This window comes from Bacillus sp. EB106-06-01-XG163 (assembly GCF_058791615.1).
This window is the reverse complement of record NZ_JBYTDS010000019.1, coordinates 1-55,087: the sequence shown is the minus strand read 5'-3', so window position 1 is coordinate 55,087 and position 55,087 is coordinate 1. Positions and strand designations below refer to the sequence as shown.

Annotated in this window: 59 protein-coding genes, 2 tRNA genes and 1 rRNA gene; 61 read left to right on the top strand and 1 reads right to left on the bottom strand. The window is 45.5% G+C overall.

Annotated elements, in window-relative coordinates; genetic code table 11:
* The 14 genes from rrf to rsmI all read left to right on the top strand — a co-directional run.
* Positions 1–74, top strand: a 5S ribosomal RNA gene (gene rrf, locus AC3WTF_RS18115); the annotation flags it as partial.
* Positions 75–247: 173 nt separating this feature from the next.
* Positions 248–442, top strand: coding sequence for a sigma factor G inhibitor Gin (locus AC3WTF_RS18110; RefSeq protein WP_007409914.1), 195 nt, complete (start codon positions 248–250; stop codon positions 440–442).
* A gap of 148 nt (positions 443–590) precedes the next feature.
* Positions 591–1,205: a 5-bromo-4-chloroindolyl phosphate hydrolysis family protein gene (locus AC3WTF_RS18105; RefSeq protein WP_007409915.1), complete on the top strand. Its 615-nt coding sequence runs from the start codon at positions 591–593 to the stop codon at positions 1,203–1,205.
* 15 nt (positions 1,206–1,220) lie between these two features.
* A complete protein-coding gene (locus tag AC3WTF_RS18100; RefSeq protein ID WP_434787621.1) occupies positions 1,221–2,339 on the top strand; it encodes a toxic anion resistance protein in 1,119 nt (372 codons plus the stop codon).
* A 77-nt stretch (positions 2,340–2,416) separates the two neighbouring features.
* Positions 2,417–3,850, top strand: coding sequence for an aminotransferase class I/II-fold pyridoxal phosphate-dependent enzyme (locus AC3WTF_RS18095; protein ID WP_020955207.1), 1,434 nt, complete (start codon positions 2,417–2,419; stop codon positions 3,848–3,850).
* On the top strand, positions 3,847–4,485 hold the full coding sequence (gene tmk, locus AC3WTF_RS18090) for a dTMP kinase (protein ID WP_007409918.1): 639 nt from the start codon (positions 3,847–3,849) through the stop codon (positions 4,483–4,485). The genes AC3WTF_RS18095 and tmk overlap by 4 nt, the downstream gene beginning before the upstream one ends.
* A gap of 70 nt (positions 4,486–4,555) precedes the next feature.
* Entirely contained in the window at positions 4,556–4,885 is a 330-nt protein-coding gene (gene darA / locus AC3WTF_RS18085; protein ID WP_004264734.1) for a cyclic di-AMP receptor DarA, read from the top strand.
* 12 nt (positions 4,886–4,897) lie between these two features.
* Entirely contained in the window at positions 4,898–5,338 is a 441-nt protein-coding gene (locus AC3WTF_RS18080; protein ID WP_004264730.1) for a YaaR family protein, read from the top strand.
* Positions 5,339–5,349: 11 nt separating this feature from the next.
* Entirely contained in the window at positions 5,350–6,339 is a 990-nt protein-coding gene (gene holB / locus AC3WTF_RS18075) for a DNA polymerase III subunit delta' (RefSeq protein ID WP_007409919.1), read from the top strand.
* Between the two features lie 2 nt (positions 6,340–6,341).
* Positions 6,342–7,169 carry a competence/sporulation regulator complex protein RicT gene (ricT, locus tag AC3WTF_RS18070; protein ID WP_004264723.1) on the top strand — a complete coding sequence of 276 codons (828 nt, stop codon included), beginning with the start codon at positions 6,342–6,344 and terminating at the stop codon, positions 7,167–7,169.
* Between the two features lie 14 nt (positions 7,170–7,183).
* Positions 7,184–7,543, top strand: a complete 360-nt coding sequence (yabA, locus tag AC3WTF_RS18065; protein WP_004264720.1) for a DNA replication initiation control protein YabA — start codon at positions 7,184–7,186, stop codon at positions 7,541–7,543.
* Positions 7,544–7,603: 60 nt separating this feature from the next.
* Positions 7,604–8,347: a tRNA1(Val) (adenine(37)-N6)-methyltransferase gene (locus AC3WTF_RS18060; protein ID WP_007409920.1), complete on the top strand. Its 744-nt coding sequence runs from the start codon at positions 7,604–7,606 to the stop codon at positions 8,345–8,347.
* Complete coding sequence (locus tag AC3WTF_RS18055) at positions 8,334–8,633, top strand: GIY-YIG nuclease family protein (RefSeq protein ID WP_007409921.1); 300 nt, start codon at positions 8,334–8,336, stop codon at positions 8,631–8,633. The genes AC3WTF_RS18060 and AC3WTF_RS18055 overlap by 14 nt, the downstream gene beginning before the upstream one ends.
* Complete coding sequence (gene rsmI, locus AC3WTF_RS18050) at positions 8,608–9,489, top strand: 16S rRNA (cytidine(1402)-2'-O)-methyltransferase (RefSeq protein WP_020953847.1); 882 nt, start codon at positions 8,608–8,610, stop codon at positions 9,487–9,489. Before AC3WTF_RS18055 ends, rsmI begins: the two co-directional genes overlap by 26 nt.
* Positions 9,490–9,538: 49 nt before the next feature.
* Here the strand turns inward: rsmI and abrB are convergent, their stop codons facing one another.
* On the bottom strand, positions 9,539–9,829 hold the full coding sequence (gene abrB, locus AC3WTF_RS18045) for a transition state genes transcriptional regulator AbrB (RefSeq protein WP_169510469.1): 291 nt from the start codon (positions 9,827–9,829) through the stop codon (positions 9,539–9,541).
* 483 nt (positions 9,830–10,312) lie between these two features.
* On the opposite strand from abrB, the gene metG reads away from it, so the two are divergent.
* The 47 genes from metG to lysS all read left to right on the top strand — a co-directional run bounded on the left by metG (position 10,313) and on the right by lysS (position 54,778).
* Positions 10,313–12,304, top strand: a complete 1,992-nt coding sequence (metG, locus tag AC3WTF_RS18040; protein WP_011996169.1) for a methionine--tRNA ligase — start codon at positions 10,313–10,315, stop codon at positions 12,302–12,304.
* 75 nt (positions 12,305–12,379) lie between these two features.
* Positions 12,380–13,147, top strand: coding sequence for a TatD family hydrolase (locus tag AC3WTF_RS18035; RefSeq protein ID WP_017419495.1), 768 nt, complete (start codon positions 12,380–12,382; stop codon positions 13,145–13,147).
* Positions 13,148–13,281: 134 nt separating this feature from the next.
* Complete coding sequence (locus AC3WTF_RS18030) at positions 13,282–14,607, top strand: resuscitation-promoting factor (protein WP_023356663.1); 1,326 nt, start codon at positions 13,282–13,284, stop codon at positions 14,605–14,607.
* Positions 14,608–14,741: 134 nt separating this feature from the next.
* Positions 14,742–15,305, top strand: coding sequence for a ribonuclease M5 (gene rnmV / locus AC3WTF_RS18025; RefSeq protein WP_004264696.1), 564 nt, complete (start codon positions 14,742–14,744; stop codon positions 15,303–15,305).
* Positions 15,295–16,176, top strand: a complete 882-nt coding sequence (gene rsmA / locus AC3WTF_RS18020) for a 16S rRNA (adenine(1518)-N(6)/adenine(1519)-N(6))-dimethyltransferase RsmA (protein ID WP_015239023.1) — start codon at positions 15,295–15,297, stop codon at positions 16,174–16,176. The genes rnmV and rsmA overlap by 11 nt, the downstream gene beginning before the upstream one ends.
* Positions 16,177–16,348: 172 nt before the next feature.
* Positions 16,349–17,224 carry a sporulation peptidase YabG gene (gene yabG, locus AC3WTF_RS18015; protein WP_004264691.1) on the top strand — a complete coding sequence of 292 codons (876 nt, stop codon included), beginning with the start codon at positions 16,349–16,351 and terminating at the stop codon, positions 17,222–17,224.
* 211 nt (positions 17,225–17,435) lie between these two features.
* The gene (veg, locus tag AC3WTF_RS18010) at positions 17,436–17,696 is read left to right on the top strand and encodes a biofilm formation stimulator Veg (protein ID WP_003218330.1); all 261 of its coding nucleotides are present in this window, start codon (positions 17,436–17,438) and stop codon (positions 17,694–17,696) included.
* A 162-nt stretch (positions 17,697–17,858) separates the two neighbouring features.
* Positions 17,859–18,047 (top strand): small, acid-soluble spore protein, alpha/beta type, encoded by a 189-nt coding sequence (locus AC3WTF_RS18005; protein WP_011996172.1) that lies wholly within the window; start codon positions 17,859–17,861, stop codon positions 18,045–18,047.
* A gap of 143 nt (positions 18,048–18,190) precedes the next feature.
* Positions 18,191–19,060: a 4-(cytidine 5'-diphospho)-2-C-methyl-D-erythritol kinase gene (gene ispE / locus AC3WTF_RS18000; protein WP_007409927.1), complete on the top strand. Its 870-nt coding sequence runs from the start codon at positions 18,191–18,193 to the stop codon at positions 19,058–19,060.
* A gap of 55 nt (positions 19,061–19,115) precedes the next feature.
* Positions 19,116–19,973 (top strand): pur operon repressor, encoded by an 858-nt coding sequence (gene purR, locus AC3WTF_RS17995; protein WP_004264666.1) that lies wholly within the window; start codon positions 19,116–19,118, stop codon positions 19,971–19,973.
* Positions 19,970–20,350 (top strand): 2-iminobutanoate/2-iminopropanoate deaminase, encoded by a 381-nt coding sequence (gene ridA, locus AC3WTF_RS17990; RefSeq protein ID WP_004264663.1) that lies wholly within the window; start codon positions 19,970–19,972, stop codon positions 20,348–20,350. Before purR ends, ridA begins: the two co-directional genes overlap by 4 nt.
* 194 nt (positions 20,351–20,544) lie before the next feature.
* A complete protein-coding gene (spoVG, locus tag AC3WTF_RS17985) occupies positions 20,545–20,838 on the top strand; it encodes a septation regulator SpoVG (RefSeq protein WP_004264660.1) in 294 nt (97 codons plus the stop codon).
* Positions 20,839–21,029: 191 nt separating this feature from the next.
* Positions 21,030–22,400 carry a bifunctional UDP-N-acetylglucosamine diphosphorylase/glucosamine-1-phosphate N-acetyltransferase GlmU gene (gene glmU, locus AC3WTF_RS17980; RefSeq protein WP_004264658.1) on the top strand — a complete coding sequence of 457 codons (1,371 nt, stop codon included), beginning with the start codon at positions 21,030–21,032 and terminating at the stop codon, positions 22,398–22,400.
* A 21-nt stretch (positions 22,401–22,421) separates the two neighbouring features.
* The gene (locus AC3WTF_RS17975; protein WP_007409928.1) at positions 22,422–23,375 is read left to right on the top strand and encodes a ribose-phosphate diphosphokinase; all 954 of its coding nucleotides are present in this window, start codon (positions 22,422–22,424) and stop codon (positions 23,373–23,375) included.
* A gap of 84 nt (positions 23,376–23,459) precedes the next feature.
* Complete coding sequence (locus AC3WTF_RS17970; protein ID WP_014416724.1) at positions 23,460–24,068, top strand: 50S ribosomal protein L25/general stress protein Ctc; 609 nt, start codon at positions 23,460–23,462, stop codon at positions 24,066–24,068.
* A gap of 84 nt (positions 24,069–24,152) precedes the next feature.
* Complete coding sequence (gene pth / locus AC3WTF_RS17965) at positions 24,153–24,719, top strand: aminoacyl-tRNA hydrolase (RefSeq protein WP_015239025.1); 567 nt, start codon at positions 24,153–24,155, stop codon at positions 24,717–24,719.
* A gap of 61 nt (positions 24,720–24,780) precedes the next feature.
* Entirely contained in the window at positions 24,781–25,011 is a 231-nt protein-coding gene (gene fin, locus AC3WTF_RS17960) for an anti-sigma-F factor Fin (protein ID WP_004264650.1), read from the top strand.
* A 69-nt stretch (positions 25,012–25,080) separates the two neighbouring features.
* Positions 25,081–28,614, top strand: a complete 3,534-nt coding sequence (mfd, locus tag AC3WTF_RS17955; protein WP_007409931.1) for a transcription-repair coupling factor — start codon at positions 25,081–25,083, stop codon at positions 28,612–28,614.
* Positions 28,615–28,750: 136 nt separating this feature from the next.
* Complete coding sequence (gene spoVT / locus AC3WTF_RS17950) at positions 28,751–29,287, top strand: stage V sporulation protein T (RefSeq protein WP_004264646.1); 537 nt, start codon at positions 28,751–28,753, stop codon at positions 29,285–29,287.
* Positions 29,288–29,455: 168 nt separating this feature from the next.
* Positions 29,456–31,036: a putative polysaccharide biosynthesis protein gene (locus AC3WTF_RS17945; RefSeq protein ID WP_047935109.1), complete on the top strand. Its 1,581-nt coding sequence runs from the start codon at positions 29,456–29,458 to the stop codon at positions 31,034–31,036.
* Positions 31,026–32,501, top strand: a complete 1,476-nt coding sequence (yabN, locus tag AC3WTF_RS17940; RefSeq protein ID WP_007409933.1) for a bifunctional methyltransferase/pyrophosphohydrolase YabN — start codon at positions 31,026–31,028, stop codon at positions 32,499–32,501. The genes AC3WTF_RS17945 and yabN overlap by 11 nt, the downstream gene beginning before the upstream one ends.
* A 1-nt stretch (position 32,502) precedes the next feature.
* Entirely contained in the window at positions 32,503–32,763 is a 261-nt protein-coding gene (locus AC3WTF_RS17935; RefSeq protein WP_007409934.1) for an RNA-binding S4 domain-containing protein, read from the top strand.
* 78 nt (positions 32,764–32,841) lie between these two features.
* Positions 32,842–33,144 (top strand): sporulation protein YabP, encoded by a 303-nt coding sequence (yabP, locus tag AC3WTF_RS17930; protein WP_004264638.1) that lies wholly within the window; start codon positions 32,842–32,844, stop codon positions 33,142–33,144.
* Positions 33,141–33,776 carry a spore cortex biosynthesis protein YabQ gene (gene yabQ / locus AC3WTF_RS17925; protein ID WP_007409935.1) on the top strand — a complete coding sequence of 212 codons (636 nt, stop codon included), beginning with the start codon at positions 33,141–33,143 and terminating at the stop codon, positions 33,774–33,776. Before yabP ends, yabQ begins: the two co-directional genes overlap by 4 nt.
* A 17-nt stretch (positions 33,777–33,793) precedes the next feature.
* Positions 33,794–34,171 carry a cell division protein DivIC gene (gene divIC, locus AC3WTF_RS17920; RefSeq protein WP_004264632.1) on the top strand — a complete coding sequence of 126 codons (378 nt, stop codon included), beginning with the start codon at positions 33,794–33,796 and terminating at the stop codon, positions 34,169–34,171.
* Between the two features lie 80 nt (positions 34,172–34,251).
* Positions 34,252–34,638: a S1 domain-containing RNA-binding protein gene (locus AC3WTF_RS17915; RefSeq protein WP_004264630.1), complete on the top strand. Its 387-nt coding sequence runs from the start codon at positions 34,252–34,254 to the stop codon at positions 34,636–34,638.
* A 157-nt stretch (positions 34,639–34,795) separates the two neighbouring features.
* Positions 34,796–34,872, top strand: a tRNA-Met gene (locus AC3WTF_RS17910).
* 7 nt (positions 34,873–34,879) lie between these two features.
* Positions 34,880–34,951: transfer RNA gene (locus AC3WTF_RS17905), tRNA-Glu, on the top strand.
* Between the two features lie 209 nt (positions 34,952–35,160).
* Positions 35,161–37,650, top strand: coding sequence for a stage II sporulation protein E (gene spoIIE / locus AC3WTF_RS17900; protein WP_007409936.1), 2,490 nt, complete (start codon positions 35,161–35,163; stop codon positions 37,648–37,650).
* A 67-nt stretch (positions 37,651–37,717) separates the two neighbouring features.
* Positions 37,718–38,455 carry a vWA domain-containing protein gene (locus AC3WTF_RS17895; RefSeq protein WP_004264624.1) on the top strand — a complete coding sequence of 246 codons (738 nt, stop codon included), beginning with the start codon at positions 37,718–37,720 and terminating at the stop codon, positions 38,453–38,455.
* Positions 38,421–39,422 (top strand): serine/threonine protein kinase PrkT, encoded by a 1,002-nt coding sequence (prkT, locus tag AC3WTF_RS17890; RefSeq protein WP_007615197.1) that lies wholly within the window; start codon positions 38,421–38,423, stop codon positions 39,420–39,422. Before AC3WTF_RS17895 ends, prkT begins: the two co-directional genes overlap by 35 nt.
* Positions 39,423–39,526: 104 nt before the next feature.
* Positions 39,527–40,945: a tRNA lysidine(34) synthetase TilS gene (tilS, locus tag AC3WTF_RS17885; protein ID WP_015239029.1), complete on the top strand. Its 1,419-nt coding sequence runs from the start codon at positions 39,527–39,529 to the stop codon at positions 40,943–40,945.
* Positions 40,942–41,481, top strand: a complete 540-nt coding sequence (gene hpt, locus AC3WTF_RS17880) for a hypoxanthine phosphoribosyltransferase (protein ID WP_004264611.1) — start codon at positions 40,942–40,944, stop codon at positions 41,479–41,481. Before tilS ends, hpt begins: the two co-directional genes overlap by 4 nt.
* Before the next feature lie 97 nt (positions 41,482–41,578).
* Positions 41,579–43,498, top strand: a complete 1,920-nt coding sequence (gene ftsH, locus AC3WTF_RS17875) for an ATP-dependent zinc metalloprotease FtsH (protein WP_004264608.1) — start codon at positions 41,579–41,581, stop codon at positions 43,496–43,498.
* Between the two features lie 148 nt (positions 43,499–43,646).
* On the top strand, positions 43,647–44,423 hold the full coding sequence (locus AC3WTF_RS17870) for a type III pantothenate kinase (protein ID WP_007409940.1): 777 nt from the start codon (positions 43,647–43,649) through the stop codon (positions 44,421–44,423).
* 10 nt (positions 44,424–44,433) lie between these two features.
* Complete coding sequence (gene hslO, locus AC3WTF_RS17865) at positions 44,434–45,309, top strand: Hsp33 family molecular chaperone HslO (protein WP_004264606.1); 876 nt, start codon at positions 44,434–44,436, stop codon at positions 45,307–45,309.
* 45 nt (positions 45,310–45,354) lie between these two features.
* On the top strand, positions 45,355–46,245 hold the full coding sequence (locus AC3WTF_RS17860; RefSeq protein ID WP_076851441.1) for a peptidyl-prolyl cis-trans isomerase: 891 nt from the start codon (positions 45,355–45,357) through the stop codon (positions 46,243–46,245).
* 75 nt (positions 46,246–46,320) lie between these two features.
* On the top strand, positions 46,321–47,247 hold the full coding sequence (cysK, locus tag AC3WTF_RS17855) for a cysteine synthase A (protein ID WP_007615206.1): 927 nt from the start codon (positions 46,321–46,323) through the stop codon (positions 47,245–47,247).
* 168 nt (positions 47,248–47,415) lie between these two features.
* Complete coding sequence (pabB, locus tag AC3WTF_RS17850; RefSeq protein ID WP_024084798.1) at positions 47,416–48,837, top strand: aminodeoxychorismate synthase, component I; 1,422 nt, start codon at positions 47,416–47,418, stop codon at positions 48,835–48,837.
* 6 nt (positions 48,838–48,843) lie between these two features.
* The gene (gene pabA / locus AC3WTF_RS17845) at positions 48,844–49,431 is read left to right on the top strand and encodes an aminodeoxychorismate/anthranilate synthase component II (RefSeq protein WP_007409944.1); all 588 of its coding nucleotides are present in this window, start codon (positions 48,844–48,846) and stop codon (positions 49,429–49,431) included.
* Positions 49,428–50,312, top strand: a complete 885-nt coding sequence (pabC, locus tag AC3WTF_RS17840; protein WP_039062450.1) for an aminodeoxychorismate lyase — start codon at positions 49,428–49,430, stop codon at positions 50,310–50,312. Before pabA ends, pabC begins: the two co-directional genes overlap by 4 nt.
* The gene (gene folP, locus AC3WTF_RS17835) at positions 50,293–51,150 is read left to right on the top strand and encodes a dihydropteroate synthase (protein WP_042635686.1); all 858 of its coding nucleotides are present in this window, start codon (positions 50,293–50,295) and stop codon (positions 51,148–51,150) included. The genes pabC and folP overlap by 20 nt, the downstream gene beginning before the upstream one ends.
* Positions 51,143–51,505: a dihydroneopterin aldolase gene (gene folB / locus AC3WTF_RS17830; protein ID WP_003150671.1), complete on the top strand. Its 363-nt coding sequence runs from the start codon at positions 51,143–51,145 to the stop codon at positions 51,503–51,505. Before folP ends, folB begins: the two co-directional genes overlap by 8 nt.
* Positions 51,502–52,005 (top strand): 2-amino-4-hydroxy-6-hydroxymethyldihydropteridine diphosphokinase, encoded by a 504-nt coding sequence (gene folK / locus AC3WTF_RS17825; RefSeq protein WP_042635687.1) that lies wholly within the window; start codon positions 51,502–51,504, stop codon positions 52,003–52,005. Before folB ends, folK begins: the two co-directional genes overlap by 4 nt.
* Positions 51,957–52,166, top strand: a complete 210-nt coding sequence (locus AC3WTF_RS17820) for a helix-turn-helix domain-containing protein (RefSeq protein WP_047935113.1) — start codon at positions 51,957–51,959, stop codon at positions 52,164–52,166. Before folK ends, AC3WTF_RS17820 begins: the two co-directional genes overlap by 49 nt.
* Positions 52,167–52,187: 21 nt before the next feature.
* Complete coding sequence (gene dusB / locus AC3WTF_RS17815) at positions 52,188–53,189, top strand: tRNA dihydrouridine synthase DusB (protein WP_007409948.1); 1,002 nt, start codon at positions 52,188–52,190, stop codon at positions 53,187–53,189.
* Positions 53,190–53,278: 89 nt separating this feature from the next.
* Entirely contained in the window at positions 53,279–54,778 is a 1,500-nt protein-coding gene (gene lysS / locus AC3WTF_RS17810; protein WP_492314324.1) for a lysine--tRNA ligase, read from the top strand.
* The last annotated feature ends 309 nt before the right edge of the window (positions 54,779–55,087 follow it).

Here is a 55,087-nt window from a genome sequence, read left to right as displayed (position 1 = left end):
AACACGGAAGTTAAGCTCTTCAGCGCCGATGGTAGTCGGGGGTTTCCCCCTGTGAGAGTAGGACGCCGCCAAGCTATATTATGGTAAAGGCAGCTCATCATGAGCTGCCTTTTTTGTTTTTGAATAAAAACAAAACAAACACCGAAATACGGAAACGCCCATATACTAATTGCAAACTTCAAAAAGGTCCAAATTGTGTATACAATCAACAGCTTAAGGGAAGGCTATTCATACGGAGGTGGGCAAAATGAATGAAACGTCCAGCCATGAAGAAACATGTATTGTGTGTGAAACCAAAAAAAGCAGGGGAATCCATATTTATACGAAATTTATATGTTTAGAGTGTGAGAAGAAAGTAGTTTCCACTCCGACCTCTGATCCGAATTATGAATTTTTCGTTCGTAAACTGAAAAGCCTTCATACACCGACGTTATATTCTTAACCCTGAAAAGGGTCTTTTTTTTGCCTGAAATCAGAGGAGTTTTTACACTTTTTATAAAAGAACTGATACGATAAGAAGAGGAACTTGTTTAGACATGGAATGTAATAGATAATACTGATAAAAGTGAATAAATAGGAGTCGATCAAGTATGAAACCGTTTATTCAATATATGAAATGGACGCTTTGCGGCAGCACAGTTTTTGTATTAGCGGGGATAACCTTCTTTACGATAGGGCATCAGCCTTTTCTGTATTCGCTTTTATATGGGGCAGCCGGCGGAGCCGCTGTCAGTGCGGCCGGCCTGTGGAATGCGAAGCGTCTCTTTTTAAAAAAACACCGGCTGACAAGAAAAGAATATGCTTATATCAAGGAAAATCTTGAGGAAGCAAAGGGTAAAATCATCCGATTACGCAGGGCGCTTTTTCGCTCTAAAAGTATACAAATGCTGAAGCAGAATGCAGAGATACTGCGGATAACCCGACGAATATATCTGCTCACAAAGCAGGAGCCGAAGCGTTTTTATCAGGCAGAGCGTTTCTATTATCAAACGCTTGATTCTGTTGTAGAACTGACGGAAAAGTATGCTCTGCTCTCCTCACAGCCGCGAAAAAATAAAGATTTATCAATGTCCTTGAGTGAGACGAGGATGACTCTGGCAGGGCTTTCCAGAAGGCTGGAAGAGGATCTTCATGAACTGATGAAGGAGGACATCGACGACCTGCACTTTGAATTAGATATGGCAAAGCATTCACTGAGAAAATAAGAAAGGAAGAAGGAAATGGCCAAAGACCGTTCCGACGACAGCATGGGCGCCCAAAATGACCAGACCCCTCTAAAGCTTGCAGATACGCTGCCGGAAGAAAAAAGAGAAGCGGCACTTCAGCTCGCTGAAAAACTGGACCCTGAGAACATGCAAAGCATTGTTTTGTTTGGTTCACAGGCGCAGGCGAATCTTCTGGAATTTTCCCATACGATGATAGAGCACGTGCAAAGAAAAGATGCAGGAGAGATGGGACAAATATTGGCTGATCTGATGATGAAGCTTGACCAGGTAAACCCTGATGATCTGCAGATGAAGAACAAAGGGTTTTTCGCCCGGCTGTTTAAAAGGGTGTCCGGTTCTGTGCAGGAAGTGCTTTCGAAATATCAAAAGACAAGTGTGCAGATTGACCGTATCAGCAGAAGGCTGGAACATTCTAAAAATGTGCTGTTGAGTGACAATAAATTGTTAGATCAGCTGTACGCCCAAAATAAACAATACTTTACTGATTTAACTATGTATATAGTAGCGGGGGAATTAAAATTAGATGAGCTGAAAACAAAGCTGATACCCGAAGCGGCAAGAAAAGCCGAATTACAAAAACACAATCAAATGGCCGCGCAGGAAGTGAATGATCTTCGCCAGTTTGCCGACCGTCTGGATAAGAGGGTGCATGATCTGCTGCTGAGCAGGCAGATTACGCTTCAGAGTGCGCCGCAAATCCGCCTGATTCAAAACACGAATCAGGCACTGGCAGAGAAAATTCAGTCCTCCGTTGTTACGGCTATTCCTTTATGGAAGAATCAAGTCGCCATCGCGCTGACGCTTATGAGGCAGCGGAGTGCGGCAGATGTGCAGCAGAAGGCGGCGGATACGACAAATCAATTGCTGCTGAAAAACGCTGAACTTCTGAAAACAAGTACAGTCGAGACCGCGAAAGCCAATGAGCGCGGACTTGTTGAGGCAGAAACCCTCAAAAAAGTGCAGGAAAGCTTAGTCAGCACACTTGAAGAAATCATGTCTATTCAAGCAGAAGGCAGGATGAAACGCAGGCGTGCCGAGGAGGAGCTTGTTATCATGGAAGGCGATTTAAAAAAGAAGCTGCTTGATATGAGGTCCGGCCGGGATAACGGCTAGATGGCAAAAAGTCTTAGCTTTAAGTTGGCTCGCAGGCACGATATAATAAGAAAGACAGGCAAAGGATTTGTTTAAAAATGGACACACCTTTATATACAGCGCTGATGAAGCATGCGCACCGAAATACGTATTCTTTTCATGTTCCGGGACATCACAATGGAGATGTCTTTTTTGATGAAGCCAAATCTGTATATCAATCTCTTTTATCTATTGATATGACTGAGATCACGGGTCTTGATGACTTGCATCACCCGACGGGGGTCATTAAGGAAGCGCAGGATTTGGTGAGCAGATTTTACGGCTCTCAGGAAAGTTTCTTTCTCGTCAATGGAACGACCGCCGGCAATCTGGCGATGATTTTAGCTGTTTGTGAACCGGGTGAACCCATTCTGATCCAGCGTAATTGTCACAAGTCTGTTTTCCATGCGGCGGCATTGGCCGGAGCCAAGCCGGTTTATTTGGCGCCGGAAATCGATGAAAACATACATGTGCCGGCACATGTATCCCTTTCAGTCATCGAAAAAGCGCTGGCGTCATATCCGAACGCGAAAGGACTTGTTCTGACCAATCCGACTTACTACGGGCATGCTGCCGATTTGACTGCGGCAGTTAACAAAGCCCATTCATACGGCGTTCCTGTACTGGTGGATGAGGCTCATGGGGCTCACTTTGTGTTAGGCCAGCCTTTCCCGCCTTCATCATTGGCTATGGGGGCAGACGCCGTTGTTCAATCGGCTCACAAAACGCTTCCGGCTATGACGATGGGGTCTTACTTTCATTTGAACAGCACCAGAATTGACAGAGATCGATTAACTTATTATGTAAGCAGTTTGCAAAGCAGCAGCCCGTCATACCCGATTATGGCATCTTTAGATACGGCGCGCGCTTATGTGCAGGATATTGCTGAAAAAGGGACACTTCCCGTTCATATGGAGCACATTGAGAAAATCAAACGAAGGTTCGCATCAATTTCTTCTATTGAAATAATCGAGCCTTCTGGATATGGGCTGCGGGCGGACCCGTTAAAATTAATTCTTCGGTCAAAGCTCGGACATTCCGGCTATTCATTACAACGGATTTTGGAGAGTGAAGGCATTGTTGCCGAGCTGGCTGACGAGTACCAAGTATTGCTCGTACTGCCGATAGGCGGCCGGCGGATGATAGAACAGGCAACCGTAAGAAACATACAGCAGAAACTGGAGAATACACCGCCCGATAAATTGCCGGATGCCGTGAATTGGACATTTCCGTCCATATCGACACTTGAATACCCGCAAAATGAGATGCGGAAGTTTACAAAAGAGCCTGCAGATATAAATAAGGCGGCCGGGCGCTTGCATGCGGGCAACATTATTCCTTATCCGCCGGGAATTCCGCTGATCATGGACGGAGAACGGATAACAGAAGAGATCGTACAAAAGCTTTCCCGTTTAATCGGCATGGACGCGCATATTCAAGGCTTGTTAAACGGGGAACAATTACTTGTCTATATAGAAGAGGAGAAATCATGAGCGGTTTATTTATAACATTTGAAGGTCCTGAAGGTGCAGGGAAAACGACTGTGCTTCAGGAAATGAAAGAGATTCTGTCGGCAGAGGGGCTCCCGGTGACAGCGACAAGAGAACCGGGCGGCATCGACATTGCGGAACAGATCAGAGAAGTGATCTTAAATAAAAACAATACACTGATGGATGCCAAAACGGAGGCGCTGCTTTACGCTGCGGCGAGAAGACAGCATTTAGTCGAAAAGGTGCAGCCTGCATTGAAAGAAGGCCGCATTGTGCTGTGCGATCGTTTCATCGACAGTTCGCTGGCTTACCAAGGCTATGCGAGAGGGCTCGGCATTGATGAAGTCCTTTCTATCAACCAGTTTGCAATCGGCGATACGATGCCTGATGTCACCATCTATTTTTCTATTGAGCCGGAAGAAGGGTTGAAACGGATTACGTCGAATGATTCAAGAGAGAAGAATCGTCTCGATCTTGAGGCCCTGCACTTTCATACGAAAGTACGGGAAGGATACCAAAAGGTAATGCAGCGTTTTCCGGAAAGATTCCATACAATCGACGCATCGAAAAAGAAGGAACTCGTCATTCAGGACGCACTTCAAGTGATAAATGAAGCATTGAAAAAAATTCAGTTGTGACCTGTTTCTCATAAGTTGCTATAATGAATGTAACGATAATGTTCTTTCCAACCTAAAGGGGGCCTAGAGAATGAAACTAATAGTGGCAGTGGTGCAGGATCAGGACAGCAACAGGCTTTTGAAAGTATTAACCGACCACAACTTCAGGGTGACGAAGCTTGCGACAACAGGCGGATTCCTTAAATCAGGCAATACGACGTTTATGATCGGGGTGGAAGATATCCGTGTCGATAAAGCGCTCAGCCTCATTAAAGAGAATGGCTGTAAACGTGATCAGATGATTGCCCCGGTATCCCCGATGGGCGGGAATGCGGATTCCTACGTTCCATATCCCGTCGAAGTGGAAGTCGGCGGAGCGACGGTCTTTGTCCTCCCGGTCGATGAATTTCATCAATTTTAAGGATTTGACGACGTGAAAATAAATTCTGACTTACGTACATTTATTGAGAAAAAGCAGCAGCCTGCTTATAAAGCGGCAGAGCTTTCCGGAACATTTAAAAGTTCAATGGACAGCCAAAGCAGCAAGCTGAAATTTGATCAGCTGAGCAGGTTCTTAACGGATATAGAAACGTTCGGGAAAAGGCTGACGAAGTCGAGAAACTTCAAAGACTTAGCGAAATTCAAAGGATTGGTAAAACGTTTTGTAAAAGAGGCCGTAGACAGCGGATTATCGCATGAGACGGAGAAAAGCTTTGACCTGTACGGCAGCAGCCGGACTCTGGGGCTTGTGAAAGAAATAGATGAAAAACTGCTTCAGCTGACAGAAGAAATGTTAGATCAGGAAAAACCGGCAATTGATTTGCTGGATCGAATCGGAGAAATAAAAGGTTTATTGATTAACCTTTACACATAGAGAGTGATACAATGGCAATATCATGGAAGGAAATGACCGGGCAGCAGCCCAGAGTGATGCGGCTTTTGCATAACAGCATTGAAAAGAAAAGGCTTTCTCACGCATATCTGTTTGAAGGCAAAAAAGGAACGGGCAAATTGGATGCTGCACTGCTTCTCGCAAAAAGCTTTTTTTGCCTTGAAGACGGGACTGAGCCTTGCGGGGAGTGCCGGAACTGTAAGCGTATTGAATCCGGAAACCATCCCGACCTGCATGTGGTTCAGCCCGACGGATTATCCATTAAAAAGGCTCAGATCCAATCGCTTCAGGAAGAGTTTTCTAAAACAGGACTGGAATCGCATAAAAAGCTGTACATTATATCCCATGCGGATCAAATGACGACAAATGCAGCAAACAGTCTGCTGAAATTTTTAGAGGAGCCGAGTCAAGACACCATCGCAATTCTTATTACTGAGCAGCTCCACCGAATACTGGATACCATCGTTTCGAGATGTCAGGTTCTCCCGTTCCAGCCGCTTCAGCCGAAAGCCATAGAAGAAAGACTGATTGAACAGGAAGTGAGCCCTCACATGGCCCGGCTCTTAGCAAATATGACAAATAATATTGCGGAAGCAGTCGAATTAAGTCGAAATGATGAGTTTGCAGAGTCCAGAGCGAAAGTGATAAAATTGTATGAAGTCTTACATCAGCGGAAAGGACATGCCTTTTTCTTCATTCAGGATCAGTGGGTGCCCTTTTTCAAAGAAAAAACCCATCAAGAAATGGGTCTTGATATGCTCTTATTGATATACCGTGATGTATTATCCATCCAAATTGGAAATGAAGATAAACTGATTTATCAAGACTTATTCCAATCAATAAAACAGCATGCGCTGCAATTTACACAACAAAGCGTTACGAACCAAATTCTCGCTGTTTTAGAAGCAAAAAAACGGCTTCATTCCAATGTGAATGTGCAGGGATTAATGGAGCACTTGGTGTTAACGTTGCAGGAGGGATAAGCTTGTACAACGTAATAGGCGTCCGCTTTAAAAAAGCGGGGAAAATTTATTATTTTGATCCGAACGGATTTGATATAGAACAAGACAGCTGCGTCATTGTTGAAACCGTAAGAGGTGTCGAATACGGGCAGGTTGTCATCGCAAATAAACAAGTGGACGAGCATGATGTTGTGCTTCCGCTTCGAAAGGTCATACGCGTTGCTGATGAACGCGATCTTCTCATTGTAGAAGAAAACAAACAGGAGGCCCTGTCCGCTTTTGAAGTCTGTCAGAAAAAAGTGGCTGACCACGGCTTAGATATGAAGCTGGTTGATGTTGAGTTTACATTTGACCGCAATAAAGTCATTTTTTACTTTACAGCAGACGGACGGGTTGATTTCAGGGAATTGGTCAAAGACTTGGCTTCTATCTTTAAAACGAGAATCGAATTGCGCCAAATCGGGGTGAGGGACGAGGCGAAAATGCTCGGCGGTATCGGACCATGCGGGAGAATGCTTTGCTGCTCCACGTTCCTCGGTGATTTTGAACCGGTGTCCATCAAAATGGCGAAGGATCAAAATTTATCGTTGAACCCAACGAAGATTTCCGGTCTGTGCGGCCGTTTGATGTGCTGTTTGAAGTACGAAAATGATGAGTATGAGACGGCAAAAGAACAGCTGCCGGATTTAGGCGAAATGATTACGACGGCAAACGGCCCCGCAAAGGTTGTCGGTCTTAATATTCTGGAACGGGTGCTTCAGGTGGAACTGAAGAATCGTGAAAAAGTGATAGAATATACTTGGGAAGAGCTCTTGGAAGAGGGCGTCGTATCCGCACAAACCACAGATTAACGAGGTGTGGAACCTTGGATAAAAAAGAGTTATTTGATACTGTCATAAACCTGGAGGAACAAATCGGTTCGCTGTACCGTCAGCTGGGTGACTTAAAGCAGCATATCGGCGAAATGATTGAAGAGAATCACCATCTTCAGCTTGAAAATAAGCATTTGCGTAAGCGGCTTGATGATACGACAGAGCAAATTGAGAAATTCAAAGCCGATCAGAAAGAAACAAAAACACAGAAGGCAGAGCAGAGTGATATAGGAGAAGGGTACGACAATCTGGCCCGGCTGTATCAAGAAGGCTTTCATATTTGCAACGTCCATTATGGGAGCGTCCGCAAGGGAGATTGCCTTTTTTGTCTGTCCTTCTTAAATAAAAAATAAGGAAAAGGCTTCCGCTGATGTCGGAAGCCTTTTTCAAAGAGTGCCGAAAGGAATAAGATTATGGTTTCATTACGTGATGATGAAAGATTGGATTACTTATTAGCAGAGGATATGAAAATAGTACAGAGTCCGACGGTTTTCGCTTTTTCATTAGATGCCGTGCTGCTGTCTAAGTTTGCATACGTTCCGATTCAAAAGGGGAACATCGTTGATTTATGCACGGGGAACGGCATTGTGCCGCTTTTGCTCAGCACAAGGTCAAAAGCTGATATCACCGGGGTTGAAATTCAGGAACGCTTGTATGATATGGCGCTCCGAAGCGTGGAATACAACGGGCTGGGCGGTCAGATCAGTCTCATTCATGATGATCTGAAAAATATGCCGGAAAGACTCGGACATAATAAATATGATATTGTCACCTGCAATCCGCCTTATTTTAAAACACCGAAAGAGGCGGAGCAGAACCTGAACGAGCATCTCAGAATCGCAAGGCACGAAATTCTTTGCACGCTTGAAGATGTGATTTCCGTCAGCAGCAAACTGCTGAAGCAAGGCGGAAAAGCGGCTCTCGTTCATCGGCCGGGGAGGCTTTTGGAAATCTTTGAATTAATGAAAGCGTACCGAATAGAACCGAAACGGGTTCAGTTTATTTATCCGAAACAAGGTAAAGAAGCGAATACCATTTTGGTTGAAGGAATTAAAGGCGGCCGCCCTGATCTCAAAATTCTTCCCCCGCTGTTCGTATACAATGAACAAAATGAATATACGAAAGAGATCCGCACGATTTTATATGGAGACAAATAGTCATTTCTTTTATGTGCTGCTGTGCAATGACAACAGTCTGTATGCCGGTTATACAAATGATCTGCAAAAACGGCTGAAAACCCACAATGAGGGAAAGGGCGCGAAGTACACAAGGGCGCGTAGGCCGGTTTCGTTATGCCATGCGGAATCATTTGAAACAAAACGGGAAGCGATGCAGGCGGAATACCGTTTTAAGCAGCTGACCCGAAAGAAAAAAGAGCAATATATAGAAGAAAAACGACGCAGCAAGGAGGCTGTATATGTTAAGACGCCAGATGAGTTTTAACGGAAAATCTGAAATGGGAACTCTGTACCTTGTTCCTACACCGATCGGCAATTTGGAGGACATGACCTTTCGTGCAGTAGAGACGCTGAAATCGGCCGATGTCATAGCTGCCGAAGATACGAGACAGACGAAAAAGCTGTGCCATGTTTATGACATAGAAACATCTCTCATCAGCTATCATGAACATAATAAAGAAAGCAGCGGCCATAAAATCATTGAATGGCTGAAAAGCGGAAAGAATGTGGCATTGGTCAGTGATGCCGGCATGCCGACAATTTCCGACCCGGGGGCTGAGATTGTGAGAGATTTCACCCAAATCGGCGGATATGTCGTTCCGCTCCCGGGTGCTAATGCGGCATTAACCGCGCTGACCGCATCAGGCATCACCCCGCAGCCGTTTTTCTTCTACGGATTTTTAAACAGACAGAAAAAAGAAAAGAAGAAAGAACTCGAAATCCTGAAAAAACGGCAGGAAACGATGATATTTTACGAAGCGCCGCACAGATTAAAAGAAACATTAATAGCAATGCATGACGTTTTGGGTAATCGAACCATCGCCGTCACGAGAGAATTAACGAAAAAGTACGAGGAATTCATCAGAGGAACCATCGCCGAGGTGATGGAATGGGCAAATGAAGATCAAATCCGCGGTGAGTTCTGTCTCGTTGTCGAAGGAAATCAAACCGCTGAACCGGATGAAGAGGAAAAGCCTTGGTGGACGGAGCTTTCTGAGAAAGAGCATGTGGAGCATTACATAAACGAAGGAGCATCTTCCAAACAGGCCATAAAACAAACAGCAGTAGATCGGGGCGTTCCGAAACGCGAGATTTATGACGCTTATCACATTCAATCATAAAAAAAACCGTTCTTGTATCGTAACAAGAACGGTTTTTGTATGAAATAGCTTATTTTTGGTTTTGAAGCTGGTTTTGAATTTCAGAGATGATTTGCTCAGCGCCTTCTTTGCTGAGTACCAATTTGCCGCCGGCAAGTTTAAGGTTATCATCAGAAACTTCACCAGTTACTTGGCAAGTCATGTTTGGTTTATATTTTTTAAGGATGATTTTTTCATCATCAACATAAATTTCAAGAGCGTCTTTTTCTGCGATGCCCAGTGTACGGCGAAGTTCGATAGGGATAACGACGCGTCCAAGTTCATCAACTTTACGTACGATACCAGTAGATTTCATTAACAGTCTCCTCCCGAGAGATAATTATTTTGTAGTTTATATTTTTCTTCGTCATTATTCGACAAAATTCCTTACATTCCTAGCATAACAAGGTTTCCAATAATCGTCAATCTTTTTGTTTACTATTGATTGTAAGAATTAGTTCTTATAGTAAGTAAAGCCTTGGAAATCCTGAAATAACAGGCTTTTTGACTGCTTTTTCGAACCTATTATCCTACTGAAAATCCTTTTAAATCAAGACTTTCGAACCAAGATGTTTTATATTAGTAGATTATATACGACAAATTTCGACATGTTAAGACTTTTTTTAATTTCAATAAAAATTTTTAATTTTATTTACTCTTTTACGCGCAGTACGTATATATCCTTGATCTTAAAGGCTAAGATGGTATCATAGATAGAGGACAAATATCAATATTGTATATCAAATAAAACCGCTCTCGTCCTTTGGGCGTGAGCTTTTCGACATTCTGAATGGGAGGTTGCAACATGCCGCAAGACAATAATACTTTTTATATTACAACCCCGATATATTATCCGAGCGGAAAATTACATATCGGCCATGCTTATACTACCGTGGCCGGCGATGCGATGGCGCGTTACAAAAGATTAAAAGGATTTGACGTACGCTACTTAACCGGAACGGATGAGCACGGACAGAAAATCCAGCAGAAAGCGGAGGAAGAGAATATCACGCCTCAAGCTTATGTGGATCGTGCAGTTGCTGAAATCCAAAAACTATGGAAGCAGCTCGACATTTCTCACGATGATTTCATCCGGACGACGGAAAGCCGGCACAAAGAAATTATCGAGAAAGTGTTTCAAAAACTTCTTGATAATGGTGACATTTACCTGGATGAGTATGAGGGCTGGTACAGCATCCCTGATGAAACATTCTATACGGAAACACAGCTGGTGGATGTAGAAAGAAATGAGAAGGGTGAGGTTGTCGGCGGAAAAAGCCCGGACAGCGGCCATCCGGTCGAATTAATCAAAGAGGAGTCATACTTCTTCCGCATGAGCAAATACGCAGACCGCCTGCTGAAGTTTTATGAGGAAAATCCTTCTTTCATCCAGCCTGAATCACGCAAAAATGAAATGATTAACAACTTCATTAAACCGGGGCTTGAAGATTTGGCCGTTTCCAGAACGACGTTCGACTGGGGCGTAAAAGTGCCGGGAAATCCGAAGCATGTCGTGTATGTATGGATTGACGCACTGTTCAACTATATTACAGCGCTCGGTTACGATACGGAAAATGATGAGCTTTACAAAAAGTACTGGCCGGCTGACGTCCACCTTGTCGGTAAAGAAATTGTCCGTTTTCATACCATTTACTGGCCGATTATGCTGATGGCGCTTGATCTCCCGCTCCCTAAGCAAGTATTCGCGCATGGCTGGTTATTGATGAAAGACGGAAAAATGTCGAAATCAAAAGGAAATGTCGTTGATCCGGTAACGTTAATTGAACGCTACGGCTTGGATGAACTTCGCTATTACCTGCTTCGCGAAGTACCGTTCGGTTCAGACGGTGTCTTTACGCCGGAAGGTTTCGTAGAACGGATTAATTATGACTTGGCGAACGACTTAGGAAACCTTCTGAATCGTACAGTTGCAATGATCCAAAAATATTTTGACGGTGAGATTGGTTCATATGAAGGAAATGTGACCGATTTTGATTCAGAGCTTTCTTCTGTAGCCGGTGAAACGGTTAAAGCTTATGAAAAGGCAATGGAAAACATGGAGTTTTCAGTCGCTTTATCAACGCTATGGCAATTAATCAGCCGTACGAACAAATATATTGATGAAACTGCTCCGTGGGTGCTTGCTAAAGACCAGGAAAAAGAAAAAGAATTACGTTCCGTCATGTATCATTTAGCTGAATCTTTACGTATCTCAGCCGTATTGCTCCAGCCTTTCTTGACACAAACGCCTGAAAAAATGTTTGCCCAGCTCGGAGTTGAGGATCAGTCTCTTAAAGCTTGGGACAGCATTCAGACATTCGGCCAATTGAAGAACGCGAAAGTGAAAAAAGGGGAACCGCTTTTCCCTCGTCTTGAAGCTGAAGAGGAAGTAGCTTACATCAAGCAAAAAATGCAAGGAACTGCTCCTGCTAAAGAAGAAAAGGCGGAAGAGCCGCAAGAAGCAGAGCGTCTTCCTGAAATTACGTTTGATCAATTTATGGATACAGAACTTCGCGTCGCAGAAGTCTTGTCCGCAGAGCCGGTGAAAAAAGCAGATCGGCTGCTGAAATTGCAAATTGATCTGGGCTTTGAACAGCGCCAAGTTGTATCAGGTATCGCGAAGCATTACACACCGGATCAGCTTGTGGGAATGAAGATCATTTGTGTAACGAATCTAAAACCGGTAAAACTGAGAGGCGAGCTTTCTCAAGGAATGATACTGGCAGGAGAATCGGACGGCGTACTAAAAGTTGTAGCTGTCGACCAGTCATTACCGAAAGGCACTCGAATTAAATAATAGATGCAAAAGGTGTTTCACGTGTAACATTCCGTCGAACACCTTTTGTTTTTCAACAAGAAAGGAGTTTTTATGATGCTTTTTGATACACATGCGCACTTAAATGCCGAGCAATTTGACACAGACTTAGAGGAAGTCATTGCGCGTGCAAAGGCTGAAAAAGTTGAACGGATCGTCGTTGTCGGATTCGACAAACCCACTATCACGCGTGCGATGGAGCTGATTGAGGAATATGACTTTATATACGCTGCGATCGGCTGGCATCCGGTAGACGCAATTGACATGACAGAGGAAGATTTATCATGGATTAAGGAACTGTCCTCTCACGAAAAAGTCGTGGCAATCGGAGAGATGGGCCTTGATTATCACTGGGATAAATCCCCAAAAGACGTTCAGAAAGAAGTATTCCGGAAACAAATCGCTCTCGCCAAAGAAGTGAACCTTCCAATTATCATTCATAATCGTGATGCAACGGAAGATGTTGTCACGATTTTGAAAGAAGAGGGGGCGGAAGAAGTCGGCGGTATTATGCACTGCTTTACAGGGAGCGCGGAGGTTGCGCGGCAGTGTATGGATATGAATTTTTATATTTCATTCGGCGGACCGGTTACCTTCAAAAATGCGAAGAAACCAAAAGAAGTAGCAAAGGAAATTCCGAATGACCGTTTGCTGATTGAAACGGACTGTCCTTTCCTGACACCGCATCCTTTCCGCGGTAAACGAAATGAGCCAAGCTACGTAAAATATGTTGCTGAACAGCTCGCTGAATTAAAAGGGCTGACATATGAAGAAATTGCCTCAATTACAACCGAAAACGCAAAAAGACTTTTCCGCATGAACTGACAGAATGCGCTGTCGTAACGTGTAAAGGCTTGTCCGATTCAGTGGATATGTAAAACGGTTCTACAAGCTTCCTTCTCCTCATAAGATAGGTTGTCGATATGTCTCTCTTCCTTTTTTTGCTTTGTTTTTGCATAATGAGGGATACGCTGAAGGTTTTTCATCTTCGAGATGGGAGGGTTGACAGCATTTTAGATACTCTATATAATCTCTCCGAGGAGAAGGAGGCGTTTTTCATCACACAAAAAATGAAAAAACTGTTTTCCGTAAAGCTTGGTAAAAGCAAGGTTATTCTTATTGCAGCTATTATTCTGCTGGGCGGAACCGGGACTGCATACGGGGCACATGAGCTCTCAAAACAATCAGTTTCTGTTTCTATCAACGGCAAGAAAAAGCAAATACGCACTCATGCAAAAACGGTTGGGGAACTTCTGGAAGATTTACATATAGAGACGAGAAATGAAGACCGGATTACCCCGTCTAAGCAGACAGCATTGGCAGACAACATGAATGTCGTGTATGAAGCTGCAAAGCAGATCCGTGTGACAAGAGGCGGAGAAGAAAAGACTTTATGGTCAACGGCAAAAACAGTCGGCGCATTTCTGAACGAACAGCATACACCTGTGAATCAGCACGATAAAATAGATCCAGCAGCAGATACGAAAGTGACAAACGGCATGAAAGTCACGGTCGACCCGGCTTTTCAGGTCACTGTAAATGATGCGGGAAAGAAAAAGAAAATATGGACGACTTCGACTACGGTCGCTGACTTTTTAACGCAGCATAAGATGGACATGAAAGACGAAGATAAAGTAAAACCGGCATTACACGAAAAGCTCACAAAAAATCAGGCCGGCATACAAATCACTCGTATCGAAAAAGTCACCGATGTAGTTGAGGAAAAAATAGCGTATCAAGTGAAAGAAAAAGAAGATGCGTCTCTCGACAGCGGGAAAGAAAAGATCGTTCAAAAAGGAAAAGAAGGCAAACTTAAAAAGCATTTTCATGTTGTCAAAGAAAATGGAAAAGAAGTTTCAAGAAAGCTTGTTAAAGAAGAAACATCTGAAAAAAGCAAAGATCAGATCATTGCGGTCGGCACAAAGCGGCACAGTCCCAAGATTGAGCAGCTCAGTGCACCTGTGAAGGCATCTTCTGGCGAAACCGGATCTTCCGGTAAAGTAATTACCGTGTCTTCCACGGCTTATACCGCAAGCTGCAGCGGCTGTTCCGGCCATACGGCTACAGGCGTTAACCTGACAAGCAATCCGAATGCTAAAGTCATTGCGGTAGACCCAAGCGTCATTCCGCTTGGCACAAGAGTCCACGTAGACGGATACGGGGATGCCGTGGCCGCTGATACAGGCTCAGCCATTAAAGGAAGACGGATTGATGTCTTTTTCCCTGAAAAATCTTCAGCTTACCGCTGGGGAAAGAAACAGGTCAAAATAAAAATCTTAAATTAATTCCGATTCACTCAGAGGGTTTTGCGCCCTCTGTTTTTTTCGTTATAATAGGTAAAGTGTATTTTCAGTATATTAGACGTGACATGTAAGCAAAGGTTTCGTTTTGGATATAAAAAGTTTTTTTGGAGGAAGTAATGAAAATTAAAGAAATTATTGTAGTCGAGGGACGCGATGACACTGCGCGCATAAAACTTGCCGTTGATGCGGATACGATCGAGACAAACGGTTCCGCAATCGGAGACGAAGTCATCAGACAGATTCGGCTGGCGCAGGAAACGAGAGGGGTCATCGTACTGACGGACCCGGATTTTCCGGGGGAAAAGATCCGGAAAACCATTTCTGAAGCAGTACCCGGCTGTAAACACGCATTTCTGCCCAAACATCTTGCCAAACCGAAAAACAAGCGCGGCATTGGCGTTGAGCACGCATCCATTGAAAGCATCAGAGCATGTCTGGAAAATGTGCATGAAGAGATGGAGGCAAAGCCGAGTGAGATTTCAGCTGAAGATGTCATACAGGCCGGTCTGATCGGCGGACCGGCTGCCAAAAGACGCCGCGAACGATTGGGCGACCTGCTGAAGATCGGCTATACAAACGGCAAGCAGCTTCAAAAACGGCTGCAAATGTTTCAAATCAAAAGAAGTGATTTTATTGATGCGCTCGATGCTATGAGGCAGGAGGAACAGGATGAACAATAAAGATATCGCGACACCTATCAGAACGAAGGAAATTCTGAAAAAGTACGGTTTCTCTTTTAAAAAGAGTCTGGGACAGAATTTCTTAATTGATACAAATATATTGGACAGAATTGTGGACCATGCGGAAATTACGGATCGGACCGGAGTCATTGAAATCGGGCCCGGAATCGGCGCGCTGACAGAGCAGCTTGCCAAACGGGCGAAAAAGGTCGTCGCGTTTGAAATTGATCAGCGCCTGCTGCCCATTCTCAATGATACGCTGTCTCCGTATGACAATGTAACGATCATTCATCAAGATGTGCTGAAAGCAGACGTCAAATCTGTCATTGAAGAGCATTTTCAGGATTGTGATGAAATTATGGTCACGGCGAATCTCCCATATTATGTGACGACGCCGATCATCATGAAGCTCTTGGAAGAACATCTTCCGTTAAAAGGAATTGTCGTGATGCTGCAAAAAGAGGTCGCTGAACGGATGGCGGCTGATCCTTCCTCTAAGGAGTACGGATCGCTTTCCATTGCGGTTCAATTCTATACGGAGGCCAAAACCGTCATGACCGTCCCGAAAACGGTGTTTGTGCCTCAGCCTAATGTCGATTCTGCCGTCATCCGTCTCTTGCTTCGTGACGGCCCGGCGGTTGACGTCGATAATGAACCGTTTTTCTTCCAGCTGATTAAAGCAAGCTTCGCACAGCGCCGGAAAACCTTGCTTAACAACCTTGTGAACAATCTTCCGGGCGGAAAAGAGAAAAAAGCTCAAATTGAAGAAGTTCTTCAAGAAACGAATATTGACGGAAAGCGGCGCGGTGAATCCCTGTCCATAGAAGAATTCGCGCTCCTGTCCAACGGATTGCATAAAGCCCTTTTCTAAGAGGGCTTTTTGTTTTGCGTCACCACTTGGACTGCCGCTACATAGGCTAGAGGAGAACCTTATTCATTCAACTGCAAGAAAAGCTTGAAACATCAAGCGCCGCAGCGGAAAGAGGTGTATTTGCCAAGACTTCTTTCATGATGAGGCTTAGTCTATTTGTGGAGTGGGTAACGTGCAATTTCAAATAGGAGATATGGTAGCCAGGAAATCCTATCAAATGGATGTTTTATTTCGCATTATCGGTATAGAGCAAACAAGCAACGGAAATTCAATTGCCATCCTGCATGGTGACGAAGTCAGATTGATTGCGGATGCTGATTTTTCTGATTTGGAGCCTGTCAGAAAAGACGAACAGGCCATGAGAAAGAAAAGAGATGAAAGCAGGATGAATGAATCTCTCGAGCTGCTCCGCCAGGATTATAAGCTGCTTCGGGAAAAACAGGAATATTATGCGACAAATCAATATCAGCATCAGGAGCACTACTTTCATATGCCCGGAAAGGTATTGCATCTGGACGGCGATGAGGCCTATTTGAAAAAGTGCCTGAACTTTTATGAAAAAATCGGTGTGCCGGTATACGGAATTCATTGTCATGAGAAAAAAATGCCGGCATCAATTGACGAGCTGCTTGATAAATACAGGCCGGATATTTTAGTCATCACCGGCCATGATGCATATTCCAAGCATAAGGGAGGCGTGAATGATTTAAGCGCCTACAGGCATTCCAAACACTTTGTCGAAACCGTTCAAAGAGCGAGGCGTAAAGTCCCTCATTTGGATCAGCTGGTCATATTCGCGGGGGCGTGCCAATCTCATTTCGAGTCTTTAATCAGAGCGGGCGCGAATTTCGCAAGTTCTCCGTCACGCGTCAATATCCACGCGCTTGACCCGGTATATATTGTCGCGAAAATCAGCTTCACCCCATTTATGGAGCGGATCAATGTATGGGATGTCCTGAGAAATACGCTGACGAGAGAGAAAGGGCTGGGAGGAATTGAAACGAAGGGTGTGCTGCGTGTCGGTATGCCGTATAAATCAAATGGATGAGTGATAAAACCCGCATATATTTCGCTATGCGGGTTAATTATTTTACATATTGATACATAAATTTCCGGAACTTGTGAAAAATAACGCAGAAATCAATAGAATTTTGTCAAAATAATTTTGTTGACAATGACTTATTAACGTTGATATAATTTAAATTTTATTTGACAAAATTGGGCTCTTGTTGTACAATAAATGTAGTGAGGTGGATGCAATGGCGAAGACGTTGTCCGATATAAAAAGATCGCTTGATGGGAATTTAGGTAAACGGCTTACGTTAAAAGCAAACGGCGGCCGCCGAAAAACGATTGAGCGTTCGGGCATTTTAGCTGAGACGTACCCTTCTGTTTTTGTGATACAACTAGATCAAGACGAGAATTCGTTTGAAAGAGTTTCATACAGTTATGCTGATATTCTGACTGAGACTGTTGAATTGACATTCAATGACGATGCGGCAAGCTCAGTAGCATTTTAATGGGCAGTGAACCTTTTGTTTACTGCTTTTTGTTTTGCCTTCTAAAGCTCTTCTAATTATTCCCTCGAAAGTTTCAGCCGATTAAACGGAAGCTATAGGTGTCACATGTTTTATCGTGGCGTGCACGAATGGTGATCAATTCTATAAAAGGGGTTGTTTCGTTTGGGCAGACGTCGTGGAGTTATGTCAGATGAGTTCAAATATGAGCTGGCGAAGGACCTTGGTTTTTACGATACGGTGAAAAACGAGGGCTGGGGAGGCATTCGGGCGCGTGACGCCGGGAATATGGTAAAACGCGCGATTGAGATTGCCGAACAGCAGATGGCGGCTCAGAACCAAAATAACCGATAATGCAGTGGCCCGGGGGACAATCCGTTCCCCGGTTTTTTCTATCGGCCGTCAAAACCGGCTTCAATTTCGGATAAGTACCTCCGGGTCTCCAAATGTGATACAATGTTCATACTTATGTTTAGATGGAGAAGTAGGTGAAAGCTATGCGTATTTTAGAAAAAGCGCCGGCCAAAATCAATCTGTCCCTCGATGTGACAAGTAAACGCCCGGATGGTTATCACGAAGTGGAGATGATCATGACGACAATTGATTTGGCAGATCGGATTGAACTGACAGAACTGCCCGAAAACGTTATCAGAGTGGCGTCGCATAATCGCTTTGTTCCGGATGATCAAAGGAATCTGGCTTATCAGGCAGCCAAACTGCTTAAAGAACGATTTCAAGTCAAAAAAGGCGTTTCCATTATGATTACAAAAGTGATCCCTGTAGCGGCAGGGCTTGCCGGCGGAAGCAGCGATGCGGCAGCCACGCTCAGAGGGCTGAACAGGCTTTGGGATTTAAAGCTTTCTGTCGAAGAGCTCGCGGAGCTTGGAGCTGAAATCGGTTCAGACGTGTCCTTCTGTGTATACGGAGGCACTGCTCTGGCAACCGGACGCGGTGAGAAGATCAGGCACATCAGTGCTCCGCCTCATTGCTGGGTCGTGCTCGCCAAACCGACGATCGGGGTATCGACTGCCGAAGTGTACCGCCGGCTGAACTTACAGCAGGTTCGGCATCCTGATGTGCAGGCGATGATTGACGCGATTGAAGAAAAAAGCTTCCAAAAGGTATGCGGACAATTAGGAAACGTATTGGAGTCGGTTACGCTCAGCCTCCATCCCGAGGTGGCGATGATTAAAAATCAAATGAAACGCTTCGGCGCTGATGCGGTGTTAATGAGCGGAAGCGGACCGACTGTATTCGGTTTGGTTCAATACGAATCGAAGGTGCAGCGGATTTATAACGGGTTAAGAGGTTTCTGTGATCAAGTGTACGCGGTGCGGATGATCGGCGAACAGAATGCTCTTGATTAAATCCGTATGTTAAGTTATATTATTTTTAAATTATTCGGATTTTGGGGGTAAGTTCATGAAGTTTCGTCGCAGCGGCAGATTGGTGGACTTAACAAATTATTTGTTAACCCATCCGCATGAATTAATACCGTTAACGTTTTTCTCAGAACGGTATCAATCAGCAAAGTCATCAATCAGTGAAGATTTAACGATTATTAAACAGACCTTTGAACAGCAAGGCATTGGGACGCTGCTTACAGTGCCGGGAGCTGCCGGAGGCGTCAAATACATTCCGAAAGTGAAACAGGCTGAAGCAGAAGCGTTTATACAGGAGCTGGGACAGTCTTTAGTAAATCCTGAGCGTATCCTTCCGGGCGGTTATGTATATTTAACGGATATCTTAGGAAAACCATCTGTCCTCTCTCATGTAGGCAGGCTTTTTGCTTCCGTTTTTGCGGAGCGGGAGATTGATGTGGTGATGACCGTTGCGACAAAAGGAATCCCTCTTGCTTACGCAGCGGCCAGTTATCTGAACGTTCCGGTTGTCATCGTGCGAAAGGACAACAAAGTGACTGAAGGCTCCACGGTGAGCATCAATTATGTATCAGGGTCATCTAACCGCATTCAAACGATGTCGCTTGCGAAAAGAAGTTTGGCTACGGGTTCGAACGTTTTGATTATTGACGATTTTATGAAAGCCGGCGGCACCATTAACGGCATGATCAGTCTGCTTGATGAGTTTAACGCAAACGTTGCGGGAATAGGCGTCTTGGTTGAAGCCGAGGGAGTGAATGAACGGCTTGTCGATGAATACATGTCACTGCTCACGCTTTCAACCATCAATATGAAAGACAAAACGATTGAGATTCAAAACGGCAATTTTCTGCGATTTTTTAAAGAACAGCATTTAAAGAATGGGGAGACAGAAAAATGACAAAAGCAATCCATACAAAACACGCGCCGGCAGCGATCGGGCCATATTCACAGGGAATCATCGTAAACAACATGTTTTACAGCTCAGGCCAGATTCCTCTTACTGCTGAAGGAGAAATGGTAAACGGTGATATCACAGAGCAAACGCATCAGGTGTTCAGCAATTTAAAAGCTGTGCTGAAAGAAGCGGGCGCTTCTCTCGAGACGGTTGTCAAAGCAACGGTGTTTATTGCTGATATGGAGCAGTTTGCGGAAGTGAATGAAGTGTACGGACAATACTTTGATGTACATAAGCCGGCAAGGTCTTGTGTGGAAGTGGCGAGACTGCCGAAAGACGCTCTCGTGGAAATTGAAGTCATTGCGCTGGTGAAATCTTAAATCTCAGAAAAGTGGTTCCGTCTCCGGGATCACTTTTTTTATGCAGTATATGATCCCCAAATATGGTTTATCACCTAATTGTGTATGTATATCCTATATTTTCAAAAAAATTTTTTGAAACGTGCAGGAATTTAAAAAGAATCGTGGAATTGTTAGACTAATGCTTTTATATAGGGAAAAGGTGGTGAACTACTGTGGAAGTTACTGACGTAAGATTACGCCGCGTGAATACCGATGGTCGCATGAGAGCGATTGCATCCATCACGCTGGATCACGAATTTGTCGTACATGATATTCGTGTGATTGATGGAAACAATGGTCTTTTCGTTGCGATGCCGAGTAAACGCACCCCTGATGGAGAATTCCGCGATATTGCTCATCCTATTAATTCCAGCACGCGGGGCAAGATCCAGGATGCTGTTTTAAATGAGTATCATCGTTTGGGTGATTCTGAAGCATTAGAATATGAAGAAGCCGGGGCTTCTTAAACATAACAAAATGTAAGGACTGCTGATAAAGGCTGACACAAGGCCTTTTCCGGCAGTCCTTTTTTAAATCTGATTTTTCAGTAATAAAGCGATTACATAGAAAATTCTTGCACTTTTTGATGTCTTCTTGAAATCAACAGCTATTTAGGATATATTTTTCTATGGATAAAAGGGATATTGGAGGCCATTAAATGGATAAGCGGTTTGCAGTGATTTTAGCTGCCGGAAAAGGAACGAGAATGAAATCGAAGCTTTACAAGGTCCTTCATCCGGTATGCGGAAAGCCTATGGTAGAGCACGTCGCAGACGAAGCTCTGAAATTATCTTTAGCGAAGCTTGTCACCATCGTAGGACACGGCGCCGAAGATGTGAAGAAGCAGCTCGGACAGAAAAGCGATTACGCTCTCCAAGCAGAACAGCTCGGTACGGCTCATGCGGTCAAACAGGCAAAACCATTTCTTCACGGAGAAAAGGGTGTCACGATCGTTATTTGCGGCGATACACCGCTTCTGACGGCGGAGACGATGGAAGCCATGCTGAATGAACATACAGACAAAGGTGCAAAAGCCACGGTGTTAACGGCCGTTGCCGACGATCCCGCCGGATACGGAAGAATCATCCGCAGTGAAGACGGCGCCGTTCAAAAAATCGTGGAGCACAAGGATGCTTCGGAGCAAGAACGTCTTGTGAAAGAAATTAACACGGGAACGTACTGTTTTGATAACGAGGCTCTTTTTCGTGTCATCGAACAGGTTTCGAATGAAAATGCCCAAGGCGAGTATTATCTGCCGGATGTGATCGAAATCCTCAAAGACGAAGGCGAAACTGTTGCCGCTTACCAGACTGGTAACTTCCAAGAGACGCTCGGAGTGAATGATAGAGTCGCTCTTTCTCAGGCTGAAATGTATATGAAAGAGCGTATTAACAAACGGCATATGCAGAACGGAGTCACTTTAATCGATCCGATGAATACGTACATCTCACCTGACGCACGTATCGGACAAGATACAGTTATTTATCCCGGAACTGTGTTAAAGGGACAAGCTGAAATCGGCGATGAATGTGTCATCGGCCCCCACACTGAGATAGAGGACAGCTCAATCGGCAGCCGCACTGTGATTAAACAATCCGTTGTCAATCGCAGCAAAGTTGGGAATGATGTAAATATCGGTCCTTTTGCTCACATCAGACCCGATTCCGCAATCGGCAATGAAGTGAAGATCGGAAACTTTGTTGAAATCAAGAAAACACAATTCGGCGACCGGAGCAAAGCATCTCATTTAAGCTATATCGGTGATGCCGAAGTGGGCACGGATGTGAATCTGGGATGCGGCTCCATCACGGTCAATTATGATGGGAAGAAAAAGTATTTAACCAAAATTGAAGACGGCGCCTTTATTGGCTGCAACTCCAATCTGGTCGCTCCTGTTACAGTGGGAGAAGGCGCGTACGTCGCTGCGGGTTCAACCGTAACTGAAGATGTGCCGGGCGAAGCGCTTGCCATTGCCAGAGCAAGACAAGTAAATAAAGAAGATTATGTGAAAAATATTCATAAAAAATAATCCTAAAATCGGAGGTTTACCATGTCTAACGAATACGGAGATAAGAATTTAAAGATTTTTTCTTTGAATTCAAATCCAGAACTTGCAAAAGAAATCGCGGATAATGTAGGGGTTCAATTAGGAAAGTGCTCTGTTACAAGATTCAGTGACGGAGAGGTCCAGATCAACATAGAAGAAAGTATTCGCGGCTGTGATTGCTATATCATTCAGTCTACAAGTGCGCCGGTCAACGAGCACATCATGGAATTGCTGATTATGGTTGACGCTTTAAAGCGCGCTTCCGCGAAAACAATCAACATTGTCATTCCGTACTACGGTTATGCGCGCCAGGACAGAAAAGCAAGATCACGTGAACCGATTACGGCAAAACTTTTTGCAAACCTGCTTGAAACAGCGGGTGCGACACGCGTGATCGCGCTTGATTTACACGCGCCGCAAATTCAAGGTTTCTTTGATATTCCGATTGACCACTTAATGGGTGTTCCGATTTTAGGCCATTACTTTGAAGGTAAAGACTTGAAAGATATTGTTATTGTTTCTCCTGACCACGGCGGTGTGACGCGCGCCCGCAAACTTGCGGACCGTCTGAAAGCGCCGATCGCGATTATCGACAAACGCCGTCCTAGACCGAATGAGGTAGAAGTGATGAACATCGTCGGTAACGTGGAAGGTAAAACAGCGATTCTGATCGATGATATTATTGATACGGCCGGCACAATCACACTTGCCGCTAACGCGCTGGTTGAAAACGGAGCTGCAGAAGTGTATGCATGCTGTACGCACCCTGTACTGTCAGGTCCTGCCGTTGAGCGGATCAATAACTCTAAAATCAAGGAGCTTGTCGTAACGAACAGCATTAAGCTTCCTGATGAGAAAAAAATCGAACGCTTTAAGCAGCTTTCTGTCGGACCGCTTCTGGCTGAAGCGATTATCCGCGTTCACGAGAAACAATCTGTCAGCTATTTATTCAGCTAAACCGAAACTTTAAGGTTTAAATCCCAGTTATTGTGGGTATTGTTCTAATAGGACGATAAAACGATAATTAGGATGGTGCTGAATATGGCAACTTTAAAAGCAAATGAAAGAACAGATTTTAAACGTTCGACGCTTCGGAAAATCCGTCATTCAGGACATGTTCCAGGGATTATATACGGTAAAGAAACAACGAATACGCCTGTCTCTTTAGACAGTGTCGAATTGCTTAAAACATTGCGGGACGAAGGAAAAAACACGATTATCACAATTGATGTCAACGGAAATCAGCAATCGGTTATGGTGACTGATCTTCAGACAGACCCGCTCAAAAACGAATTGACGCACGCCGATTTTCAAGTCGTGAATATGAGTGAGGAGCTGGAGGCCGAGGTGCCGATTCAGCTGACGGGAGAGGCGAAGGGAGTCAAAGACGGAGGCGTCATCCAGCAGCCGCTGCATGAGCTTTCGATTAAGGCCAGACCGAAGGACATCCCTCAGACAATCAATGTTGATATTTCCGGACTTGAGATGAATGATGTGCTGACCATCGCAGATCTGACTGCTGACGGCAATTATACATTTACAAACGACCCGGAAGAAGTCGTGGCTTCCATCCTTCCTCCTAAGCAGGAAGCATTCGAAGAAGATGCAGAACCGTCTCCTGGGGAAGAGCCCGAAGGAGAAAATCAATAAGCGCTTTAAGACGTAACCCGCCCGAGGTTACGTCTTTTGTGCTAGAATGAGAAGAATTACAGCGATGTTGAGGGAGGATTTACGATGCTTGTGATTGCCGGTCTCGGTAACCCCGGGAAAACCTATGAGAACACGAGACATAATGTCGGCTTTATGGCCATTGACGAGCTTTCTAAAGAATGGAATATTGAATTGAATAAAACGAAATTCAACGGACTTTACGGAATCGGTTTTGTTTCCGGAAAAAAAGTTCTACTTGTTAAACCGCTTACATATATGAATTTATCAGGGGAATGTTTGCGGCCGCTACTGGATTATTATGATGCCGATCATGAAGATCTGAAAGTCATATACGATGACCTTGATCTTCCGACGGGAAAAATCAGGCTCCGGACGAAGGGGAGCGCAGGCGGACATAACGGAATTAAATCGCTTATACAGCACCTCGGAACCCCTGAATTTGACCGGGTCAGAATCGGAATCGGCCGCCCCGTCAACGGAATGAAAGTCGTTGACTATGTACTGGGAGCTTTTACGAAGGAAGAAGCGCCGCATATCAATGATGCCGTCTCAAAAACCGTAAAAGCCTGCGAAGCTTCCTTAACGAAACCATTTTTAGAAGTCATGAACGAATTTAATGCAAATGTATAAGATAAATAATGGGAGACCATACTAGGGAAAAATGATTTTTTCACATCAGGAGGTCCAACGTATGGCTTTGCATTATTTCTGCCGCCACTGCGGCTTTAAGGTAGGGAGCCTGGAATATTCGACGGTGCCGACACAGTCACTTGGATTTCAGCACTTAACAAATGAGGAAAGAAACGATATGATTTCATATAAAGACAATGGAGATGTCCATGTTCTTACAATTTGTGAAGACTGCCAAGAGGCGCTGGAGCGCAATCCGCACTACCATGAACACAACACATTTATTCAATAAGAAGCTTTGGTGTAGATTCTAGACCAAAGCGTTTTTCTGTTCTTGCAGAAAATAGAGAGGAGGGCCCATATGGACAACATTCAAACCTTTATTAAAGAAAGCGATGATTTTAAATCCATTGTCAACGGTTTACATGAGGGGCTGAAGGAACAGCTGCTTGCGGGTCTGTCAGGTTCCGCGCGTTCTGTTTTTACCTCCGCCCTTGCACAGGAAACGAAAAGGCCGATTTTCTTTATCACCCATAATTTATATCAGGCCCAAAAAGTGACGGAAGATCTGACGGCGCTTCTCGGGGATCAATCTGTTTTTTTATACCCCGTGAATGAATTGATTTCTTCAGAAATTGCGGTAGCGAGCCCTGAACTGCGCGCTCAGCGGCTTGATGTCATTAATAGATTAACAAACGGAGAAGCGCCGGTCGTTGTGGCGCCCGTTGCGGCAGTGAGAAGAATGCTTCCGCCGAAGGAGCTGTGGAAAAGCAGCCAGCTCGTCATTTCACTCGGAGACGAAATAGAACCGGATCAGCTGTCCGCGCGCCTTGTAGAGGTGGGGTATGAGCGTTCCGATATGGTTTCTGCACCCGGTGAATTCAGTATTCGCGGCGGAATTATCGACATTTATCCGCTGACGTCGGAGCATCCGGTGCGAATTGAACTGTTTGATACGGAGGTCGATTCCATCAGAAGCTTCAATTCTGATGACCAGAGATCAATTGAGACGCTCAAACATGTGGCGATCGGACCGGCGAAGGAATTGATCATCAGGGCGGAAGAAAAAGCCCGGGCGATGGAAAGGCTCGATAAAGGGCTTGCCGACAGTCTGAAAAAGCTGAAGCAGGACAAACAAAAGGAAATGCTTCATATCAATATCTCACATGATAAAGAACGGTTATCAACGGGACAGACTGATCAGGAACTTGTGAAGTATCTCTCGTACTTTTACGAAAAACCTGCTAGTTTGCTAGATTATACACCGGCAGACACGTTGTTACTGTTAGACGAGGTCAGCCGCATTCATGAAATGGAGGATCAGCTGCAAAAAGAAGAGGCCGAATTTATGACAAGTCTGCTCGAGGAAGGGAAAATTCTGCATGACATTCATTTATCCTTCAGCTTTCAGGAGCTTATGAGCGAAAAGCGGCGCCCGGCTATTTATTATTCATTATTTTTGCGTCATGTCCAGCATACAAGCCCTCAGAATATCGTGAATGTGACAAGCCGGCAGATGCAGAGTTTTCACGGGCAGATGAATGTGCTCGCAGGTGAAATGGAGCGCTTTAAGAAATCAAACTTCACCGTCGTCTTTTTAGGCGCAAATAAGGACAGAACCGACAGATTGGCATCCGTGCTGGCCGATTACGAAATTGAAGCCGCAAAAACGGACAGCTCCAAAGCGCTTGTGCAAGGACAGGTCTATGTCATGGAAGGCGAGCTGCAATCCGGTTTTGAACTGCCGCTGATGAAGCTGGCCGTCATTACGGAGGAAGAGCTGTTCAAAAACCGAATCAAGAAAAAGCCGAGAAAGCAGAAGCTGACAAATGCCGAACGGATCAAAAGCTATTCCGAGCTTCAGGTCGGCGACTATGTCGTCCACGTCAACCACGGGATCGGTAAGTATTTGGGGATCGAAACACTAGAAATCAAAGGCATTCATAAAGATTACCTCAACATTCATTATCAGGGCAGCGATAAGCTGTACGTCCCTGTAGAACAAATCGACCAGGTGCAGAAGTACGTCGGCTCTGAAGGAAAAGAACCGAAGCTTTATAAACTGGGCGGCAGTGAATGGAAACGGGTGAAGAAAAAAGTTGAAAACTCCGTTCAGGATATTGCCGATGATCTGATTAAGCTTTATGCGGAACGGGAAGCAAGCAAGGGCTATGCGTTCTCGCCGGATCATGAAATGCAGCGGCAGTTCGAATCTGCTTTCCCTTATCAGGAAACAGAGGACCAGCTCCGTTCCATTCAGGAGATTAAAAAGGATATGGAAAGAGAGCGCCCGATGGACCGTTTGCTTTGCGGTGATGTGGGTTACGGGAAGACGGAGGTAGCCATCCGAGCGGCCTTTAAAGCGATCGCCGACGGAAAGCAGGTCGCGCTTCTTGTGCCGACGACAATACTCGCGCAGCAGCATTATGAAACCATTATGGAGCGTTTCCAGGACTATCCGATTAACATCGGTCTTCTCAGCCGATTCAGAACGAGAAAAGAATCCAATGAAACGATTAAAGGCCTGAAAAACGGAACGGTAGACATCGTAATCGGAACCCACAGGCTCTTATCTAAAGACGTCGTCTATAAAGATCTCGGCTTGCTCATCATTGATGAAGAGCAGCGCTTCGGCGTAACGCATAAGGAAAAAATCAAACAGATCAAAGCCAATGTCGATGTGCTGACTCTTACAGCGACGCCGATACCGCGCACGCTTCATATGTCCATGCTCGGTGTGCGGGACTTATCTGTTATTGAAACGCCGCCGGAAAACCGTTTCCCTGTTCAGACATATGTCGTGGAATACAACGGCGCGCTTGTGCGGGAAGCCATCGAAAGAGAACTGGCGCGCGGAGGACAGGTATATTTCTTGTACAACCGCGTGGATGACATCGAGCGGAAGGCTGATGAAATTTCCATGCTTGTTCCCGATGCGAAAGTGGCATATGCCCACGGAAAAATGACCGAAAATGAATTGGAAAGCGTCATGCTCAATTTTCTGGAAGGGGAATCAGACGTCCTTGTCAGCACGACTATTATTGAGACAGGCGTAGATATACCAAATGTCAATACCTTGATTGTGTTCGACGGAGACAAAATGGGGCTGTCTCAGCTGTATCAGCTGAGAGGACGGGTCGGCCGTTCCAACCGCGTCGCTTACGCGTATTTTACGTACCGCAGAGACAAAGTGCTCACTGAGGTGGCGGAAAAACGGCTGCAGGCGATTAAAGAATTTACCGAGCTGGGATCAGGCTTTAAAATCGCCATGCGTGACTTGACGATCAGGGGAGCGGGGAACCTTCTCGGCGCCCAGCAGCACGGCTTTATCGACTCAGTCGGTTTTGACCTGTACTCGCAAATGCTCAAGGAAGCGATTGAAGAGCGGAAAGGCGATATTCCGAAAAGCGAACAGTTTGAGACAGAAATCGATATCGAGCTTGACGCGTATATTCCTGAAAACTATATACAAGACGGCAAGCAAAAAATCGACATGTACAAACGGTTCAGGTCAATCGCCACAATTGAGGAGAAAAATGAGCTTCAAGATGAAATCATCGACAGGTTCGGCAGCTACCCTAAAGAGGTTGAATGGCTGTTTACGGTTGCTGAGATGAAGGTATACGGAAAATATGAACGCGTCGAACTCATCAAGCAGGATAAAGACGCGATCAGATTTACCATTTCTGAAGAGGCCAGCGCACAGATTGACGGCCAGAAATTGTTCGAACTCGGCAATAAATACGGCCGGCAGATCGGACTGGGAATGGAAGGGAAAAAGCTGAAAATCTCAGTACAGACGAAAGGCCGCAAAACGGAAGAGTGGCTGGAGACCGTGCTCGGCATGCTGAAAGGCCTTCAGGATGTGAAGAAAGAAACAATCGCGTCTTCATAAAAATTGTTACTCTCTGGTGTATATTACATTTGATGTGACGGATACTAATTTCAAGCGAGTGGCGGAAGCTACATAAAGTAAAGAGCTTTAGTACTTTCCCTTAAATATCATCACATGAAAGAGAGGCACCAGAGAGATGAAAGCTACAGGTATCGTACGTCGTATTGATGATCTAGGACGGGTCGTCATTCCTAAAGAAATTCGGAGAACACTGCGAATCAGGGAAGGAGACCCGCTTGAAATATTCGTTGACCGCGACGGAGAAGTTATATTGAAAAAATATTCTCCTATCAGTGAGCTTGGCGATTTTGCGAAGGAATATGCAGATGCTTTGTATGACAGTCTCGGCCATTCCGTCTTGATTTGCGACCGTGACGCGTATATTGCCGTTTCAGGCAGTTCGAAAAAAGAATTTCTGAACAAAGCCATCAGCGATTTGCTCGAAAAAACGATGGATCAGCGCAGCTCAGTGGTAGAAAACGACGTGAAGTCCGCGCAGCTTGTTAATGACATTGATGAAGATATGAGCTCCTATACAATAGCTCCGATCGTGGCAAATGGCGATCCTATCGGTGCCGTAGTCATCTTTTCCAAGGAACAGGCACTTGGAGAAGTAGAACATAAAGCGGTAGAAACGGCAGCCAGTTTTTTGGCGAGACAAATGGAGCAGTAGGTCTTATTACCATTATTGAAATAAGAAAACGGAGAAAGAGCAGCCCTTATACAAGTGCTGTTCTTTTTCATATTCATATGTGCTCTCTATCGGTTCGGCCGTTAGGATTGTGATATAATAAGCTCGTTTTATAGACGTAATTTTCTAGCGGCTGGAAGGAGCTTTTGGATGAACGATTCAGTTGGCGCCAAGCGGCAATCGGCATGGAAAGGTGCTTTTGTGCTCGTCGTTGCGGGTATCGTGACGAAGATATTAAGCGCCGTGTACAGGGTTCCTTTTCAGAATATTGTCGGTGACGTCGGATTTTACATTTATCAGCAGGTGTATCCGTTTTTAGGGATCGCGGTCATGCTGTCAACATCCGGTTTTCCGGTTATCATCTCAAAATTAATGAACGATTATAGCGATCATAAACAAAAAATAATGAAAATTTCCGCCCTTTATGTCACGGCGGCCGGACTTGTTCTGTTTGCGCTCATGTATGTCGGCGCGGCGCCGTTGGCCGGTTTTATGGGTGACGCCCGCCTTGTGATGCTGATAAGGGTCGCGGCGTTCGCTTTCATACTGTTTCCGTTTACGGCGGTTTTCCGGGGGTATTTCCAAGGCGTGCATGATATGATGCCGTCAGCCTTATCCCAGATTACGGAACAGCTTCTTCGCGTGGCGGTGCTTCTCGGTTTATCCTTCTGGCTTTTGAAAAGCGGCCGTTCATTATACGCCGCTGGTGCGGGGGCGGCCTCGGGATCAATTGCCGGAAGCTTGGCAGCCCTTTGTGTATTGGCTGTTTTCTGGTATAAGCGGGAAGAAACCAAGAAAGACGGCGGACATATCGCAACGGCCGTCATTGTAAAAAAGCTGCTGCTTTATTCAGTCACCATCTGTATCAGCAGTGTACTCATGCTTTTGATTCAGCTTGTAGACGCCTTAAACTTATATTCACTGCTTTCAGACGGGACGGAGAGCCATGCCGCGAAACAGCTGAAAGGCATATATGACCGCGGACAGCCGCTCCTTCAGCTGGGAACCGTGTTTGCCGTCAGTATCGCCGCGTCATTGGTTCCTTCAATTTCAAAAGCGGTGCATGAGAATAAGCCGTTTATCATAAAAGAGAAAGCGACATCAGCCGTCAAGCTCTGCCTTGCGGTAGGGATCGGTGCATCAGCCGGGCTTTTTTGCATTTTAGAGCCGGTGAATATCATGCTTTTCCAAAACAGTGAGGGGACGCAGACCTTACAAATATTCAGCTTATCTATCTTTTTTGCCTCGATTGCGCTTACAGCAGCCGCGATTCTGCAAGGAGCGGGACATACCGTTTTCCCCGCCGTATCCGTTTTGGCGGGAGGGGCGCTGAAATGGGTGCTGAATGTTTGGCTGGTCCCCGGCTGGGGTATTACAGGAGCGGCACTGGCGACCGTCTTGGCATTTGCCGCAGTTGCGTGCCTGAATCTCCGGAGAATTTGGTCGAAGGGCTGGCTGACGAATATCGGCGGCGTGATTGTCCGTCTGTGCTGGTGCAGTCTGCTGATGGTCTTCTTTCTGCTCGTATATATGAAGCTATGGCAGTTATTTGTTCCCGTCAGCAGGGCCGGAGCTGTATGTGAGAGTCTGTCTGCGTCAGTCATCGGAGGGCTATTGTTTATTTATTGTATGATAAGAATGAAGATTTTCACGGACGAAGAGCTGAGCGGCCTTCCTTTCGGCAGTGCTTTAAGCAAATTGAAAAAGAGGAGAGAAAAACATGGCAGGTAACATTACGGTCGTCGGCCTCGGCGCCGGAGACATGGATCAGTTGACAGTGGGCATACATAAGCTGCTGACTCAGGCGAAGCATTTATATATAAGAACGAAAGACCACCCTTTGATTCCGGAATTAGAGCAAGAGACGGAAGCGGACATCCGGTATTTTGATGATATTTATGAAAAACATGATCAGTTTGAAGCGGTCTATGAAGAGATCGCGGACATTCTGTTTGAAAAAGCGAAGCAAGAGGATGTCGTCTACGCTGTTCCCGGACATCCGTTTGTCGCTGAGAAAACCGTTCAGCTGTTATTTGAACGCCGGGAAGAACAACAGGTAGCTGTTCATACTGCCGGAGGGCAAAGCTTTTTGGATGCCACTTTTAATGCATTGCGAATTGATCCGATTGAAGGGTTTCAATTTACGGATGCGCAAACAATGACGCCGGATGAGCTCGAACTCCGCCATCACCTGATCATTTGCCAGGTTTATGACCAAATGACGGCCTCTGAGGTGAAGCTGACGCTTATGGAGAAATTGCCTGACGACTATGAAGTGGTCATCGTCACGGCAGCCGGAAGCAAGGGAGAAAAGATGACCAAGGTGCCTTTGTTTGAGCTTGACCGCAATGTAGAAATAAATAACTTAACAAGCGTGTATGTTCCGCCGATTAAAAAAGAAGAACTCCTTTACCAGGAATTTTCTGCATTCCGAAGTATTATTCGCGAGCTTCGCGGGCCGAACGGCTGTCCGTGGGATCAAAAGCAGACACACCAGTCATTAAAGAAATATATGATTGAGGAATGCTACGAACTGCTTGAGGCCATTGACGAAGAGGACACGGATCACATGATAGAAGAACTCGGGGACGTCATGCTTCAGGTTATGCTGCACGCCCAGATCGGAGAAGACGAGGGGTATTTCTCAATTGATGATGTCATCAGAGACATCAGTGCGAAGATGGTCAGACGGCACCCGCATGTGTTTAAGGATGTTAAGGTTCAGGATGAACATGATGTCGTCGCCAACTGGGAAGAAATCAAAAAGGCGGAAAAGCAAACAACATCCACTTCATTGCTGGATGCCGTGCCGAAAACACTGCCTTCTCTTGCAAAAGCGGCCAAGCTTCAGAAAAAAGCCGCAAAAACCGGCTTTGACTGGGATGACGTTCAGGATATATGGGATAAAGTAAATGAAGAGCTGAAGGAATTTTCTGCAGAGGCTTCCGCCGAATCAGCAGATGAAATCAGCTTAAAAGCTGAATTCGGCGATGTTTTATTTGCATTGGTCAATATCGGCCGATACTATAAAATTGAGCCTGAGGAAGCGCTCGCCATGACAAATGACAAATTCCGCAGACGCTTTGCTTATATTGAGAAAGAAGCGGCAGCAAAGGGACTTGAATTGACCGCAATGTCACTTGAGGAAATGGACAAATTGTGGGATGAAGCAAAAGAAATGGAGAGGAGATTCTGATATGAGACTTGATAAGTTTTTAAAAGTATCCAGATTAATTAAACGCCGCACATTGGCGAAAGAGGTCGCCGATCAAGGGAGAATCACAGTTAACGGGAATCAGGCGAAAGCCAGCTCAGACGTAAAAGCCGGCGATGAACTGACGGTCCGCTTCGGCCAGAAGCTTGTCACCGTGAAGGTAAACGAATTGAAAGAAACAACGAAAAAAGAAGAAGCCGCGGGCATGTATACAATCGTCAAGGAAGAAAAACTCGGCGAATAGGCTTGTTCTAAACAAGGCTCCCGTCTCATACAATGCAGTAATAATGCTAAAAGTATCGAGGATATGGGGGCTGAATAGATGAATTCATATTATGAGCAAAAAGGTTCTTCTTCTGTTCCGGAACAGCATGATGTAACGATGAAAGGGAGAAAGCATTTAGACATTTCGGGCGTCAAGCATGTAGAAAGTTTTGACAACGAAGAGTTTTTGCTGGAAACGGTTATGGGAATGCTTTCCGTCAGAGGCGAGAACCTGCAGATGAAAAATCTTGATGTGGAAAAAGGGATTGTATCTATAAAAGGCAGGGTGTTTGACCTTGTATATTTAGACGAGCAGCAAGGGGATAAAGCTAAAGGGTTTTTTAGCAAGTTGTTTAAATGACGCTGACCACCCAATTTTATACGATGCTGGCAATGACCGGTATGGGCGCCTGGCTCGGAGCGTCGCTTGATACATACAGGCTGTTTGTCAGCCGCGCCAAAACGGCCAGATGGCTGTTATTCATTCATGACATTCTCTTTTGGATTGTACAAGGTCTGCTGTTTTTCTATGTGCTGCTCAACGTGAATGAAGGGGAACTCAGGGTATACATTTTCTTGGCTGTCTTACTGGGGATTGCGACGTACCAAAGCCTGTTTAAACGAATGTATATAAAAATATTGAAATTTGCCATTCATCTTGCGGTGTCTCTTTACCAATTCGCAAAAAAGCTCATTCAGCACGTGCTGTTCCGTCCGGTGCTTCTGCTCTTTAAGCTGCTCATCGGGCTGATCACGGTTATTTCTTTATACTCCTATCGGGTGAGTGCCTTTTTTGCGAAGTGTCTTTTTAAGATCGTAACGTTTTTGCTGTATCCGCTGTTTTTCCTGTTGAAACAATTATTGAAACTTCTTCCTGAAAAGTGGCGTCTTACTTTCAAACGATATTTTCAAAAAAGTGCAGGATTTTTACAAAAGAGCAAGAAACTAATCATAACAATCAGATCGACCATGATACGTATTTTGAAAAGGTGAAAGGAGGACCGTCTGGTTTGAATCTATCTAGAGAACGTACAATAACTGAAATCCAAAACGACTATAAAGAGCAGGTTGAACGGCAATCCCAGCTTATGAAAAGAAGGCGGAAAGGGCTTTTCAGACGGTTGATCGTATTCGGCGCCCTTGTGTTGTTGACGGCTATTGTCTTAGCGGGTTCTCTGTGGTCACAGACCTCTTCCCTTAGCGCAAACGAAGAAAAGAAAGCTCAGCTGGAAAAACAAGTGAAAGAATTGAACGCGAAACAGGCTGATTTAAAAGATGAAATTTCCAAATTAAAGGATGAGGATTACGTCACAGAGCTTGCCAGAAGAGACTTGTTTATGTCAGGAAATGGTGAGATTCTCTTCAATGTAGAAAAGAAGAGCAAGTAGCCTTGTTGACACTTAAATTTTTATTTAGGTATAATTAAACAAACGATCTTTTTATAAGCCTAAGGAGGAGCACTTTTTTTATGTCGATTGAAGTTGGCAGCAAGTTGCAAGGGAAAATAACAGGTATTACAAATTTCGGAGCATTTGTTGAATTGCCTGGAGGCTCAACCGGTCTCGTTCATATCAGTGAGGTAGCCGATAATTATGTTAAAGACATTAACGAGCATTTAAAAGTCGGCGATCAAGTTGAAGTGAAAGTCATCAACGTTGAAAAAGACGGGAAAATTGGTTTATCAATTAAAAAAGCTAAAGACCGTCCGCAAGCCAGACCTAGAAATGATTTCCGTCCGAAAGAATCTTTTGAACAGAAAATGAACAAGTTTCTTAAAGATAGCGAAGACCGCTTATCATCTTTAAAACGAAACACGGAATCAAAACGTGGAGGGCGCGGAGCAAGAAGAGGATAACTTGCTGCTTTCTATAAATACATGGAGCATCCGTCTATCCCAGCGGGTGCTTTTTTTGTATGCGCCATTATAGTCAGAAAATTAAAACTTCAAAGTTTCTGTTGACGGAATGAAGAAACCTTTGTATTATATAACTTGTGCTTATAAGCACCTATATGGCGGTGTAGCTCAGCTGGCTAGAGCGTACGGTTCATACCCGTGAGGTCGGGGGTTCGATCCCCTCCGCCGCTACCATATATATGGCCCGTTGGTCAAGCGGTTAAGACACCGCCCTTTCACGGCGGTAACACGGGTTCGAATCCCGTACGGGTCATCAAGCGAATCGGCTTCTGTTGCAGAAGCCGATTTTTTCATATTTAGACAACTTTTTGAGAAATGTCGGAGGAAATACGAAAGGAAAGGGGAACAAGGGAGAAAGCGTCGAAGAGTTCTTTGGAATTGTTACCTTCTTTTGACAAAATCCTATCTGGGCTTTCATTTATAATGACAAGCAACGAATAAAACAGGTGGGGGATGAGAGCAATGGAAAAAGCGGAAAGAAGAGTGAACGGGCCGATGGCGGGACAAGCTCTGGAAAAACTGCAATCGTTTTTTGAAAAGGCGGCAAAGCTTACAGTCCATCAAGCGCATTCACTTTTTTTCTATAAGGGTTTCATTTATGTCGTGATCGGTTTTTTACTTGGACGGGCTTTCATATTATCTGAGGTTCTTCCGTTTGCGCTGCCGTTTTTCGGAGCGATGCTTTTGATCAGAAGAGATAAAGCCTTCTATGCTTGTCTGTCTTTACTTGCGGGCGCTTTAACCATTTCGCCGAAACACTCTTTATTGATTCTCACAGCTTTGGCCGTCTTCACTCTATTTTCAAAAATCGGTACATATATCGTGCAGGACCGGGTGAAGATGCTGCCGATCGTGGTGTTTTTCTCTATGGCTGCCGCGAGAATCGGATTTGTTTATTTTGAAAGCGGCGCTTTTACCACCTATGATTATGTGATGGCTGTTGTCGAGGCGGGCCTGGCCTTTATTTTGACGCTGATCTTTTTGCAAAGCCTGCCGATCTTCACGATCAAAAAAGTGAAGCAATCGTTAAAAATAGAAGAAATCATCTGTTTTATGATCTTGATCGCATCCGTTTTAACCGGGCTTGCCGGTGTTTCATTTCAGGGAATGCAGGCTGAACATATCCTGGCCCGCTATGTCGTGCTGAGTTTTTCCTTTGTCGGCGGGGCAAGCATCGGCTGTACGGTCGGTGTTGTGACCGGACTGATCCTCGGGCTTGCGAATATCGGGAACCTCTATCAAATGAGTCTGCTTGCGTTTTCCGGGCTTCTTGGCGGGCTGCTGAAAGAAGGAAAGAAAGCCGGAGCCGCAGTCGGATTAGTGATCGGCTCACTGCTGATTTCATTATATGGAGAAGGGTCTGCCGGATTAATGACCACTCTTTATGAATCTTTGATTGCCGTTGTTTTGTTTTTGATTACGCCTCAATCGATTACGAAAAAGGTGGCGCGATACATACCGGGCACTGCTGAGCACAGTCAGGAACAGCAGCAGTACGCGAGGAAAATCAGAGATGTCACCGCCCAGAAAGTAGACCAGTTCTCCAATGTGTTTCATGCCTTGTCGGAGAGCTTCGCCACCTTTCATCAGACGTCTTCCGATGAGCAGGCGGAAGAAGGGGAAGTGGATCTCTTTTTAAGCAAAATCACGGAGCATTCGTGCCAATCCTGCTATAAGAAAAGCAAATGCTGGGTTCAAAACTTTGATAAAACATATGACTTAATGAAACAAGTTATGCATGAAACAGAAGAAAAACAGTATGCCTCAAACCGCAGATTAAAAAAGGAGTTTCAACAGCACTGTTCCAAATCCAGACAGGTGGAAGAGCTGATTGAGGACGAACTTGCCCACCATCACGCCCATCTGACACTGAAGAGAAAAGTTCAGGACAGCAGAAGGCTTGTTGCCGAGCAGCTGTTGGGGGTTTCTGAGGTCATGGCGGACTTTTCTCGGGAAATAAAACGGGAGAGGGAGCAGCATTTTATTCAGGAAGAACAAATGATAGAGGCGCTTCAGCATTTTGGAATCGAGATTCAGCATGTCGAGATATACAGCTTGGAGCAGGGCAATATTGATATCGAAATGACAATCCCGTTCAGCGGAGGACACGGCGAGAGTGAGAAAATTATCGCCCCGATGCTGTCTGACATTCTTGAGGAGCAGATACTTGTCAAAAGCGAACAGCACTCGACTCATCCGAATGGCTACAGCCATGTCGCGTTCGGTTCGACCAAGTCGTACCGGGTATCGACAGGCGCGGCTCATGCGGCAAAAGGCGGCGGCCTTGTCTCCGGCGACAGCTACAGCATGATGGAACTGGGGGCGAGAAAATATGCGGCCGCGATCAGTGACGGCATGGGCAATGGGGCGAGGGCCCATTATGAGAGCAATGAAACGATTAAGCTGCTCGAAAAAATTCTCGAATCAGGTATTGATGAAAAAATAGCGATAAAAACGATCAACAGTATTCTGTCTTTACGGACGACAGACGAAATCTACTCAACTCTCGATCTTTCTATCATTGATCTTCAGGATGCAAGCTGCAAATTCTTGAAGGTCGGTTCAACGCCGAGTTTTATCAAGCGGGGAGATCAAGTCATGAAAGTGCAGGCCAGCAATCTGCCGATCGGCATCATCAATGAATTTGATGTGGAGGTTGTAAGTGAACAGTTAAAAGCGGGAGATCTGCTCGTCATGATGAGTGACGGTATTTTTGAAGGGCCGAAGCACGTTGAAAACCACGACCTGTGGATGAAACGGAAAATGAAAGGGCTGAAAACCGAAGACCCGCAAGAAATCGCTGATATATTAATGGAAGAGGTCATCAGAACGCGTTCCGGCCAAATCGAAGACGATATGACAGTGGTTGTTGTCCGGATTGACCACAACACGCCGAAATGGGCTTCCATACCGGTGCCGGCGGTTTTCCAAAATAAAAAGGAGATTTCTTAATCATTTCGTATAAATCACTTTCCTTCTGGCGAAGATGGGACTAATCGTATCACCGGGAGGAATGTATGTGAATAAGGGACATTTAAATCAAGTTCTGCTGATTACAGATGGCTGCTCCAATCATGGTGAAGACCCGATCGCAATGGCGGCTTTCGCCAAGGAGCAGGGGATTACGGTGAATGTTATAGGAATTATGGAAGAAAACGCGATTGACCAAGAGGCAATGAAGGAAGTTGAAGGCATCGCCATGGCCGGAGGCGGCGTCCATCAAGTTGTGTATGCGTCACAATTGTCTCAGACGGTTCAAATGGTGACGAAAAAAGCAATGACCCAGACGCTGCAAGGTGTCGTCAATCAAGAGCTTAAACAAATCTTAGGGAAAAACGTTGAAATGGAAGAGCTTTCTCCTGAAAAACGCGGCGAAGTGATGGAAGTGGTTGATGAACTCGGCGAAACGGTTCATCTGCAAGTGCTTGTGCTGGTTGATACGAGTGCGAGTATGGCGCCGAAACTGCCGACGGTGAAAGAAGCGCTGATCGATCTTTCCATCAGTTTAAATTCCCGGGCCGGGCAAAATGAATTTGCAATGTGTATATTTCCCGGGAAAAGCCAGGAAGTTGAGCTTGTGCTGAATTGGACGCCGAAGCTTGAATCCCTTTCTGCACTCTTTGCGAAGCTGTCGACCGGCGGTATCACCCCTACGGGCCCCGCTATCCGGGAAGCGACGCAGCAGTTTGAGAGAATCCGCTCAAGAAGGAGCATGTTGGCTGATGATGAACGACGCTTTAACGAGTTTGGCATGTAGTCTGGCACCGGGGACGGCAATTCAGGGCAAATGGAACGGCAAATCCTACAGATTGCTCAAACAGCTTGGAAAAGGGGCTAACGGTATTGTATATCTGGCAGAAGCATCAGGCGGACAGGTCGCTTTGAAAATAAGCAGCGACAGCATGTCTGTTACCTCTGAAGTGAATGTCTTAAAATCCTTTTCAAAGGCCCGGTCGCAAACGATGGGGCCTTCTTTTTTTGATGCGGACGACGCGTTTATTCCGCAGCTGAATAAAAATGTCTCTTTTTACGTGATGGAGTACATAGAAGGGCCGCTTCTTCCGCAATATATCAGCAGTAAGGGAGCGGAGTGGATTCCGGTGCTGATGGTGCAGCTTCTTTCCAGCCTGTCAGTCCTTCATCAGCAAGGGTGGGTTTTTGGCGACCTCAAACCGGACAATCTCATTGTAACCGGACCACCGGCTGCCATTCGCTGCATTGATGTAGGGGGAACGACAAAACAGGGCCGCGCGATTAAAGAGTATACGGAGTTTTACGACAGGGGCTATTGGGGGTATGGAACAAGAAAAGCAGAACCATCCTATGACCTGTTTGCTGTCGCAATGATCATGATCCACTGTGTCCAGAAGAAAGAGTGCAAAAAGTCAGGACAGCCGAAAGAACAGCTTCGTTCTATCATTGAAGGCCACCCGTTTCTGAATAAGTATAAGAAGGTTCTGTTTTCTGCTTTAAACGGCCAATATCCGTCTGCGGAAGCCATGAAGCATGACATCCTGACGGCGGGGCAGAGTGCAGGGAGTAAAAGGAAAGCCGCCGCCAAGCCTAAGCCGCCGCAATCAAAACCGCGGCAGGGCACTGTATCTCAAACGCGGTATAAACCTAAACAAAAACCCGCAAAGCACAATGGTTTGTTTGAAACAACACTTATTTTAATCAGCGTTCTCGCCCTTTATTTCGCTTACATCGTCTTTTTTCTCATCTAGTGCCGGCCGGACGCCTGCGCTCATGCTTCTTCTTTGCTTGGAGGGAATGAAAGTGATAGGATATGTATATCTTTAAAAAACCTGCTCATTGTGAGGGGGACATTGTGAAAAGCGTGGAAGATTTTTTCAAAACATATCATCTTCAGGCGGAGGGAGAAACGATTATTGCCGGGGTCTCCGGAGGCCCTGATTCAATGGCGCTTCTCAGTATGCTGAATAAGCACTTCGGGCATTCTTCCGTTATCATAGCGGCGCATGTCGACCATCAGTTCAGGGGTCCTGAATCTGAAGAAGATATGAAGTTTGTGCAGTCATATTGCGAAGCGGAACATATCCTCTGCGAAACGGTACAGATTGATGTTTCTGCATACGCAAAGAAGAATAAGCTGAACAAGCAGGCTGCCGCGCGTGATTGCAGATATCAGTTTTTCGAAGATCTGATGACAAAACACCAAGCGAAGTTTTTGGCGCTGGCTCATCACGGCGATGACCAGGTTGAGACAATGCTCATGAGGCTTGCGAAAGGTACGCTCGGGGCAGGGCTTGCGGGAATGCAGCCCGTCCGCGAATTTGCATCCGGCTGGCTGATCAGGCCTTTCCTCTATGCGGCAAAGGATGAAATCCTTGAATACTGCCGTCAAGAAGGGCTCAGCTACAGAACGGATGAGAGCAATGCAAAAGACGATTATACAAGAAACAGATTCAGAAAGACCGTGCTTCCTTTTTTAAAACATGAATCACCTGACGTTCATAAAATGTTTCAAAAGGTGAGTGAAGCACTGACAGAAGACGAACAATACCTGCAGTCATTAACGAAAGAACGAATGAATAAGGTTATTACAAGCAAGTCTGACACATCGGTTGAAGTCAATTCCTCTCAATTGCTTGCCCTTCCGATACCTTTACAAAGAAGAGGAGTTCAACTAATATTAAACTATCTTTATGAAAACGTTCCATCGTCGTTTTCCGCCCGCCACATACAGCAGTTTCTCGAATGGGCGGAAAATGGAAGCGCCTCGGGAGTGCTTGATTTTCCGAAAGGGCTGAAGGTGGTCAAATCATATCAGACATGTTTGTTTACATTTGAACAATGGCAATGTGAAAAAGTTCCCTTTGAGCTGCAGCTGCAAGGAGCGGAAGGCGAGACTGCTGTTCTCCCCAACGGCTTTATGATAGAGGTGGCCGATCAGGCTGACCCTCATATCAAAAATGGGAATGCTGTTTTTATGACAAGCAGAAACAAGGTGCAATTTCCTTTAACAATCCGGACGAGAAAAATCGGCGACCGGATCAAACTTAAAGGGATGAATGGCTCGAAAAAGGTGAAAGATATATTTATTGATCATAAACTGCCTCTGCGGGATCGGGACGAATGGCCGATTGTAACGGATGCGAGCGGTGAAATTATCTGGCTGCCTGGCTTGAAAAAATCCATCTTTGACGATCTTGTGATTTCAAACAGTGACCGCATTGTATTACAATATAGACAGCATGAAAAGTGTAGGGGGCAAGCATTAACATGAAACAGGATATCGAAAAAGTGCTGATCTCAGAAGATGAGATCCAGCAGAAAGTAAAACAGCTTGGAGAACAATTAACAAGCGAGTACAGCGACACGTTTCCGTTGGCAATCGGTGTGTTAAAGGGAGCGCTTCCCTTTATGGCTGATCTTATAAAGCATATTGATACATATTTGGAAATGGACTTCATGGATGTATCAAGCTACGGAAATTCCACGGTTTCTTCCGGAGAAGTCAAAATCATCAAAGATTTGGATACATCTGTAGAAGGCCGGGACATCTTAATCATTGAAGATATTATCGACAGTGGGTTAACCTTGAGCTATCTCGTAGAACTCTTCCGATATCGTAAAGCGAAATCAATTAAGATTGTTACCCTGTTGGATAAACCAAGCGGAAGAAAAGCGGACATTAAAGCAGACTTCGTAGGCTTTGAAGTTCCTGACGCGTTTGTTGTGGGTTACGGACTTGATTATGCCGAACGCTATCGCAATCTGCCTTACATCGGAGTATTAAAACCGGCGATTTATGAAAGCTGATCGGCTGCCTGCTTCCGAGATGGTTATCGGTTGTATTGGAATGATTTTCTATGGTACTATTGAACATAGTTGTGCTTACTGTGGGAGGAGGTAAGGAATGAATCGGGTCTTCCGTAATACCATTTTTTATTTACTTATTTTATTAGTAGTAATCGGGGTTGTGAGTTACTTCCAGACTTCAAACCCGAAAACAGAAAATATGTCGTACAGTACGTTTATCAAGAACCTCGATGAAGGGAAAGTTGATAGCGTATCGGTTCAGCCTGTCAGAGGTGTTTATGAGGTAAAAGGACAGCTGAAAAAATACGACAAAGACCAGTACTTTTTAACACATGTTCCTGAAGGAAAAGGAGCAGACCAGATATTTGACGCAATTAAAAAGACGGACGTAAAAGTTGATCCCGCACAGGAAACAAGCGGGTGGGTGACGTTCTTAACGACGATCATTCCGTTTGTCATCATCTTTATTCTGTTTTTCTTCCTGCTCAATCAGGCTCAGGGCGGCGGCAGCCGTGTCATGAACTTCGGAAAGAGCAAAGCGAAGCTGTATACGGAAGAAAAGAAACGCGTGAAGTTTAAAGATGTAGCCGGCGCGGATGAGGAGAAGCAGGAGCTTGTTGAGGTTGTTGAGTTTCTGAAAGATCCTCGCAAATTCGCCGAGCTTGGCGCCAGAATCCCTAAAGGCGTGCTGTTGGTCGGACCTCCGGGAACCGGTAAGACGCTGCTTGCGAGAGCCTCAGCCGGTGAAGCGGGCGTTCCTTTCTTCAGCATCAGCGGATCTGATTTCGTTGAAATGTTTGTCGGTGTCGGTGCTTCCCGTGTGCGTGATTTATTCGAAAATGCGAAAAAGAATGCGCCTTGTCTGATCTTCATTGATGAGATCGACGCGGTGGGACGTCAGCGCGGCGCAGGTCTTGGCGGCGGGCATGATGAACGCGAACAGACGCTGAACCAGCTGCTTGTTGAGATGGACGGTTTCAGTGCGAATGAAGGAATCATTATTATCGCTGCGACAAACCGTGCGGACATTCTTGACCCTGCATTGCTTCGTCCGGGACGTTTTGACCGTCAGATTACGGTAGACCGTCCGGATGTCATCGGCCGTGAAGCCGTATTACAGGTCCATGCGAGAAACAAACCGCTTGATGAAACGGTGAACTTAAAAGCAATCGCTTCAAGAACACCCGGCTTCTCAGGCGCCGATTTAGAAAACCTTCTTAACGAAGCGGCACTCGTTGCTGCCCGTCAAAACAAGAAGAAAATTGATATGCGCGACATTGATGAAGCGACGGACCGTGTCATTGCGGGTCCTGCGAAGAAGAGCCGTGTCATATCGAAAAAAGAACGCAATATCGTGGCGTACCACGAGGGCGGTCACACTGTTATCGGACTTGTGCTGGATGAAGCCGATATGGTTCATAAAGTAACGATCGTTCCGAGGGGGCAGGCTGGCGGATACGCGGTCATGCTTCCGAGAGAAGACCGTTACTTCCAGACAAAACCTGAACTTCTCGATAAAATTGTCGGTCTTCTGGGCGGACGCGTTGCCGAGGAAATTATCTTCGGCGAAGTCAGCACGGGCGCTCACAATGACTTCCAGCGGGCAACGAACATTGCGAGAAGAATGGTGACAGAGTTCGGTATGTCTGAAAAACTCGGACCGCTTCAGTTCGGTCAATCTCAAGGCGGTCAAGTATTCCTGGGCCGGGATTTCAACAACGAGCAAAACTACAGTGATCAGATCGCTTACGAAATCGATCAGGAAATTCAGCGCATCATTAAAGAATGTTATGAGCGTGCGAAAACCATCCTGACTGAAAATCGTGATAAGCTTGAATTGATTGCTCAGACATTGCTTGATGTGGAAACATTAGATGCGGAACAAATCAAGCATCTCGTGGATCACGGAAAACTCCCTGAGCGCAATTTCTCAGATGACCATCTTCAAAAAGACGATGTGAAAGTAAACATCCTGTCTAAAACAGAAGACGAAAAGAAAGACGAGCCGAAAGAATAGTTCGCTTTCTGATATGAAAACCGCCGGCGTATACCGGCGGTTTTTTTACTGGTTCCGTTTTGTTTACAAAAGAGCCGCAGATCGTGTATGGTATTGTAGAATGTTGAAAATGTTATGATTAGAAACTATTCAAAAGTGGTGATAGAGGTTGTTACTGGTTATAGATGTGGGGAACACCAACACCGTGATTGGTGTATATCATGATGGGGAATTAGAATATCATTGGCGCATAGAAACGAGCAGGCACAAAACAGAAGACGAATTCGGCATGCTGCTCCGCTCCTTATTTGAACATTCCGGACTCATGTTTGAACAGATTGAAGGGATTATCATCTCATCCGTGGTGCCGCCGATTATGTTCTCTTTAGAAAGAATGTGCACAAAATACTTTCACATCGAGCCGCAAGTTGTCGGCCCGGGAATGAAAACAGGTTTAAATATAAAGTATGACAATCCGAAAGAAGTGGGAGCTGACAGGATCGTCAATGCCGTTGCGGCGATCCAGCAGTATGGAGGCCCCTTAATTGTTGTTGATTTCGGAACGGCGACGACGTATTGCTACATTGATGAAAACAAACAATACATGGGCGGCGCGATTGCTCCCGGCATTACGATTTCAACGGAAGCGCTGTACTCACGTGCGGCGAAGCTTCCGAGAATTGAAATCGCCCGACCGGACAATATCATCGGCAAAAACACGGTAAGCGCCATGCAGTCCGGCATCCTTTTCGGCTATGTCGGACAAGTTGAAGGCATTGTAAAGCGGATGAAATGGCAGGCAACACAGGAACCGAAAGTCATTGCGACAGGCGGGCTTGCGTCATTAATCGCAAACGAATCAGACTGTATTGATATTGTTGACCCGTTTCTCACTCTGAAAGGGTTGGAAATCATTTATGAGCGAAATCGCGTGGGTCACGTATAGGAGGTAAACGATGGATTATTTAATTAAAGCAATTGCATATGACGGTAAAGTGCGGGCTTATGCAGCCAGAACGACAGATATGGTTAATGAAGCGCAAAGAAGGCATGACACGTGGCCGACGGCATCAGCCGCAATCGGCCGGACGATGACAGCTTCTCTGATGCTAGGAGCGATGCTTAAGGGTGAAGATAAGCTGACAGTCAAAATAGAAGGCGGCGGCCCGATCGGAGCCATTGTCGCAGATGCGAACGCAAAGGGTGAGGTAAGAGCATACGTATCAAACCCGCACGTTCATTTTGATCTCAATGAACAAGGGAAACTGGATGTCAGACGGGCGGTCGGAACTGACGGAACACTCAGTGTCGTAAAAGATTTGGGCTTACGTGATTATTTTACGGGACAAGTAGAGATTGTCTCGGGTGAACTCGGTGACGACTTCACATATTATCTTGTTTCTTCTGAACAAGTCCCTTCATCTGTCGGCGTAGGTGTTCTAGTAAATCCTGATAACACCATTCTCGCTGCGGGCGGGTTCATCATTCAGCTTCTTCCGGGGACTGATGAAGAAACCATTTCAACAATTGAAAAGCAATTATCTCAAATCGAACCGATTTCAAAATTGATTCAAAAAGGCCTGACACCGGAAGAAATCTTAGAAGAAGTTCTAGGTCAAAAACCGGACGTTCTCGAAACAATGCCGGTCAAATTTCACTGTTCTTGTTCAAAAGATCGATTCGAAACGGCCATTTTAGGACTAGGCAAAAAAGAAATACAAGATATGATAGAAGAAGACGGAAAAGCCGAAGCGGTTTGCCATTTTTGTAATGAGAAATATTTATTTACAAAAGAAGAACTGGAAGAGCTTCGTGACGAAACAACCCGCTAGCTCTTTAGCGGGTTGTTCTATTTTATAAAAGGGATGGGGTAGATTTTGAAATCGAGAACACTTTTGACGATTATTGTAGCGGCGCTGTTAGTATGCAGTGTGACAGTGGCGTATAAGTTAACAAAATCCCAAGCCGCGGGGTCATCTGAAGAATCCATCGCGACAATCGGTGATAAACATATCACACGGCAAGACTGGATGAAAAAGATGGAAGACCAGTACGGAAAATCAACTCTGGAAGACATGATTAATGCAGAAGTAGTGGAAGAGCTTGCGAAAAAGAATAAACTCACAGTTTCAAACAGCGAATTGGAGCGGGAGTTTCTTTTAATCAAAGCGGTAGATAATTCATTTTATGAAGACAGCCATATTACCGAAAAAGAATGGAGAGACCAGATCCGCTACAATATTCTTCTTGAAGAACTGCTGACGAAGGACATCGATATATCGGATAAGGAAATGCAATCATTTTATAATAAAAATAAAGAATTGTACCATTTCGATGATTCCTACAGAATCCGGCACATTGTCGTCAAAAACAAAGATGAGGCGGACAGGGTGCTTGCTGATTTGAAAGGCGGTTCCAGCTTTGAAGCCGTCGCCGCTGAACGTTCCACGGACAGATATACGTCTCAGTATGGCGGAGACCTCGGCTTTGTGACAGAAAAACAGGAAAATATCCCGCAGGCATATATCACAGAAGCTAAAAATCTTAAAGAAGATGAATGGTCCGCTGAACCGATTAAAGTTTCTTCAGGATACGCCATCATTCAGCTGAAAGAAAAGCTTAAATCGAGAACTTTCTCATACAATGAAGTGAAGAGCCAAATCAGACGCCAGATCGCGATGGATCAATTAGGTGACAAGGCGACAGTCAAAACGCTGTGGAAAGAGGCGGGGGTCTCTTGGTTCTACGGGGAAAAAAGAACTAAATGATTGACAAAAAATTTTGAAATTGATAACTTATATTTATAATACCAATAAATTTAGTCGGAAATTGAGGTGTCCAACATGGTGCGTATTGCAAATTCTATTACTGAACTAATCGGAAATACTCCTATTGTGAAATTGAATCGCCTGACGGATGAAAACAGTGCAGATGTATATCTGAAGCTTGAATACATGAATCCGGGCAGCAGCGTAAAAGACCGGATCGGAGTGGCGATGATTGAAGCGGCTGAAAAAGAAGGAAAATTAAAAGCCGGCGACACAATCATTGAACCGACAAGCGGAAATACAGGAATCGGTCTTGCGATGGTGGCAGCGGCTAAAGGTCTCAGAGCCATTCTCGTTATGCCTGATACGATGAGTATGGAGCGACGCAATCTGCTGCGCGCATACGGAGCGGAGCTTGTGCTGACTCCCGGCGCAGAAGGAATGAAGGGCGCCATTAAAAAGGCGGAAGAACTTGCCGAGGAACACGGATACTTTGTGCCTCAGCAATTCAACAATGCGGCAAACCCGGAAATTCACCGCCAAACGACAGGGAAAGAAATCGTAGAACAGTTTGGTGACGACCAGCTTGATGCGTTCGTGGCCGGAATCGGTACCGGCGGAACCATCACGGGAGCGGGCGAAGTGCTGAAAGAAGCATATCCATCCATCAAAATCTATGCGGTAGAGCCGGCGGATTCTCCAGTTCTTTCCGGCGGAAAACCGGGCCCGCATAAAATTCAGGGTATCGGAGCGGGATTTGTCCCTGAAACATTGAATACGGACATCTATGATCAGATCATTCCCGTCAAAAACGAGGATGCATTTGAATATGCCCGTAAAACGGCAAAAGAAGAAGGGATTCTCGGCGGCATTTCTTCCGGAGCGGCCATTTACGCGGCACTGGAAATCGCGAAAAAATTGGGGAAAGGCAAGAAAGTGCTTGCGATCATCCCTAGTAACGGAGAACGTTACTTAAGCACACCGCTTTATCAGTTTGAATAGAGACATACACACGGCTCCCGGCTGTATCCGGGAGTTTTTTTTGTGCCTGAAGCATCGGAAATCCAAAAAACGTTTCGAATTTTATGGTTGGAAGTGAAATTCACTTTTTTCACCAGTGTGATTGCTTTAAAATAAAACTACAGTAAAACGAAGCAGAGGATTGATATGATGGCACAACGCAGACCGGCAGGAAGAAAAATACCTTTTACGAAACAAGCATTTTTACAGCGATATGAAAACCTTTCGAAATCGAGAAAACGGCATGTTCTGCTCGAAAGCGCGAGAGGGGGAAGATTCAGTATAGCCGGTCTAGATCCGATTGCGTCCGTCAGAGGAAAAGACGGAATTACAACGATCAAGCATGAGGGGGAAACACTGTTTAAAGAAGGTGACCCGCTGCGGGCCTTTCATGAATGGTTTGGAACGCTCGGAACGGAAACAAACGTTGAGTTTCCGGACTTTCAGGGCGGTGCGATTGGTTTTATCAGTTACGACTACGCCCGATATATTGAGAATTTTAAGATGCTGTCGTTAGATGATCTGGAAACACCTGATATTTACTTTCTGGTTTTTGATGATGTAGCTGTTTATGACCATGAGGAAGAGGCGTTATGGCTCATTACCCATACTGAAGCGGAAGAAGCGGATCTTGCGGAAGAAAAGCTGTCCGGCTTAGAGGACATGTGGTGTTCCCTCCAAACGGCGGACGAGCCTTTTTCACCGCTGAATCGGAATGGGGACGGATCGTACGCCGCTCCGTTCACCGAGGAAGGATTTTCACAGGCTGTAGAACAAATTAAACAATATATCGCGAGCGGCGATGTGTTCCAGGTTAATTTGTCCATCAGGCAGTCTCAGTCCTTATCCGTTCATCCGTATGAGGTGTATAAACACTTGAGAAACGTCAATCCGTCTCCTTACATGGCCTATCTCGAGACACCGGGGTTTCAAGTGATATGCGGGTCGCCGGAGCTATTGGTGACAAAGAAGGGGAAGAAGCTTGAAACGAGACCGATCGCGGGTACGCGTTCAAGAGGAAAAGACGATGCTGAAGACAAGGCTTTGGCTGATGAATTAATTCACAACGAAAAAGAACGTGCGGAACATGTCATGCTTGTTGATCTTGAGCGCAATGACCTCGGGCGCGTATCGCGCTACGGCTCCGTGCGGGTTAACGAATTTATGGCAATCGAAAAGTATTCCCACGTCATGCATATCGTGTCAAACGTACAGGGGGAACTGCAGGACGGATATGACGCGACAGACATTATTCATGCGGTTTTCCCGGGGGGCACCATCACGGGAGCGCCCAAAGTGAGAACGATGGAAATTATAGAAGAGCTTGAGCCGACAAGACGGGGGCTTTATACTGGATCTATAGGCTGGTTCGGATTCAACGGAGATTTGCAGTTTAACATTGTGATCCGGACGATCTATGCAGCCGGCGGACATGCTTTCATGCAGTCCGGAGCAGGAGTGGTCATTGATTCGGTTCCGAAGCATGAATACAAGGAATCGTTCAAAAAAGCTTTTGCGATGAAAAAGGCGTTAGAGCTGAGCGAAGAAGAGACAAAAAATCAGACGAGGTGAGCAGAGATGATTTTAATGATTGACAATTATGATTCATTTACGTACAACTTGGTTCAATATTTGGGTGAGCTCGGGGAGGAACTGATCGTCAGACGGAATGACGAGATTACGATTGAGCAGATTGAAGAGCTGGGTCCGGACTTCTTAATGATTTCACCCGGGCCGTGCAGTCCTGATGAAGCGGGGATCAGCCTCGAAGCCATCAAACATTTTGCCGGCAGTATTCCTATTTTCGGCGTATGTCTCGGACATCAGTCGATTGCGCAAGTATTCGGCGGCGACGTCGTCAGAGCGGAGCGGCTCATGCACGGCAAAACGTCAGAAGTTATGCATGACGGACAGACGATTTTTAAAGGCCTGCAAAATCCGCTGGTCGCCACCCGGTATCATTCACTTATTGTCAAAGCGGACACGCTGCCGGATTGTTTTACGGTATCCGCTCAAACCAAAGAAGGAGAAATTATGGCAATCCGCCATAATGAGCTGCCTGTTGAAGGTGTTCAGTTCCATCCGGAATCCATCATGACCTCCTTCGGCAAAGAGATGCTCAGAAACTTTATAGAGACACACCGCAAAAAGGAAGTGACGGTGTGATTATATATTTGAATGGTCAATATATAGAGGAGAAAGAAGCGGCGCTTTCTCCTTTTGACCATGGTTATCTGTACGGGATCGGCGCGTTCGAGACGTTCAGGCTTTACAGCGGCCGGCCGTTTCTGCCGGATGCGCATGTCGCCAGGCTCAACAGGGCGCTTCGGGATCTGCAGATTGCATATGAGGTGAACAAACAGGAGCTGCTTGATATGCTTCTAAGACTGTTGCTCCTCAATGACATCAAGGACGGCAGCGCACGTGTCCGGCTTAACATCTCGGCAGGCGTCAGCGATAAGGGATTTGCCGCGCAGACTTATGAAAAGCCGACCGTCCTTTGTTTCGTCAACCGGCTCAATCCGGAAACTCTGCCTGTTCAAAAAGAAGGCAGGCTTCTCTCTGTCCGGAGAAATACGCCTGAAGGATCTTTTCGGTTAAAATCCCATCACTATTTAAACAACATGTATGCTAAACGGGAGATCGGGAATGATCCCAATCTTGAAGGCATTTTCCTGACCGGTGAAGGAGATGTCGCGGAAGGCATTGTCTCCAACGTGTTTTGGCGAAAAGGAGACAAGGTCTTTACACCATCCTTGGATACAGGCATTCTCGACGGCGTAACGAGACAGTTTGTTATTGATGAATTGAAACGGCAGGGGACAGAAGTCACCGAAGGCCGATTCCGTTTTCAATCAATGCTTGAAGCGGATGAAGCATGGTTGACAAACTCCGTGCTTGAAATCATCCCGTTTTCTAAAATAGAGGAAGTGCCGCTGCCCGGAGTGAGCGGAAAAACGGTGCAATTGCTCCGTAAGCAGTATCAGCAGGAAATAAACAAAATGAATGTACAGGAGGAGGAACAAAATGGCGCAGCAAACAATTGAACATCCTAAACTGATTCATACAAAAAAAGGCACTCTTTCCTATAAAGAGAAGACGCTCGTTATGGGGATATTAAATGTAACGCCAGACTCCTTCTCTGACGGCGGCAAATACGACAGTACGGAAAGGGCGCTTCTGCATGCGGCGAAGATGGCTGAAGAAGGGGCGCATATCATAGATATCGGCGGTGAATCGACAAGACCCGGCGCATCACTCGTGTCGGCTGATGAGGAAATGTCACGAGTCATCCCTGTCATAGAGCGGATCACAAGCGAGCTGGACATTCCGCTTTCAATCGATACGTACAAAGCGTCCGTGGCAGACGAAGCGGTCAAAGCGGGAGCCTCTATCCTTAATGACATCTGGGGGGCGAAAGGTGATCCTGACATGGCGTCAGTAGCCGCCGCACACGGGGTTCCGATTATCTTAATGCATAACCGCATGGAAAGAAACTACAACGATCTTATTCCTGATATGCTTGCAGACTTGATGGAAAGCGTAAAAATTGCCGCGGAAGCCGGCGTCACAGATGAAAATATGATTCTGGATCCGGGGATCGGCTTTGCGAAAAACTATGAGGACAATCTGGCTGTCATGAACAAGCTGGAGGTGTTCAGCGGGTTAGGTTATCCGCTGCTTCTGGCGACATCGAGAAAAAGGTTCATCGGCCGTGTGCTTGACCTTCCCCCTGAAGAACGTGCCGAGGGAACGGGAGCGACAGTATGCCTTGGCGTCCAAAAAGGCTGCGACATTGTGAGGGTGCACGATGTCAAAGAGATCGCAAGAATGACGAAGATGATGGATGCTATGTTGAACAAAGGAGGCGTACATTATGGATAAAGTATATGTGGAAGGTATGGAGTTTTACGGATATCACGGCGTGTTCGAAGAAGAAAACAAACTCGGCCAGCGCTTCAAAGTAGACCTGACTGCCGAACTGGATTTGAGCAAAGCGGGAAAAACGGATGACCTTTCTTATACCATTAACTATGCGGAATTGTACAGTGTCTGCCGCGGCATCGTTGAGGGCGAACCCGTCAATTTGGTCGAGACGCTTGCGGAACGGATCGCAGACACCGTCCTTGAGAAATTTGAGCCGGTGCAGCAATGTACGGTAAAAGTTGTTAAGCCTGACCCGCCGATTCCCGGCCATTATAAATCAGTAGCCATAGAAATGACGAGAAAGAAATCATGAACAATACGGCATATATCGGCCTCGGTTCCAATATGGGCGACCGTGAACATTATTTGCGCCAGGCAGTGGCCATGCTCACCCGGCATCATGGCGTGACGGTGTCAAAGGTGTCCTCCATATATGAAACAGATCCCGTCGGCTATGAGGATCAAGATCAGTTTCTTAATATGGCGGTTGAAGTGAAAACGTCGTTATCTCCTTTTGAACTTCTTGATGTAACGCAGAGCATTGAAGCTGAATTAGGCAGAACGAGAGAGATTCGCTGGGGACCGCGGACGGCAGACCTTGACATTTTGCTGTATAATCGTGAAAATATTGAAACGGAGCGGCTGATTGTTCCGCATCCGAGAATGTATGAGCGCTTATTTGTCCTTGCGCCGTTAAAAGAAATATGTTCGCAGGCGGATCATATCACGATAAGCGCTGAAACAAACCAAGAAGGTGTAAGAGTATGGAAGCAGAAATCTGGGGTAGGCGAATTCGTGCATTCAGAAAGCTGAAAGGTTATACTCAAGAAGGATTTGCAAAAGCATTAGGTATATCAGTTTCTATTGTCGGTGAAATTGAACGCGGAAACCGATTGCCGTCAGATGCCATCATTCAAGAAGCGGCAGATGTTTTAAATATAAGTGCGGACGAATTGGCCCCGCCTGAAAAATAGACAAATGAAAGGAGGGGAAAAATGTTTAAAATCGGTGATATTCAATTGAAAAACCGGGTTGTGCTTGCCCCTATGGCCGGTGTCTGCAACTCAGCGTTCAGATTGACTGTAAAGGAATTCGGAGCCGGATTGGTATGCGCTGAAATGGTCAGTGACAAAGCGATTCTTTACAACAATGCCAGAACAATGGGGATGCTTTACATTGATGAACGTGAAAAACCGCTCAGCCTTCAGATTTTTGGAGGGAAAAAGGAAACCCTTGTGGAAGCGGCGAAGTTTGTAGATCAAAACACGACTGCTGATATTATTGATATTAACATGGGATGTCCCGTACCCAAGATTACAAAATGTGATGCGGGCGCCAAATGGCTTCTCGATCCCGATAAGATTTATGAAATGGTATCCGCAGTAGTAGATGCTGTTGATAAGCCGGTTACAGTGAAGATGAGAATGGGTTGGGATGAAGAGCACATTTATGCGGTGAAAAACGCCCAAGCCGTTGAACGTGCCGGCGGAAAAGCCGTTGCCCTGCACGGCCGCACAAGAGTGCAAATGTATGAAGGCACTGCGAACTGGGATATCATTAAAGAAGTGAAGCAATCCGTCTCCATTCCCGTCATCGGAAACGGTGATGTCAAAACGCCTCAGGACGCGAAACGCATGCTTGAGGAAACAGGAGTTGACGGCGTCATGATCGGCCGGGCCGCACTCGGCAACCCGTGGATGATTTACCGTACGGTGCACTACCTTGAAACCGGCGAGTTAAAAGACGAACCGAAAGTCCGTGAAAAAATGTCGGTATGCAAACTGCACTTAGACCGCCTGATTAAGTTAAAAGGCGAAAATGTGGCAGTCAGAGAAATGAGAAAACACGCTGCCTGGTACCTGAAAGGTGTCAGAGGCAATGCGAATGTACGCAACGAAATTAACCAATGTGAGACGCGTGAAGAAGTTGTGCAGCTTTTAGATGCATTTACCGCCGAAGCAGAGGCAAAAGAGCTTCAAGATGCAAAAGTAGGTTAATATACACCCTCTATTGCTGCTCACTGCCAGCTTACCGCTGGCAGTTTTTCTGCTTTTTCGTGAAATCAAAATGTAACGGAGTGATACCAATGAGTCAAGAAGAGCAAAATCATGAGGAATTGAACGACCAGCTGCAAGTCAGACGAGATAAAATGAACCAGCTGAGAGAAAACGGCATTGACCCTTTCGGCGAACGTTTCGAGAGAACGCATCAATCTCAACAGATCATTGACGCCTACCAGGAGCTTTCTAAAGAAGAACTGGAAGAAAAAGCGGTCGAAGTGACCATTGCAGGCCGTATGATGACAAAGCGCGGAAAAGGGAAAGCCGGCTTTGCGCATCTGCAGGACTTAGAAGGTCAAATTCAAATTTACGTAAGAAAAGACAGTGTCGGCGAAGAACAATATGAAATCTTTAAATCTTCAGACCTCGGAGACGTTATCGGCATCACGGGGAAAGTTTTCAAAACAAACGTAGGCGAGCTTTCTGTCAAAGCGACATCTTTTGAACTGCTGACAAAAGCACTGCGTCCTCTTCCTGATAAATATCATGGGTTAAAAGACGTTGAACAGCGTTACCGCCAGCGCTATCTCGATCTCATCGTAAACCCTGACAGCAAACAAACGTTTATCACACGCAGCAAAATCATCCAAGCGATGAGAAGATACTTAGATGACCATGGATACTTAGAAGTTGAAACACCTACGATGCACAGCATACCGGGAGGAGCGTCTGCACGCCCGTTCATCACGCACCATAACGCACTCGACATGCCTCTTTATATGCGTATTGCGATTGAACTGCACCTGAAACGCCTGATTGTCGGCGGATTGGAAAAAGTCTACGAAATCGGCCGCGTGTTCCGTAACGAAGGTGTTTCTACACGCCACAACCCTGAATTCACGATGATCGAGCTGTATGAAGCGTACGCCGATTATAAAGATATTATGAGTCTTACGGAAAACCTCGTAGCACATATTGCGCAGGAAGTGATTGGAAGCACCACAATCCAGTACGGCGAAGAGCAGATTGATTTGAAACCTGAGTGGAAACGACTCCACATGGTAGATGCGGTCAAAGAAGCGACAGGTGTAGATTTCTGGAATGAGATGACTGTTGAAGAAGCGCGCGGTCATGCAAAAGAGCATGGTATCGAGATCACAAACTCAATGACGGTGGGTCATATCATCAATGAATTCTTCGAACAAAAAATTGAAGAAACACTCATTCAGCCTACATTTATTTACGGCCACCCTGTAGAGATTTCTCCTCTTGCTAAGAAAAATCCAGAGGACCCTCGCTTTACAGACCGTTTTGAACTGTTTATCGTCGGCCGTGAGCACGCTAATGCGTTTACGGAGCTGAATGACCCTATTGACCAGAGGGAACGCTTTGAAGCGCAGTTAAAAGAAAGAGAAGAAGGAAACGATGAAGCGCATATGATGGATGAAGACTTCGTTGAAGCTCTTGAATACGGCATGCCGCCGACCGGGGGATTGGGTATCGGTATCGACCGCCTTGTCATGCTGTTAACAAATGCTCCGTCTATCAGAGACGTTTTATTATTCCCTCAAATGAGACAACGCTAATAAAAGGGAAGGCGCCGTTTCTGCTTATCGCAGTACGGCGCTTTTTTAGAAACAAGCCGCTCGTAAAACTTTTTTGATTTTCTTTTAAAAAACTATTGCACTATTATTTGTGAGGTGGTATATTATTATTCGTTGCCGCTAAACAAGGCGCTGACGAAAAAAGAAATTTAAAAAGTTGTTGACTTCAAGAGATTGATAAGATATAATAATAAAGTCGCTTGAACGAAAGACAAAATGATCTTTGAAAACTAAACAAGACAAAACGTACCTGTTAATTCAAAGTTTTAAATAAATCGCACAGCGATGTGC

Coding starts and splice junctions, on each gene's coding strand:
- AC3WTF_RS18110 (WP_007409914.1), top strand. CDS start 248: ATGAATGAAACGTCCAGCCATGAAGAAACATGTATTGTGTGTGAAACC.
- AC3WTF_RS18105 (WP_007409915.1), top strand. CDS start 591: ATGAAACCGTTTATTCAATATATGAAATGGACGCTTTGCGGCAGCACA.
- AC3WTF_RS18100 (WP_434787621.1), top strand. CDS start 1,221: ATGGCCAAAGACCGTTCCGACGACAGCATGGGCGCCCAAAATGACCAG.
- AC3WTF_RS18095 (WP_020955207.1), top strand. CDS start 2,417: ATGGACACACCTTTATATACAGCGCTGATGAAGCATGCGCACCGAAAT.
- tmk (WP_007409918.1), top strand. CDS start 3,847: ATGAGCGGTTTATTTATAACATTTGAAGGTCCTGAAGGTGCAGGGAAA.
- darA (WP_004264734.1), top strand. CDS start 4,556: ATGAAACTAATAGTGGCAGTGGTGCAGGATCAGGACAGCAACAGGCTT.
- holB (WP_007409919.1), top strand. CDS start 5,350: ATGGCAATATCATGGAAGGAAATGACCGGGCAGCAGCCCAGAGTGATG.
- AC3WTF_RS18060 (WP_007409920.1), top strand. CDS start 7,604: ATGGTTTCATTACGTGATGATGAAAGATTGGATTACTTATTAGCAGAG.
- AC3WTF_RS18055 (WP_007409921.1), top strand. CDS start 8,334: ATGGAGACAAATAGTCATTTCTTTTATGTGCTGCTGTGCAATGACAAC.
- rsmI (WP_020953847.1), top strand. CDS start 8,608: ATGTTAAGACGCCAGATGAGTTTTAACGGAAAATCTGAAATGGGAACT.
- metG (WP_011996169.1), top strand. CDS start 10,313: ATGCCGCAAGACAATAATACTTTTTATATTACAACCCCGATATATTAT.
- AC3WTF_RS18035 (WP_017419495.1), top strand. CDS start 12,380: ATGCTTTTTGATACACATGCGCACTTAAATGCCGAGCAATTTGACACA.
- AC3WTF_RS18030 (WP_023356663.1), top strand. CDS start 13,282: ATGAGGGATACGCTGAAGGTTTTTCATCTTCGAGATGGGAGGGTTGAC.
- rnmV (WP_004264696.1), top strand. CDS start 14,742: ATGAAAATTAAAGAAATTATTGTAGTCGAGGGACGCGATGACACTGCG.
- rsmA (WP_015239023.1), top strand. CDS start 15,295: ATGAACAATAAAGATATCGCGACACCTATCAGAACGAAGGAAATTCTG.
- veg (WP_003218330.1), top strand. CDS start 17,436: ATGGCGAAGACGTTGTCCGATATAAAAAGATCGCTTGATGGGAATTTA.
- ispE (WP_007409927.1), top strand. CDS start 18,191: ATGCGTATTTTAGAAAAAGCGCCGGCCAAAATCAATCTGTCCCTCGAT.
- purR (WP_004264666.1), top strand. CDS start 19,116: ATGAAGTTTCGTCGCAGCGGCAGATTGGTGGACTTAACAAATTATTTG.
- ridA (WP_004264663.1), top strand. CDS start 19,970: ATGACAAAAGCAATCCATACAAAACACGCGCCGGCAGCGATCGGGCCA.
- glmU (WP_004264658.1), top strand. CDS start 21,030: ATGGATAAGCGGTTTGCAGTGATTTTAGCTGCCGGAAAAGGAACGAGA.
- AC3WTF_RS17975 (WP_007409928.1), top strand. CDS start 22,422: ATGTCTAACGAATACGGAGATAAGAATTTAAAGATTTTTTCTTTGAAT.
- AC3WTF_RS17970 (WP_014416724.1), top strand. CDS start 23,460: ATGGCAACTTTAAAAGCAAATGAAAGAACAGATTTTAAACGTTCGACG.
- pth (WP_015239025.1), top strand. CDS start 24,153: ATGCTTGTGATTGCCGGTCTCGGTAACCCCGGGAAAACCTATGAGAAC.
- fin (WP_004264650.1), top strand. CDS start 24,781: ATGGCTTTGCATTATTTCTGCCGCCACTGCGGCTTTAAGGTAGGGAGC.
- mfd (WP_007409931.1), top strand. CDS start 25,081: ATGGACAACATTCAAACCTTTATTAAAGAAAGCGATGATTTTAAATCC.
- spoVT (WP_004264646.1), top strand. CDS start 28,751: ATGAAAGCTACAGGTATCGTACGTCGTATTGATGATCTAGGACGGGTC.
- AC3WTF_RS17945 (WP_047935109.1), top strand. CDS start 29,456: ATGAACGATTCAGTTGGCGCCAAGCGGCAATCGGCATGGAAAGGTGCT.
- yabN (WP_007409933.1), top strand. CDS start 31,026: ATGGCAGGTAACATTACGGTCGTCGGCCTCGGCGCCGGAGACATGGAT.
- AC3WTF_RS17935 (WP_007409934.1), top strand. CDS start 32,503: ATGAGACTTGATAAGTTTTTAAAAGTATCCAGATTAATTAAACGCCGC.
- yabP (WP_004264638.1), top strand. CDS start 32,842: ATGAATTCATATTATGAGCAAAAAGGTTCTTCTTCTGTTCCGGAACAG.
- yabQ (WP_007409935.1), top strand. CDS start 33,141: ATGACGCTGACCACCCAATTTTATACGATGCTGGCAATGACCGGTATG.
- AC3WTF_RS17915 (WP_004264630.1), top strand. CDS start 34,252: ATGTCGATTGAAGTTGGCAGCAAGTTGCAAGGGAAAATAACAGGTATT.
- spoIIE (WP_007409936.1), top strand. CDS start 35,161: ATGGAAAAAGCGGAAAGAAGAGTGAACGGGCCGATGGCGGGACAAGCT.
- prkT (WP_007615197.1), top strand. CDS start 38,421: ATGATGAACGACGCTTTAACGAGTTTGGCATGTAGTCTGGCACCGGGG.
- hpt (WP_004264611.1), top strand. CDS start 40,942: ATGAAACAGGATATCGAAAAAGTGCTGATCTCAGAAGATGAGATCCAG.
- ftsH (WP_004264608.1), top strand. CDS start 41,579: ATGAATCGGGTCTTCCGTAATACCATTTTTTATTTACTTATTTTATTA.
- hslO (WP_004264606.1), top strand. CDS start 44,434: ATGGATTATTTAATTAAAGCAATTGCATATGACGGTAAAGTGCGGGCT.
- cysK (WP_007615206.1), top strand. CDS start 46,321: ATGGTGCGTATTGCAAATTCTATTACTGAACTAATCGGAAATACTCCT.
- pabB (WP_024084798.1), top strand. CDS start 47,416: ATGGCACAACGCAGACCGGCAGGAAGAAAAATACCTTTTACGAAACAA.
- pabA (WP_007409944.1), top strand. CDS start 48,844: ATGATTTTAATGATTGACAATTATGATTCATTTACGTACAACTTGGTT.
- folP (WP_042635686.1), top strand. CDS start 50,293: ATGGCGCAGCAAACAATTGAACATCCTAAACTGATTCATACAAAAAAA.
- folB (WP_003150671.1), top strand. CDS start 51,143: ATGGATAAAGTATATGTGGAAGGTATGGAGTTTTACGGATATCACGGC.
- folK (WP_042635687.1), top strand. CDS start 51,502: ATGAACAATACGGCATATATCGGCCTCGGTTCCAATATGGGCGACCGT.
- AC3WTF_RS17820 (WP_047935113.1), top strand. CDS start 51,957: ATGGAAGCAGAAATCTGGGGTAGGCGAATTCGTGCATTCAGAAAGCTG.
- dusB (WP_007409948.1), top strand. CDS start 52,188: ATGTTTAAAATCGGTGATATTCAATTGAAAAACCGGGTTGTGCTTGCC.
- lysS (WP_492314324.1), top strand. CDS start 53,279: ATGAGTCAAGAAGAGCAAAATCATGAGGAATTGAACGACCAGCTGCAA.